At 42.6% G+C, this 57,671-nt stretch carries 39 protein-coding genes (1 of these 39 running past the window's edge); 24 read left to right on the top strand and 15 right to left on the bottom strand.

Annotated features, from left to right (window positions below):
* The 3 genes from FHS10_RS20230 to FHS10_RS20220 form a co-directional block, all read left to right on the top strand.
* A protein-coding gene (locus FHS10_RS20230; RefSeq protein WP_259094012.1) for a GH92 family glycosyl hydrolase crosses the window boundary here: on the top strand, nt 1-53 show its end. It extends 2,230 nt beyond the left edge of the window; the window shows 53 of its 2,283 coding nt (coding positions 2,231-2,283); the start codon falls outside the window, past its left edge; its stop codon occupies nt 51-53.
* 339 nt (nt 54-392) lie between these two features.
* On the top strand, nt 393-3,314 hold the full coding sequence (locus FHS10_RS20225) for a discoidin domain-containing protein (protein ID WP_259094010.1): 2,922 nt from the start codon (nt 393-395) through the stop codon (nt 3,312-3,314).
* 410 nt (nt 3,315-3,724) lie between these two features.
* Complete coding sequence (locus tag FHS10_RS20220) at nt 3,725-5,620, top strand: RecQ family ATP-dependent DNA helicase (protein WP_259094007.1); 1,896 nt, start codon at nt 3,725-3,727, stop codon at nt 5,618-5,620.
* Between the two features lie 13 nt (nt 5,621-5,633).
* Here FHS10_RS20220 and FHS10_RS20215 read toward each other — a convergent pair whose 3' ends face one another.
* The 3 genes from FHS10_RS20215 to FHS10_RS20205 all read right to left on the bottom strand — a co-directional run bounded on the left by FHS10_RS20215 (nt 5,634) and on the right by FHS10_RS20205 (nt 7,496).
* Nucleotides 5,634-6,242: a GNAT family N-acetyltransferase gene (locus FHS10_RS20215; RefSeq protein ID WP_259094006.1), complete on the bottom strand. Its 609-nt coding sequence runs from the start codon at nt 6,240-6,242 to the stop codon at nt 5,634-5,636.
* A 30-nt stretch (nt 6,243-6,272) separates the two neighbouring features.
* On the bottom strand, nt 6,273-6,488 hold the full coding sequence (locus tag FHS10_RS20210) for a hypothetical protein (RefSeq protein WP_259094004.1): 216 nt from the start codon (nt 6,486-6,488) through the stop codon (nt 6,273-6,275).
* 222 nt (nt 6,489-6,710) lie between these two features.
* Nucleotides 6,711-7,496: an HAD-IIA family hydrolase gene (locus FHS10_RS20205; RefSeq protein ID WP_259094002.1), complete on the bottom strand. Its 786-nt coding sequence runs from the start codon at nt 7,494-7,496 to the stop codon at nt 6,711-6,713.
* Nucleotides 7,497-8,172: 676 nt separating this feature from the next.
* Between FHS10_RS20205 and FHS10_RS20200 the strand changes: the two genes are divergently transcribed.
* Both FHS10_RS20200 and FHS10_RS20195 read left to right on the top strand, forming a co-directional pair.
* On the top strand, nt 8,173-9,123 hold the full coding sequence (locus FHS10_RS20200) for a GLPGLI family protein (RefSeq protein ID WP_259094000.1): 951 nt from the start codon (nt 8,173-8,175) through the stop codon (nt 9,121-9,123).
* Nucleotides 9,120-11,792: a TonB-dependent receptor gene (locus FHS10_RS20195; RefSeq protein ID WP_259093998.1), complete on the top strand. Its 2,673-nt coding sequence runs from the start codon at nt 9,120-9,122 to the stop codon at nt 11,790-11,792. The genes FHS10_RS20200 and FHS10_RS20195 overlap by 4 nt, the downstream gene beginning before the upstream one ends.
* Here the strand turns inward: FHS10_RS20195 and FHS10_RS20190 are convergent, their stop codons facing one another.
* The gene (locus FHS10_RS20190; protein WP_259093995.1) at nt 11,793-12,299 is read right to left on the bottom strand and encodes an Lrp/AsnC family transcriptional regulator; all 507 of its coding nucleotides are present in this window, start codon (nt 12,297-12,299) and stop codon (nt 11,793-11,795) included. It abuts the gene before it with no gap.
* Between the two features lie 155 nt (nt 12,300-12,454).
* On the opposite strand from FHS10_RS20190, the gene FHS10_RS20185 reads away from it, so the two are divergent.
* From FHS10_RS20185 to FHS10_RS20165, 5 genes are all read left to right on the top strand, one after another.
* Entirely contained in the window at nt 12,455-13,441 is a 987-nt protein-coding gene (locus tag FHS10_RS20185; protein ID WP_259093992.1) for an NAD-dependent epimerase/dehydratase family protein, read from the top strand.
* A 351-nt stretch (nt 13,442-13,792) separates the two neighbouring features.
* The gene (locus FHS10_RS20180) at nt 13,793-15,424 is read left to right on the top strand and encodes a M28 family peptidase (RefSeq protein WP_259093990.1); all 1,632 of its coding nucleotides are present in this window, start codon (nt 13,793-13,795) and stop codon (nt 15,422-15,424) included.
* A 55-nt stretch (nt 15,425-15,479) separates the two neighbouring features.
* Nucleotides 15,480-16,676 (top strand): threonine synthase, encoded by a 1,197-nt coding sequence (locus FHS10_RS20175; RefSeq protein ID WP_259093988.1) that lies wholly within the window; start codon nt 15,480-15,482, stop codon nt 16,674-16,676.
* Nucleotides 16,677-17,205: 529 nt separating this feature from the next.
* Nucleotides 17,206-18,942, top strand: coding sequence for a phospho-sugar mutase (locus tag FHS10_RS20170; protein WP_259093987.1), 1,737 nt, complete (start codon nt 17,206-17,208; stop codon nt 18,940-18,942).
* Between the two features lie 190 nt (nt 18,943-19,132).
* Nucleotides 19,133-21,490 (top strand): ABC transporter permease, encoded by a 2,358-nt coding sequence (locus tag FHS10_RS20165; protein WP_259093985.1) that lies wholly within the window; start codon nt 19,133-19,135, stop codon nt 21,488-21,490.
* A gap of 177 nt (nt 21,491-21,667) precedes the next feature.
* Here the strand turns inward: FHS10_RS20165 and FHS10_RS20160 are convergent, their stop codons facing one another.
* The gene (locus tag FHS10_RS20160) at nt 21,668-22,747 is read right to left on the bottom strand and encodes an AI-2E family transporter (RefSeq protein WP_259093983.1); all 1,080 of its coding nucleotides are present in this window, start codon (nt 22,745-22,747) and stop codon (nt 21,668-21,670) included.
* Between the two features lie 261 nt (nt 22,748-23,008).
* On the opposite strand from FHS10_RS20160, the gene FHS10_RS20155 reads away from it, so the two are divergent.
* Together FHS10_RS20155 and FHS10_RS20150 are read left to right on the top strand one after the other, a co-directional pair.
* The gene (locus FHS10_RS20155; protein ID WP_259093981.1) at nt 23,009-23,206 is read left to right on the top strand and encodes a DUF2683 family protein; all 198 of its coding nucleotides are present in this window, start codon (nt 23,009-23,011) and stop codon (nt 23,204-23,206) included.
* Nucleotides 23,197-23,466, top strand: a complete 270-nt coding sequence (locus FHS10_RS20150) for a Txe/YoeB family addiction module toxin (protein ID WP_259093980.1) — start codon at nt 23,197-23,199, stop codon at nt 23,464-23,466. The genes FHS10_RS20155 and FHS10_RS20150 overlap by 10 nt, the downstream gene beginning before the upstream one ends.
* Before the next feature lie 15 nt (nt 23,467-23,481).
* On the opposite strand, the gene FHS10_RS20145 is transcribed toward FHS10_RS20150, so the two are convergent.
* Entirely contained in the window at nt 23,482-24,711 is a 1,230-nt protein-coding gene (locus FHS10_RS20145) for a cytochrome c3 family protein (RefSeq protein ID WP_259093978.1), read from the bottom strand.
* A 470-nt stretch (nt 24,712-25,181) separates the two neighbouring features.
* Between FHS10_RS20145 and FHS10_RS20140 the strand changes: the two genes are divergently transcribed.
* Together FHS10_RS20140 and FHS10_RS20135 are read left to right on the top strand one after the other, a co-directional pair.
* Nucleotides 25,182-25,814, top strand: a complete 633-nt coding sequence (locus FHS10_RS20140; protein WP_310504197.1) for a Pycsar system effector family protein — start codon at nt 25,182-25,184, stop codon at nt 25,812-25,814.
* Between the two features lie 60 nt (nt 25,815-25,874).
* Nucleotides 25,875-28,445 (top strand): BamA/TamA family outer membrane protein, encoded by a 2,571-nt coding sequence (locus FHS10_RS20135; protein ID WP_259093976.1) that lies wholly within the window; start codon nt 25,875-25,877, stop codon nt 28,443-28,445.
* A gap of 138 nt (nt 28,446-28,583) precedes the next feature.
* Here the strand turns inward: FHS10_RS20135 and FHS10_RS20130 are convergent, their stop codons facing one another.
* Both FHS10_RS20130 and FHS10_RS20125 read right to left on the bottom strand, forming a co-directional pair.
* Entirely contained in the window at nt 28,584-30,983 is a 2,400-nt protein-coding gene (locus tag FHS10_RS20130; RefSeq protein ID WP_259093975.1) for a glycoside hydrolase family 127 protein, read from the bottom strand.
* 413 nt (nt 30,984-31,396) lie between these two features.
* Complete coding sequence (locus tag FHS10_RS20125) at nt 31,397-31,777, bottom strand: RNA recognition motif domain-containing protein (protein WP_259093972.1); 381 nt, start codon at nt 31,775-31,777, stop codon at nt 31,397-31,399.
* A gap of 257 nt (nt 31,778-32,034) precedes the next feature.
* Here FHS10_RS20125 and FHS10_RS20120 point away from each other — a divergent pair, with 257 nt between their 5' ends.
* The 8 genes from FHS10_RS20120 (at nt 32,035) to FHS10_RS20085 (ending at nt 49,590) form a co-directional block, all read left to right on the top strand.
* Nucleotides 32,035-34,350 (top strand): glycoside hydrolase family 3 N-terminal domain-containing protein, encoded by a 2,316-nt coding sequence (locus FHS10_RS20120; RefSeq protein WP_259093970.1) that lies wholly within the window; start codon nt 32,035-32,037, stop codon nt 34,348-34,350.
* 800 nt (nt 34,351-35,150) lie between these two features.
* On the top strand, nt 35,151-36,779 hold the full coding sequence (gene susR, locus FHS10_RS20115; protein ID WP_259093967.1) for a SusR family glycan utilization regulator: 1,629 nt from the start codon (nt 35,151-35,153) through the stop codon (nt 36,777-36,779).
* Between the two features lie 552 nt (nt 36,780-37,331).
* Entirely contained in the window at nt 37,332-40,301 is a 2,970-nt protein-coding gene (locus tag FHS10_RS20110; protein ID WP_259093964.1) for a SusC/RagA family TonB-linked outer membrane protein, read from the top strand.
* Nucleotides 40,302-40,328: 27 nt separating this feature from the next.
* On the top strand, nt 40,329-41,852 hold the full coding sequence (locus FHS10_RS20105; protein WP_259093962.1) for a RagB/SusD family nutrient uptake outer membrane protein: 1,524 nt from the start codon (nt 40,329-40,331) through the stop codon (nt 41,850-41,852).
* Nucleotides 41,853-41,946: 94 nt separating this feature from the next.
* Entirely contained in the window at nt 41,947-42,870 is a 924-nt protein-coding gene (locus tag FHS10_RS20100; RefSeq protein WP_259093960.1) for a GyrI-like domain-containing protein, read from the top strand.
* 13 nt (nt 42,871-42,883) lie between these two features.
* Nucleotides 42,884-46,171, top strand: coding sequence for a VCBS repeat-containing protein (locus FHS10_RS20095; RefSeq protein WP_259093959.1), 3,288 nt, complete (start codon nt 42,884-42,886; stop codon nt 46,169-46,171).
* Nucleotides 46,172-46,216: 45 nt separating this feature from the next.
* Entirely contained in the window at nt 46,217-47,539 is a 1,323-nt protein-coding gene (locus tag FHS10_RS20090) for a vanadium-dependent haloperoxidase (protein WP_259093958.1), read from the top strand.
* 8 nt (nt 47,540-47,547) lie between these two features.
* The gene (locus FHS10_RS20085) at nt 47,548-49,590 is read left to right on the top strand and encodes a kojibiose hydrolase (protein ID WP_259093956.1); all 2,043 of its coding nucleotides are present in this window, start codon (nt 47,548-47,550) and stop codon (nt 49,588-49,590) included.
* A gap of 388 nt (nt 49,591-49,978) precedes the next feature.
* Here the strand turns inward: FHS10_RS20085 and FHS10_RS20080 are convergent, their stop codons facing one another.
* Nucleotides 49,979-50,797 (bottom strand): hypothetical protein, encoded by an 819-nt coding sequence (locus FHS10_RS20080; protein WP_259093954.1) that lies wholly within the window; start codon nt 50,795-50,797, stop codon nt 49,979-49,981.
* A gap of 435 nt (nt 50,798-51,232) precedes the next feature.
* Here FHS10_RS20080 and FHS10_RS20075 point away from each other — a divergent pair, with 435 nt between their 5' ends.
* Together FHS10_RS20075 and FHS10_RS20070 are read left to right on the top strand one after the other, a co-directional pair.
* Nucleotides 51,233-52,543 carry a PQQ-dependent sugar dehydrogenase gene (locus tag FHS10_RS20075; protein ID WP_259093952.1) on the top strand — a complete coding sequence of 437 codons (1,311 nt, stop codon included), beginning with the start codon at nt 51,233-51,235 and terminating at the stop codon, nt 52,541-52,543.
* A 2-nt stretch (nt 52,544-52,545) separates the two neighbouring features.
* Complete coding sequence (locus FHS10_RS20070; RefSeq protein ID WP_259093949.1) at nt 52,546-52,995, top strand: c-type cytochrome; 450 nt, start codon at nt 52,546-52,548, stop codon at nt 52,993-52,995.
* A 207-nt stretch (nt 52,996-53,202) separates the two neighbouring features.
* On the opposite strand, the gene FHS10_RS20065 is transcribed toward FHS10_RS20070, so the two are convergent.
* From FHS10_RS20065 to FHS10_RS20040, 6 genes are all read right to left on the bottom strand, one after another.
* Nucleotides 53,203-53,724: a tetratricopeptide repeat protein gene (locus FHS10_RS20065; protein ID WP_259093947.1), complete on the bottom strand. Its 522-nt coding sequence runs from the start codon at nt 53,722-53,724 to the stop codon at nt 53,203-53,205.
* 201 nt (nt 53,725-53,925) lie between these two features.
* The gene (locus FHS10_RS20060; RefSeq protein WP_259093945.1) at nt 53,926-54,189 is read right to left on the bottom strand and encodes a hypothetical protein; all 264 of its coding nucleotides are present in this window, start codon (nt 54,187-54,189) and stop codon (nt 53,926-53,928) included.
* A gap of 312 nt (nt 54,190-54,501) precedes the next feature.
* Nucleotides 54,502-54,750, bottom strand: coding sequence for a hypothetical protein (locus FHS10_RS20055; RefSeq protein ID WP_259093943.1), 249 nt, complete (start codon nt 54,748-54,750; stop codon nt 54,502-54,504).
* Nucleotides 54,751-54,784: 34 nt separating this feature from the next.
* Nucleotides 54,785-55,534: an ABC transporter ATP-binding protein gene (locus FHS10_RS20050; protein ID WP_259093941.1), complete on the bottom strand. Its 750-nt coding sequence runs from the start codon at nt 55,532-55,534 to the stop codon at nt 54,785-54,787.
* Nucleotides 55,531-56,400, bottom strand: a complete 870-nt coding sequence (locus FHS10_RS20045) for an ABC transporter permease (protein ID WP_259093939.1) — start codon at nt 56,398-56,400, stop codon at nt 55,531-55,533. The genes FHS10_RS20050 and FHS10_RS20045 overlap by 4 nt, the downstream gene beginning before the upstream one ends.
* Nucleotides 56,401-57,375 (bottom strand): ABC transporter substrate-binding protein, encoded by a 975-nt coding sequence (locus FHS10_RS20040; protein ID WP_259093936.1) that lies wholly within the window; start codon nt 57,373-57,375, stop codon nt 56,401-56,403.
* Nucleotides 57,376-57,671: the final 296 nt, after the last annotated feature.

Below are 57,671 nucleotides of genomic sequence, written 5' to 3'. Positions count from 1 at the left end.
GTTTGGCTGTTGAGGATAAGCCGTTTTCACTGTCAAAAAACATATCCAACTGATAGCGAAAAGGTATCATTTACTAATGATAAAATAACAAATATGTCATTGCGAGGTACGAAGCAATCGCACGCGTGTAAATCCGCTCTGTAAAGTTCGCGATTGCTTCGTACCTCGCAATGACATGATGTATTTGTTTTTCATGAGCGCAAAGGACCTGTCACCCTAAGTAAGTCGAAGGGCGCGTAGAGGCCTTTGCCTGCTATCCTTCGACAGGTTCAGGATGACAGCCACTTTTGGTACGTCGTTATAACCCGTAATGACTTTTATTTTTAAACAACTTTAAACATCACCTCATAATGCCTATTAAGTTTTACCCGTTTTTAAAAAGATCAATAATCATGATCTGCGTTGCTGCCTGCACCGGGGCATCGGCACAGGATATTGTTTACCTCAATAGCGCCAACCCGCAAACCAGCTGGAAAGTAAAAGCCCAGGCTGAAATTGGTGCCGATAGCGCCAATATGTATAAACCGGGCTACGATGCGGCCTCCTGGGTTAAAGGTATAGTACCAGGTACGGTTTTTAATGCCTATGTAGTAGCCGGACTGGAAAAAGACCCCAATTTTGGCGATAATATTTATAAGGTTGATAAAGCCAAATACGACCGCAACTTTTGGTACCGCACCGAGTTTAAGATCCCGGCCGGGTATACCAAGGAAAAGATCTGGCTTAACTTTAAGGGCATCAACCGCAAGGCTGAGATCTACCTGAATGGCAAACAAATTGGCACGCTCAATGGCTTTATGCAACGCGGTAATTTCGATGTTACGGGCTTAGTGAGCAAAAATAGCGCAAATGTTTTAGCGGTATTGGTATACTGTCCGCAAACTCCTTTAGTTAACTATGAAAGCCCAACCTATATCCCGGCAGCCAGCTGGGATTGGATGCCTTATGTACCGGGGTTAAATTCGGGCATAACCGATAACGTTTACCTGAGTAATACCGGCAGCATCACACTTCAGGATCCCTGGATCCGTACCGAACTACCTACCAATGCAAGGGCCGATGTTTCAATAGCGGTGGGTGTAAAAAACAGCACGTCTAAATTTCAAACAGGGGTGTTAACGGGCACCATTCAGCCAGGAAATATAGAGTTTTCGCAAAAGGTTTTTGTGGGCGGCAACAGTACGGCCGAAATCAAGTTGGATAAAAAGCGTTTTGAGCAATTGGCCATTAACAGCCCCAAACTATGGTGGCCAAACGGCTATGGCGAACCTAATTTATATACTTGTAAGCTAAGCCTTAAATTAGGTGATGAAGTATCAGATAGCCAGACCATCAAATTCGGCATCAAAAAATATAGCTATGATACTGTGGGAAATGTGCTGCATGTTTTTGTGAACGGCACTAAAGTGTTTTTAAAAGGCGGTAACTGGGGCATGGCCGAGTATATGTTACGCTGCCGTGGCAACGAATATGATACCAAGTTGAAACTGCACCGCGAAATGAATTTTAACATCGTACGTAACTGGATAGGATCAACCACCGATGATGAGTTTTACGATGCCTGTGATAAATACGGCATGATGATCTGGGACGATTTTTGGCTTAACTCTATTCCAAACCTGCCTAATGATGTCAATAACTTTAATGTTAACGCGATAGAAAAGATCAAGCGCTTCCGTAACCACCCATCCATAGCGATTTGGTGCGGCGATAACGAGGGCACACCCATGCCGCCACTAAACGGCTGGCTTGCCGAAGATATTAGCAATTATGATGGTGGCGACAGGCGGTATCAACCCAATTCGCACGCGGGCAGCTTAACCGGCAGTGGTCCGTGGACAAACTTTGACCCACGCTGGTATTTTAGCAGGTATCCTAACGGCTTTGGCGGCTCGCCGGGCTGGGGCTTGCGCAGCGAGATTGGTACGGCGGTATTTACCAATTATGATAGCTTTAAAAAGTTTATCCCTAAAGATAAGCTATGGCCACGTAACGAAATGTGGAACCTGCATTTTTTTGGCCCATCTGCTGGTAATGCAGGTCCGGATAGGTACGATGACGGTATTAACAAGCGCTATGGTACGGCAACAGGCATCCAGGATTATTGTCGTAAAGCTCAACTGCTCAATATCGAAACCAATAAAGCGATGTACGAAGGCTGGGAAGATAATATGTGGGAAGATGCATCGGGTATCATGACCTGGATGAGCCAATCGGCCTATCCCTCACTGGTATGGCAAACCTATGATTATTATTACGACCTGACGGGAGCCTACTGGGGCGCCAAAAAAGCCTGCGAGCCATTACACATTCAATGGAACCCGGTGAACAATTCGGTTAAAATGATCAATACTACAGGTGGCAATGTAAGCGATTTGACGGCCGAAGTTGAGGTTTATAACAGCGATGGCAAACCAGTAAGCGATTATCATCAAACCAAACAGGTAGATGCCATAGCCAACACGGCTGTAAATTGCTTTACCATCAACTTTAAAGAGGAGCATACCAATTTAGCCCTGAATAAACCTACCGTGGCTTCGTCGTTTGAAAATATGGAAGCGGCATTAGCTACTGATGGCAACAGCGGCAGCCGCTGGGCCAGCAGGCAAAATGATAACGAGTGGATCTATGTTGACCTGGGCAGCGAGCAGGTGGTAAACGGTGTAAAATTGAACTGGGAAGAAGCCTATGGTAAAGCCTTCAGGATCCAGGTATCAAACGATGCCAAACAATGGCGGGATGTGTATGATACCGAGGATGGGCATACTGGTGTGCAGCAGTTAACCTTTGACGAAACGAAAGCCCGCTATGTAAAAATGCAGGGCGTGCGCCGTGGTTCGGGCTGGGGTTATTCGCTTTGGGATTTTGAGGTGTATGGCGGAGAACCTAAAAGCAATGGATTAAGCGATGTGCATTTTATCAAACTGAAACTAAGCGATAAAGCGGGTAAGCTGATATCAGATAACCTTTACTGGCGAGGCAATAAACGCACCGATTTTACAGCGCTTAATAATTTGCCAAAAGTGAATTTGAAAGTAGCATCGAAGGTAACTAAGGCCGACGGTAAATATTATATCAACGCTACGATTACTAATCCCGCATCTTCACCGGCAGTAGCCTTTGCCATACGTGCGCAGACTGTGAGAAAAAGTAACGGCGAGCAAATTTTACCAGCTATTATGAATGATAATTACTTTTCATTAATGCGGGGCGAATCAAAAAATATTAAAATTGAGTTTGATACCGATGTTTTGGGTAACGATACGCCAACGTTGTTGGTACAGCCTTACAATGATCCTATAAGAGAGGAATAAAAAGCTTTTATTATTTGTAAACAAAACACCCGGCACGTTTAAATGCGTCGGGTGTTTTGTTTGATGGGGAATGGATCGACATGTTTATCCGAGTTTTTTAAATCGATTTTACCAATACCCCGACGGAAATCGCTTTTAAATAGGAGACACCTACGGAGTCAAAAAAACAGATGATTTTAGACCTATAAACACGATACTCCTAACGGAGTTTTAAACTGCAATTAAATAGACTCCAGCGGAATCGCGTGTTTATAGTCCGAAAATTGTTCTTGTCAAGGCTCCGTAGGTGCCCCCTTTTTAATTAGATTCTAAAAGGAATTTCCCTGAAGAATCCCCTTCCCATTTTCGCCCTTAAAACACATTTACTATCTTTCGGACTTTTCCGACTTACGGACTTCCCGACTCAACACATGACCATAGAAGAAATATTAAAACAGTACTGGAACCATGATCATTTCAGGCCTATGCAGGCCGAGATCATCAAGTCTGTTTTATTGGGTCATGATACTTTAGCACTGCTGCCTACCGGCGGTGGCAAGTCGGTATGTTTCCAGGTGCTGGCGCTGGCCAAAGAGGGGATTTGTATTGTGATCTCCCCGCTCATCGCGTTGATGAAAGACCAGGTTGAAAACCTGAAAGCCAAAGGTATCAACGCGGTGGCCATTGTATCCGGCATGGGCCGGCGCGAGATTGACCTGGCCCTGGATAATTGTATTTACAGCACGGTTAAATTTTTATACCTATCGCCCGAGCGTTTGTTATCTGAACTGGTGCGCGAGCGCATCAAATATATGAAGGTTAACCTCATAGCGGTTGATGAAGCACACTGTATCAGCCAGTGGGGGTACGATTTCAGACCACCATATTTGCACATTGCAGATGTGAGGGCGCTGCACCCTAATGTGCCTGTGCTTGCCCTTACGGCAACAGCTACCGCCGATGTAAAACAGGATATCCAGGATAAATTGTTATTTAAAAATCCGGTTGTTTATCAGCAAAGTTTTGAACGGCGTAACATTAGCTACGTAGTACAGGATGCCGAAAATAAGCTGCGCCGGATGCTGGATATTGTAAAAGGGGTAAAGGGAAGTGGTATTGTATACGTACGCAGCCGTAAGGATGCCGCTGATATAGCTAAGTTCTTTATCGATAATAGCATTAAGGCCGATTATTACCACGCGGGTTTATCCATGGATGAACGGTCTGAGCGGCAGGAAAGCTGGAAAAATAATCGTACACAAATTATAGTTGCCACCAATGCCTTCGGGATGGGGATTGATAAACCCGATGTGCGCTTTGTGATCCACAAAGAAATGCCCGAAAGTTTGGAAGCTTATTACCAGGAGGCCGGCAGGGGCGGGCGGGATGAAAAGAAGGCTTATGGTGTTTTATTATATAACGATGCCGATAGGTTAAGGCAGGAAAAGCTTTTCATGCTCAATTTTCCTTCGGTTGATGAGATCAAACACGTTTACCATTGCCTGGCCAATTATTACCAGCTGGCCTATGAAGCAGGCGAGGGGTTGAGCTTCGATCTTGATCTTGGCGAATTTTGCAGCCGCTTTAAGTTAGATCCTATTAAAACGCTGAACGCGCTTAAATTTTTAGAGAAGGACGAATACCTGTCATTTAACGAGAGCGTGTTTTTACCATCTCGGTTCAGGTTTGAGGTGGTGAACGAGGTATTGTATAACTTCCAGATCCAGAACGCGGGCTGGGATCCTTTTATCAAAACCCTGCTGCGATCATACGGCGGCTCATTTGAAGATTTTGTGCGATTGAAGGAATACGATATTTCCCGTCGTACCGGTTTAAGCGTGCAGCAGGTTATTGAGGGCTTATTGCAATTACAGCAATACGGTTTAATTACTTACATGCAGCAAACCGATAAACCCCAGGTTACCTATTTAAAAGCCCGCCAGCCGGCAAACCGCTTGTTCATTAATAAAGATTACATAGCTCAGCGCAAGGAAACCTATCGGCAAAAGATGGAGGCTGTTTTTGCTTATGCCGTTCATAGAAAGTGCCGGAGCCAAATGTTATTGGCTTATTTTGACGAGCCTAATGCCAATAAGTGCGGTATTTGCGATGTATGCCTCGATGAAAAACGCCTCAAAAATGCCGATGAGATTTTTGATAATATTACCAACGAAATAGTGCAGCAACTCAGCGTATCAAGCCCTGATATAGGCACCTTGATCACCGGGATCAGCATCGGCACCGAAAAAGAAAAAATGGAAACTATCCGCCAGCTGCTCGACGCCGGTAAAATCAAAACCGACGGCGAAAAATATTATTTGCAATAGCCCCTTTTCAGATTTAGACCAACGGTTTTCTACTCATTATCCAATACTTCGCATTGGTAACTGGTTCAATAAACGAAGCGACGGTTTCATAGCCTATACGCTTGTAAAAAGATATATTTGCCGGCGTAAAAGTTTCCAGGTAAGTTGTAAGGTTTTGCTGATCTGTTTTATCGAGGATTGGTTTAATCAAACCGCCGCCTAATCCTTTTCCCTGAAACTCGGGTTTTAATCCTACAATAGAAAGGTACCAGGCGTCGGGCGCTATAAGCTCATCAGCTTTTGATGCCATAAAGTCCACTATTTCAAGGTAAATAGCAAGTGCGCCTTCCCCAAGTTCATCTTTTAAAAAAGCTTTCTTTTGCTGTAGTTTGAGTAGTTCGGTGCTTGCATCAAGTGGTTTGCTCCAGATGGAGGCTCCGTAATTATGCTCTGCCGGTAAATACAGCAGACCGTATTGTTCGGCCTCGGTCATGGAGTAATCCATGTATTTGATCAATGCGTTTCTTTTTTCGGCTTCACCTGGTATCCAACTTAATAAGGTGATGTAAAAAGGATCATTTTCAAGAGCGCTGTTTAAGGCTTCGGCGAGGGGTTGATATTTGGAGATGTACATTCTATTCATTGTAGCGTATTCTGAAGCCGGCCACACGGATTATAGTTCTGTTTCGTTGAAGCCATTGGCACTTGCTTCTTGTGTAGCCATTTTCATAACCTCAAAAAGCCGGTCGTTGGCCGTCTGCTTACTGAAAAAGTCTGTCAGCCAGGCATTGATAAAAAGCTCGGCTTTGCGTTTGCTTTCTGCATCGGCTTTCTCAAAAGCATCAGCTAAATTTGGTGGAACATTTATTGTAATTTTTTTCATGCTCATTATTCATGCATTTTAACAAAAAAATCAATTTACATAAAAATAATACCCGATCAAATAGCTTACCAAGGAAATCACAATTAAAAGTAAATCGGTTAGTGATATCGCGCAAAGACGCCAGGACGCAAAGCATTTCATTACTTCTCTTTGCGTCCTGGCGTCTTTGCGCGAACTACTTTTCCTTTTTTTATTTGGAATATATCAAAAGTGATTTCCCTGAATAATCTACCACCACTTCAACGGAAACGAGATCTTATCTACCGAACCAACCACCATATCTGGTTTAAAAGCGTAATGGCTTAATGATTCTTTGGTAGATATGCCCGATAACACCAAAATGGTTTTATAGCCCATTTGCACGCCACCTTGTATATCAGTTTCCATGGTATCGCCTATCACGGTGGTTTCTGCAGTTTCCAATCCCAGGAATTTACGGGCAGATCGCATCATTACCGGGCTTGGTTTGCCGGTTACAAAAGCTTTGCGGCCGGTAGCCTCTTCAATCATGGCTGTGGTTGCCGCTATGCCTAAATTGTTCCATCCCGGTTTTTTGGGCGATGGATCGCGGTTGGTGGTAATGAACTTTGCACCGGCCAGGATCATATCTACAGCGCGTTGTACCATTTCTAAAGTGAAATTCCGGCCCTCACCCAAAACAACAAATTCCGGGTCGGAGTCAACCAGGGTAATTCCGTTTTCATGCAGGCTGGTTAGCAAACCGCCTTCGCCCAAAACATAGGCAGTACCGTTCGGGCTTTGGTCGCCCAGGAATTTGCCGGTAGCCATGGCGCTGGTATACACGTGTTTGGTTTCTACAGTAATGCCCAGTCTGCTAAGCTTACGTACCACCTCAAGGCTGGTGCGCTGGCTGTTATTGGTCATAAAAGCAAATGGTATATTGTTATCAATAAGGTGCTTAATAAACTTATCGGCGCCGGCAATGAGTTCTTCACCGCTGTATATTACGCCGTCCATATCAATTAAAAGTCCTTGTTTACTGGTAGGTTTCATGTTTAAATTTTATGCTGCAAGGTAAAACTGTAAATCAATACCATCAAATTCTTATTTAAAATAAACATAATGGCACCAGGGAAATCGCTTTTAATATTTAACATTTATTTGCTCACAAGCTGAGCGTTGTATAAACACGAATTTAACTGCCCGTACGATAGATCATTAGCTAATTCCATGAATTTGTTTAATCACATTTAAATTTGTGCTACAGGGCAAACGTAGCTAACCAGGGTTAACATAACTTAACATATTTCAAAGAAAAATCGACTCAAATATATGATAATCAATATTTTATATTTTTACATGGTTAACACTAAAATGATGTGCGGCGCAATTAAATAACAGCTTATCCCGTTGACTATTCAGATGCGTTTGCCCTGATTTGTGCTATCTATCAATTCCAAAATTCCTGAAGTTCGATTAATAATTATAATCGGGTCGGCGGGTATTCGTGTCTAACTACAAAGAAAGATGCCTTAAGATAACACGAATTCATTACTTGTGGGTAAAAGCGATTTCCCTGGTAATGGCATGCTTTGATCGTATGGATTGTTAAATAATGTTAATTCTACGAAATATTCGTACGAATATTTCGTAGAAAGGTGATTTCTTAATTATATTTGATCCGTCGACAAAAATTTTATCATTCATCAATACTTGCCTTATAACCATCATGAAAAAAACGATACTCCTTTTAGCCGCCTTTGGGTTGCTGATAACAAACGCCAATGCCCAAAAAGCTGATAGTGTAAAAGCGATAGTTCATTACAAGTTTTCGCACATCAGGGATACCACCAACCGCGATAAACCTTATACCGAAAACATGATCCTTTTCCTGGGTTCGCAGTCAAGCGCCTATAAAAGTTACGACCGTAAGCTGCAGGATGCCATGATGAAAAAGCAGGTTGCCCAGCAGGTTGCCGATCAAAAAGGAAGTGGCGGGCCAATCAGGATAAACGTAACCAGTAGGGTAGCTACAACCCGCACGGAGTTTTACCAATTTCCGTTAGAAAAGAAGATGGTACGCAAGGAAAGGCTGATAACCCCTTACCTGATAGAAGAGCCAATGCCGGTAATTAACTGGAAAATAAGTAACGATACAGCCAGCTTTTCGGGCCTGCATTGCCAAAAGGCAATCGGCCATTATAAAGGGCGTGATTATACCGCCTGGTTTTGTCCCGATCTGCCTTTTCATAGCGGCCCCTGGAAGCTGAATGGCCTGCCGGGTTTAATTGTGGAGGCTTATGACACCAATAAAGAGGTGGTGTTTAAGTTTGATAGCATGGAAGAGGCTGTTGTAACTGCCAAACCTGCGGCCGAAGCTCCAACCGGAGGCCCAACCATTAAGATGATAGGTATGGATGATAATGATGATCCAAATGTAATCACCCTGCCCAAGGATGCGGTAAAAACTACCGAAAAAGAATTTAAGCACCTGGAAGAAGCCATGAAAAAAGATCCAAACGCGTTTGCACAATCGGCAATGGCCGGCAGTGGTGGCGGCATGCGTATGGGGCCTGGCGGCGGTCCCGGTGCTTCCGGCGGCGGAAGCAAGATGGATATCCGTATCAACGGCAATGGCCCGGTGATTAACAACCCATTAGAATTACCGGAAAAGAAATGAGCAGCCTTATAAAAAATGCCGGGGCATTCATTTTTTGGATGCTCATGGGCATGGTATGCCTTGGCCAAAGCATAAAAGGCACGGTTACCGATAGCCTGGGCAAACCTTTAAGCTTTGCCGGCATCAACCTTAAAAATAGTAATAACATGGTTATTGCCTACACCACAACCGGCTCAGCCGGCACTTATACCTTACAGGTGCCTGCCGATGCCGATAAAAACAGCCTTACGCTTGAGGTAAGCTGCATAGGCTTTAAAAAAGCGGCAAAACCGGTTACCGGTTTTACCGTGCCTTACAACTTTAAAATGTATACAGCTGTACACCAGTTGCAGGCGGTTATTGTAAAGGATAAACGCCCAAGGCTGCGTGTTAACGGCGATACGTTGAGCTACAAGGTATCTGACTTTAGCAGTCCGCAGGATAGGGTAATTGGTGATGTGATCAAAAAACTGCCTGGGATTGATGTGGCTAAAGATGGTAAGATCAGTTATAACGGCAAGGCGATATCAAACCTTTACATCGGCGGCGATAACCTGCTGGATGATAAGTATAACATTGCCACAAGCAGTATTCCCAATGGCGTGGTTGACCAGGTGCAGGTGATGCAAAATCATCAGCCTATAAAAATGCTGAAAGATAAAGTGGTAAGCGATGATGTGGCCTTAAACCTCACTATAAAAAAAGACGCTAAAATGCAGTTGATAGGCCAGGAAACCATAGGAGCGGGGCTGCCCAAAAAGTATTACGAAGATTTAAACGCCATGATGTTTAAAGATAAATATAAGGCCATCAATTACCTTAAAGGCAATAATACAGGCTATGACCTGGCGGGCGACCTGGTATCGCACAACATGGGCGATTACCTGCAACGGATAGATAACGATAAACCCAGTACCGTACTTTCATTAGGTACAGCGGGCGACCCTGATCTGCCGCGTAACCGGTACCTGTTTAATCAATCGGGTGCCCTCGCTTTAAACAACCTCATCAATCTGAAAAAAGATGTGCAATTGCGGGCCAATATTTCTTATCTGCGTGATAGCCAGCACCAGGATTACCAGCGTTTTAGCGAGGTATATTTGCCTGGCGATACCATCAGGTATACCGAGGTGCAGCACAACAAGCGCCGGCCCGATCTGTTGCATGTCCAGTTTACGGTAAACGTGAACAGCTTTAAGTATTACTTAAATGATAACCTTGTGGCCGATTATAGTCATAACACAGCTTACTCCAACCTCATTACCAATGGTGATCCTGTTAATCAAACTTTTAAAGATAATCTATCCGATTTTTCGAACGATTTTAACTTTATGCAAACCTTTAAATCAAATAATATTGTGGAGGTTTATAGCTACGTTAACCGTTCATCTGAACCGGAGAACAGGGTGATCGACCCAAACCTGAACCCCGATATTTTTAATAAAGGCGTCAATTATTCGCTGCTCACCCAAAATGTAAATATCCCAAGCTGGTTTACCAACAACTACGTTTCTTACAAAATTCCCGGGCAGTATGTTACCCAAAGCTTTAAAGCCGGGTTTAGCCTGCAGTCGCAAAAGCTGAACAGTAATCTGAATGTTACACAACTCAATAATGCCAGTAATCTGGTATCAGATAGTACGCGTAATGGTTTAAACTGGTCGCGCAGTAAATTGTATGCCGAAGCCGATTATGATGTGCCCGGCAGTATCCTTAAAATTAATGTAGGGTTACCGCTTAGTTTGCAGCAAACACATTATAGCGATGATTATTTCGGATTGGATAGCCACCTTAACCGCTTGTATTTTAACCCGCATTTATCAGTTAAATATCAAAGTGGGATAGAGAATTATTTTACGCTTAACTATAGTCTGCGCAATAATATTGGCAACATCCAGGATGTTTACCGGGGATATGTGCTCACCAACTACCGTACCCTGTACGCCAACAGTGCCGAATTAACCGAGCGGCAGGCTCAAAATGCCGGCCTGGGGTTCAACTACCGCAAGGCTATTACCTTGTTCTTTTTTAGTTTAAATGCTACCTATAGCCATGTTTATGCTAACAACATTGCCTCAAGTATTTTAACCAATAATCTGCAGCAACGCATTGTGCTGCCTTTTGATAATAATACAGATACCTGGGCATTTAGCGGTTATGTAAGTAAATACAATTTTGATTTGCGCACCACTTTTAGCGCGGGGGCTTCATGGCAAACTACCAAACTAAACCAAATTCAAAACGGACTTATTTTGCCGTTTAACACCATTGCCCAAAATGTTAACATTGGTGCCGATACCAAGGTAAGTGATAAAATAACGTTTACTTACAAAGCCGATTATGGGCAAACCACCAGTAAGTCGACAGCGATAGCTTCCAGCTCTAAATTTCAGCGTCTTATTCAAACAGCCGCTGTAAATTACAACCCGCTGAATACCTTGTTCTTTAATGTTTCTGCCGATCATTATTACACGCATCAGCAACAGGCTAACGACCTGAAATACTTTTTTGCCGACGCGTCTATCCGCTATAAGTTTACCAAAGCTAAGGTTGACTTAGAACTGAGCGCTCAAAACCTGTTCAATGTTAAAAACTATACCGCGCTATATTTATCGGCCAATGTGTTTACAACAAGCTCCTATAATATCCCCGGCAGAATGATGCTGGCAAAAGTGATGTTCAACTTATGATCAGTCTGTTTTATGTGCCGATGGAAAAGGCTGCTGCGGTATGGTTATAGGGAAGGCGCCTTCATGTTTGGATTGCTTCATCACCAGCGTAGTTTGTACCGAACCAATGGCCATAATGCCAAATAGCTCGTGCATTAAAAACTCGTGGTAGGCGGCCAGGTCTTTAACGGCTACCTTGAGTATAAAATCATACATGCCTGTCATATGGTAACATTCCAGCACCTCGGGCAGGCGAATAATGGCCTGCTCAAAAAGGCTTAAACTATCCTTCGAGTGGTCTTTAAGCTGCACGTGGGTAAAGGCCATCAAACCGCGGTCTATTTTCTGCGGATCGAGCACGGCAACGTATCGCTTTATAAAACCGTCATCTTCCAGGCGTTTAATACGCCTATGGATGGGCGAGGCGGTTTTGTGCAGTTTTTCGGCTATTTCCTGGTTGGTAAGTCGCGCGTTTTCCTGTAATATTTTCAGGATGCTGATGTCGGTATGGTCGAGCATTTGATACATGCTTGTAAAATTATGCTAATTGCGTATAAAACTTAAATTGTATCGCAATAAAAAACTAACAAAATGTATTTAATTGGATTTTTATATCAATTAATATCGATTCGTATGATTTTAAATAAGTAAATATCAATTTTACCGCAAATATTTACCGCTGTATGAATTTGAAAGAAACTATCCTGGTAACTGGTGCCTGCGGGCAAATTGGTACCGAACTGGTAAAGGCACTTCGCCAAAAATATGGTAAGGATAGCGTTATAGCCACCGATATCAGGGAAGTAACAGATGCGCTTTGCGCCGATGGGCCATATTTTAAACTCGATGTTTTAGATCGTTACGAACTGGAGAAACTCGCCATCAACCTTGGTGTCACCCATATATATCACCTTGCGGCAGTACTATCTGCCAACGGCGAAAAAAATCCTTTAGGCTCATGGGATCTGAACATGAAAAGCCTGTTGAATGTACTTGAAGTGGCCCGTGCCGAAAATCTGAAACAAGTGTTTTGGCCAAGCAGCATAGCCGTTTTCGGTCCGGACGCGCCTAAAGAACTTTGCGGCCAGGATGCACCTACGCTTCCAACTACTGTGTACGGTATCAGCAAAATTGCCGGCGAACATTGGTGCCGGTATTACAATGAGCAATACGGCTTGGACATACGTAGTATCCGTTACCCGGGATTGATCAGCTACTCGGCACAGGCCGGTGGAGGTACAACAGATTACGCGGTTGATATTTTTCACCAGGCGTTAAAGAGCGGCCAATACCAATGCTTTTTAAGCGAAGAAACCCGCCTGCCGATGATGTATATGCCCGATGCCGTGCGGGCTACGTTGGAATTGATGGATGCGCCTAATGAAAATATCACCATTCGCAGTTCATACAACCTTGCCGGTTTAAGCTTTAACCCGGCCGAACTGGCTGCCACCATCACCAATCAATTACCCGATTTTGAAATTAGTTACCAGCCGGATGCAAGGCAGCAAATAGCCAACAGCTGGCCGGGTTCTATAGATGATACCCAGGCAAAAAAAGACTGGAACTGGAAACCCGAATATGATGTTTATAGCATGACTACGGATATGTTGCAGCATTTGGCAGTGGCATATAATGTTGAGTTGCCGTTGCAAACGGCGGGTAATTAAGTCAACCGGCTTATTTTTTCGTAGAGACGCAACATTTTGCGTCTCCCGCGTGCAAATCACTCACGCAAATCAATTTTGCAAATTCGCTCAGTAAATCCGAATGTCCTGCGGGAGACGCAAATATGCGTCTCTACAGAAAAATAAAAAACCATGCAAATCGGACATGCATGTTGGATTTGTATTCGCCCTGTATAGCTGGAGACGCAAAATTTTGCGTCTCTACAAAAAAAGCCAGCAGCCATTAATTGCCGGCTTTCCTATTTGAACCATTCTCCTCTGTCACAATCTTGGTATCAATTTGCAGTTTAACAGGGGAGTTGATACCTTTCTGTCCTGTTATATTTAAAGCGTATGAAATTTACCCCAATAGCTAAGATCTCATTGATCGTGGCGCTGTCACTCTCTGCATATCGTGGTTTTGCCCAGCAAATAAAGTTAAGTGCCGAAATTGAAACCGCGCTAAGCAAAGTTGATACCACCCAGTTTAAAGCTGATATCGCTTACCTGGCCGACGATAAATTAAAAGGTCGTGCCCCGGGAACGGAAGGCTTTCAAATGGCGGTTGATTACGTGGTTAAGCGGTTAAAAAGCATGGGCGTAAAACCCGCCGGCGAAAACGGCACCTGGTTGCAACAGGTGAAATTTCGTAGGGCATTTATTCAGAACGGTACGCTTTCATTGACCGGCAGTAATTTATCACTCAAGGCCGGTGTTGATTATGTGATTATGCCGAATCCTTACCTGCCGGATGTTAAACTGAGCGGCCAGCTGGCCTTTGCAGGCTATGGAGCCAGCGAGCCGGAGTTAGGTTATGATGATTACGCGGGTTTGGATGTAAAAGGTAAGATTGTATTGGTTACCCGTGGCGCGCCGGATAAATTCTCATCATCTGTATCGGCACATACCATGAACGCTACTACCATATTAAAAGCCGCGGCAGATCATGGCGCGGTTGGTGTTATCATTTGCTCAGTAGACTCTACATCACGTTTAAACAGTCCGCGTAATGGCACTTACAGCGTAATGAATACCGATGGTTCTGTAGCCATCTCCAGGACATATTATTCGCCACAGGTTAAAGTATTGGGTTTGTTTAATTACACGGTGTTCAACTCACTTTTGCAGCAATCGGGCAAAATAATGCAAGCCGTGTTGGCACAGATTAAAGGTGGACAACCTAATTCATTCGCCATAAATAGCAGTGCCGATATTGCCTATACGTCCACCTACCAGGATTTGATAAGTTACAATGTAGTTGGTAAAATAGAAGGATCGGACCCAAAATTGAAAAACGAGTATGTAGTTCATAGCGCTCATTTAGATCATTTGGGCATTGGCAAACCGGTTGAAGGCGATTCTATTTACAACGGCGCGCATGATAATGCTTCGGGCGTGGCAAGTGTATTGGGCATTGCCAAAATTTACGACGGCATTAAACATAAGCCTAAACGTTCTATCCTTACCGTGTTGCTCACCGGCGAAGAACTTGGCGATTTAGGTTCGGGCTACTTTGCATCCCATCCAACAGTGCCCGTTAAAAGTATCGTGGCCGATGTTAATACCGATATGCCCACCATTATAGCCCCACTGCTTTCTGTTACAGCTTTGGGTGCCGAGCACTCTTCACTGGCTACGCAGGTTGATCAGGCGGCAGCTTATTTAAACCTTAGTGTTGAACCTGATCCCGAACCCAAGCAGGCACGTTTTACCCGAAGCGACCAATATAGCTTTGTGGTTAACGGCATCCCGGCCCTGCACATCAAATACGGCAGCAAAACAGCCGATGGCAAAAACAACCTGAATGATTTTGTAGCCAAATGGCGCACCAAATACTACCACAAACCGCAGGATGATATTAACGGTATTTTTGATTTTGCTGCCGGCAAAAAATACGCCCAGCTTAATTTTTTAATAGGCTACCTGATAGCACAGGACGATGCACGCCCTACCTGGAATAAAGGCGATATATTTAAAGTTAAATAAACATAAATTTTTTGCCCAAGGCATCGGTTTGGTGTGTATATGCGTATAGATATTGATGATAAGTGATATTGAAACAGAAACAGGAAGCCTGTTATTAAATTTAACCTGCCCCGAGTGCGGCACGGTACATAATGCTGATGTTGTAAATACGGTTTGCAGTAATGATAATTGTAAGTCGACTTTGTTTGCCACTTATAATTTAGATACCGCTGCTGATAAGTCTGCATTGCTGGGCCGCCCAGCAACCATGTGGCGGTATAAGGAGTTTTTGCCCGTTTTTAACGAAAAGAACATTGTTACCCTTGGCGAAGGTTTTACACCGATGATCCCGATTGAAAACCTGAAACAATTTACCGGCGACAACGAGGTATTTTGGAAAGATGAATCGGGTAATCCAACCGGTTCTTTCAAAGCAAGAGGGTTAAGCGCGGCTGTGTCAAAAGCAAAAGAATTAGGTATTGATACTATAGCTACACCTACAGCGGGTAACGCGGGTGGTGCCTTGGCTGCTTACGCTGCAAGGGCGGGGATCAAAGCCATCGTTTACATGCCCAAACAAACGCCCAAAGTGTTTAAAGACGAATGTCGCCTGTATGGTGCCGACCTGGTTGAGATTGATGGCAACATCAGTGACTGCGGCCGGCTGGTAAACGAACAGGCGCTGCTTCACGGCTGGTTCCAGGTATCTACTTTAAAAGAACCTTACAGGCTTGAAGGCAAAAAAACAATGGGCTACGAAATTGCCGAACAATTTAACTGGCAGCTACCCGATGTTATACTTTATCCCACAGGCGGCGGCACCGGTTTGATTGGTATGTGGAAGGCTTTTAACGAATTGGAACATTTAGGCTGGATAGGCAGCAAACGCCCGCGCATGGTAGCTGTACAATCCGAAAGCTGCAACGGTATTGTAACCGCGTTTAACGCCGGTTTATCAGTATCTGAATTTGCCGATGGCGGCTTTACGATAGCCAACGGCTTGCGTGTACCCAAACCATACGCTGATAAACAAATCCTGAAAGTGATAACCGAGAGTAGGGGCACAGCGCTTACTATCAGCGATGAACAAATGAGCCTTGCCCTAAAAGAAATAGCCCGATACGAAGGTATGCTGATAGCACCCGAAGGAGCCGCGCTATGGCAGGCGTTCAAAAAACTAAAAGCCGCCCAATGGATAAAAGCCGGCGAAAAGGTATTAATGATCAATACCGGCAGCGGATATAAATACCTGGAGAATATTGTTGTTGACTGAAAGAGCAGGTCGTTAAATTTAACGTGAGTTCGATGTAAGAAATGGCTATCGTAAATCAAGAAAAGTATGTCATTTCGATTGAGCAAGGGCGGGATTGAGCGGTTGTGCGAAAGAGAAATCTTATACGAGCGACAAGCAAACGTGGCCTGTCGCATAAGATTTTTCGCTTCGCTCAAGAGGTAGTTTCTCCTCACCCTCCACTCAGCCACCCGCCGTTCGTCGAAATGACATTTGGGAATTCTTATATCGAACTCATGTTAAATTTAAGGCGGTATGGAATAGGGGAAAATCACCCAGCGCTATTGAGCTAAGAAACCCCGTCTGGGTTGAATGTAGGTAGAAGGCTAAACGCGATTTTATTGCAGTGACGATTCTTTATTATGCTGAGTTATAGAAAATTGTAAGTTTATTGAATATAGTGTGAAATTTTTTCACACTATATTGTTCTTTTCTGCACACAATTAAACACATTTTATTTTCATATTTGTTGCATAACCGTTAACCAAACTATCTTTTAAAAATTATACCAATGCAGGAGTTAGACCCATCCATTCTTCAAAAAGTAAATACCTGGCTCGAAGGCAACTACGATGCTGATGTAAAAAAAGAAATTCAGGCATTGCTTGATGCCAAAGCATATACCGAGTTAACCGACTCATTTTACCGCGATCTTGAATTTGGTACCGGCGGCTTGCGTGGAATAATGGGCCCAGGTTCAAATCGTATTAATAAATATACTATAGGTGCTGCCACTCAGGGGCTTGCCAACTATCTTAAAAAAACATATCCCGGCGAAAAAATTAAAGTAGCTATAGCACACGATAGCCGCAATAATGCCGATCTGTTCTCCAACATTACTGCCGAGGTTTTTTCGGCCAACGATATCCATGTTTATTTCTTTAAGGCTTTACGCCCTACACCTGAGCTTTCTTTTGCTGTGCGCCACTTCGGTTGCAAAAGTGGGGTAATGCTTACCGCGTCGCACAATCCCAAAGAGTATAATGGGTATAAAGCTTACGGTGCCGATGGTGGCCAGTTTGTGGCACCACATGATAAGGCTGTTATGGACGAGGTTGCCAAGGTAGCCAGTGTAGATGATATTAAATTTACCCGCGTTGATGCTAATATTGAAGAAATAGGCGAAGAAGTTGACGAGCTTTATTTAGCCGGGATCACTAAACTGTCTATTTCGCCCGAGGCTATTCATCGTCAAAAAGATCTTAAGATCGTTTTTTCGCCAATCCACGGCACTGGTATTACATTGGTACCCCAGGCTTTGGAGCGTTTTGGCTTTGAAAACGTGATATTGGTTGATGAACAAACTACACCCGATGGCAATTTTCCAACGGTAGTATATCCAAACCCCGAGGAAAAAGAAGCCTTAACCCTGGCCCTTAAAAAAGCGCAGGAAGTTGACGCCGACCTGGTTTTAGCAACCGACCCGGATGCCGACCGTGTGGGCATCGCCGTTAAAAATACCGACAATGAGTTTATTCTGCTTAATGGTAACCAAACTGGCTGTATGCTCATCAATTACCTGCTTAGCGCATGGGAAGATAAAGGCAAGCTTACTGGTAACGAGTACATTGTTAAAACCATTGTAACATCCAACCTGATAGATGCCATTGCGGCAGCTAAAAACGTAACCTGCTATAACACCCTAACCGGCTTTAAATATATTGGCGAACTGATGACCCATTTTGAAGGCAAGCAAACCTTTATTGGCGGCGGCGAAGAAAGCTATGGTTATTTAATTGGCGAACTGGTACGTGATAAAGATGCCGTGGTATCAAGCGCGTTCATTGCCGAAATGACCGCTTATTACAAAGACAAAGGCAGCAGCCTGTTTGAGGCTTTATTAGATACTTATGTACAATATGGTTTCTACAAAGAAAAACTGATCTCTATCACCAAAAAAGGTAAAACCGGTGCCGAAGAGATTAAAGCGATGATGGAAACATTCAGGAAAAACCCACCGGCTACTTTAGGCGGATCAAAAGTTGTTACCCTGAAGGATTACGAGTTCCGGGTAGAAACTGATCTGAATAGCAATACAACCAAAGCTATTGAATTGCCAACATCAGATGTGTTGCAGTTTATTACCGAGGACGGTAGCATTATTTCTGCCCGTCCGTCAGGTACCGAACCTAAGATCAAATTTTATTGCAGCGTAAACGGCAAATTAGCCAGTAAAGAGGCTTATGCTGAAACCGGTAAACAGCTTGATGCAAAAATTGATGCCATTATGCAGGACCTGGGTGTATAACTCAAATCGTATATATCATACAAAACTATCCCGGGCACTTTGTTCGGGATTTTTTGTTGTAACGGGTGCGCACAATTGCTGTCCGTTTTCGAACGATTAATTGTTGTGGTTGTTATTTAATATATTGAATATTAATTGTTTAGTTATTTGGCACGAACTTGTAAGAGATGTTATTAAGATTAAAACTACCATGATCAAAAACTATTTCAAAATCGCCTGGCGAAACCTTATAAACAAAAAAGGATTTTCGTTTATAAACATTACCGGCCTTGCTGTTGGTATGGCAGGTGCCATACTTATTTGGGCCTGGGTACAAAACGAATACAGTTTTGAAGATTTTCAAAAAAATAAGAGCTCACTTTATAAAGTTTGGAACCGGGGAACTGATGGTACGAACGTGTATACGTTTGATGTTACTTCATCGCCCATGGGCAAAACCTTAAAAGAGGAATTTCCGGAGGTTAAAAATTACGCCCGGCAGTATTGGAGCATTGATCGCCTCTTTAATTTTGGAGATAATTCTGTAAAAGCCAAAGGAAACGATGTTGATAAGGGTTTTTTAACCATGTTCAGTTTTTCATTTTTGCAGGGGAACCCAGAGCATGCTTTGGATGGCGTGACCGATATTGTAATCACCAAACACCTGGCCAGTAAAATATTCGGCAATGCCGACCCGATGAATAAGTTCATCAAGCTGGAGAATAAAACAAGTTATAAAGTAACAGGTGTTTTAAATGATTTACCTAATAATACCACATTTGATTTTGAATACCTGGTATCTCTTGCTGCAAACGAAAATACTTATACCAATGGTTCCTGGGGCGATAATAGTTATAATACTTATGTGCAGTTGCAGCCTAATGTGGATATTAACAAATTTGCCGATAAAATAAAGAACCTGGCAAAATCACATGATCCAAAATCGGGATTAGAGGTTTTTTTACATCCCATGACCCAATGGCGTTTATATTCAACTTTTGAAAACGGAAAAGTTGTGGGTGGTCGTATTGAGATTGTTCACCTGCTGTTAGGTATTGCCGGTATATTATTGCTGATAGCCTGCATCAATTTTATGAACCTGAGTACAGCGCGCAGCCAGAAAAGGGCAAGAGAGGTAGGTGTGCGCAAAGTAATTGGCGCGGGCAGGTTAAACCTGATAGGTCAGTTTTTAAGTGAATCCATATTGATAACCTTTATAGCGGGTATGGTGTCTTTGTTATTGGTAACGCTTTGTTTACCTGCATTTAACCAGTTAACCGGCAAAGTATTGGTTATTAATTTTATCGATCCGGTATTTTTAGCTGCCTTTTTTGGTTTTATTGTAGTGGTTGGTTTGCTTGCAGGTAGCTACCCCGCATTTTTCCTTTCGGGTTTTAAGCCGGTTAAGGTTTTAAAAGGGACCTTTAAGGATGCGCAAAAACTGATCAGTCCGCGTAAAGTATTGGTTGTGCTTCAATTTACGGTAGCTATTGTATTGGTGATAGCAACCATCGTTGTTTACAGGCAGATAAAGTTTGCGCAAAGCCGCGATATTGGTTATAAACAAAGTAACCTGGTGGAAGTGCCCATGGAAGGCGACATCAGTAAAAACTACGACCTGATCAAAAACGACCTGATCAATAGTGGTGCTGTTACCGCCATGAGTAAAACGGGTTATACTATAACAATCGAAGGCAGTCGTACTGATGGTTTTAAATGGGATGGTACAGACGCCAACCAGGATAAGATGGGATTTTCAAGACTGGGCACAGCCGGCGATTTTGTAAAAACAATGGGGCTGAAGCTAATAGCAGGCCGCGACGTTGATTTTAATGCTTTCCCCGGCGATAGTACATCTGTTTTGCTGAACGAAACCGCCGTTAAAGCAATGAAGTTAAAAGACCCAATTGGTAAATTCATGATCAGGGGTAACGAACGGCTACAGATTGTGGGGGTGTTTAAAGATTTCATCATCAGATCGCCTTATGCAAATGTTGACCCGATGGTGGTTTTGGCATCCAAATATTGGGCCTATAACATGGTTATTCGCTTAAACGAAAAAAACAACACGGCTAAAAATCTTGAGTTAGCTGCAAAGGTCTTTAAGAAATACAATGCAGCCTATCCATTTAGCTATGAATTTGTTGACCATGAATTTGGTAAAAAATTTAATGATCAGCAGCAAACAGGTTCATTATCATTCGTATTTGCCGGCCTTACCATTTTTATATCATGCCTTGGCCTGTTTGGGTTGGCTGCCTATATGGCCGAAAACAGGGCAAAAGAAATCGGTATCCGCAAAGTGCTGGGGGCAAGTGTAGCCGGCATTACCCAAATGCTTACCCGCGAATTTGTAGCCCTGGTGTTGATAGCAATTGTGATTGCCACACCATTTGCCTATTACGCCATGCACAAATGGCTGCAGGATTTTACCTATCGGATAGATATTGGCTGGCTCACATTTGTAATGGCTGGTTTAATAGCCATAGTGATAGCCATATTAACAGTAAGTTTTCAATCCATCAAAGCCGCTATTGCTAACCCTGTTAAAAGTATCCAGGCCGAATAAAAGCTTTGTACTTAAAAATATTCCAAACGTGAGAAATTTGGATTTAGTTGATTAATAACCACGCGTTCCGGGGTGAGATACGGAACGCTTTTCTTTTTGGTTCATTAGTTCAATGGTTCATTAGTTTATTGGTCTTGTCAGGTTTGGGGAATTTTGCTGATTTATTTTGAACGCTATTTAAGGCTGGCTTCTTTCGGGTACAATAACAATATCGGTTTCGCTAAGTTTTTTAACGTACAACTCATCAACTAATATCATTACAATAGCCAGCAAGGGCACCGCCAGGATAATACCCAGTACCCCCGATAATGTACCCATTAACACCTGCGCCAAAATAGTTAAGGCAGGGGGCAGGTTGATCATTTTATTTTGAATGATAGGTGTTACAATGTTACTTACCACCGTTTGGGTTACGATATATATTAAAGCCACAATTATAGCCGTGTTAGTACTGATGGTGAGTGCCAGCAACACCCCGGGGATCATGGCGGCAAGCGAGCCAAAGTTTGGGATCAGCTTTAATAAGCCGGTTAATAAGGCAAGCACCAATGCAACGGGGATGCTCATAATGCCTAAACCTATAGAGAGCAGGATAAACACCAGTACCATGGATAACATCATCCCTTTTAACCAGCCTTTAAGCGCGTGGCTTATTCTATCTATAACCTGGTGAGCAAGCGGTTTACGACTTTCGGGAAAAAGCTTGATCATGCCATCTTTATACAAATTGGGGTTACTGGTAAAAAATATGGCCAGGAACAGGATGATATATATATCGCCCAATACGCCAAAACTGGTATTGAAAAAAGATTTGGCGGTGGTCATCAAAGTATCTGAATTGTCGTCAGATAAATAGTCAAGGATCTTTTGCCCTATAGGCGTTTCGCCCAGTTTTGCTTTGGCCGTGTTGATGGTATGTGGCAATGTATCACTTAAAACAGCAATCTGTTTAGATATTGTGGCACCCATCAGCCAAAAGAGGGACACAAGTATAATGAAAGTGCCGCCAACCGATATGATCATACAAATTCGCCTTCTCCAGTTTGTTTTGCGTTGGATGATATCACCCAAACCATGAAAATAAACCGAAACCAGTACACCAGCCAACACCATTAGCAATACATTGAACGCAACGCGCGCAATCAGGATCACTACTACTAGCAGCGCTACAATGGCAACGGTATGCCACACCTTTTGAATATACGTGAGTTCCTTTTGGATGTTTTTTTCTGAAGACAGGTTATTTTGCGGGGTCATATCCTATTTAAATGAAAAGGGTTTAGATAGGGGACAAAAAACAGGCGCAAAAGTTTTAACAATAGCAAAATGTCGGCTTAATAATAATTTCACGCTGTGTGGTTTGGTAAAAATAGGATTATGCTCTTATTTTATTCTTGTAAGTCCCAAAAATCGATCTTTGAGATAATACAAGTGCATATACATCTGGTTGACTGCTGTCTGATTATAATATTGCTTAACGGGTATATTTATTAGATTGCTTTATAGTATTTTTGTACAATGGAAACGCTAATTGTACAACCCAAGACTAAAGAACAATTAACCGCTTTAAAAGCCTTTATAAAAGCGATGAAGATCGATTTTACATCTGCAAAAAGTCCATACGATCCTGAGTTTGTTGAAAAAATTTTGCAAGGCCGCGAGGATATTAAAAACGGTAAGGGTGTGAAAATAGCAATTGAAGATCTGTGGAAATAGTTTTTAGCCCAAGAGCTCTTGACGATTTAAAGCATTGGAGAAAATCGGGCAATCAAACCATCCAAAAGAAAATTGAAAAACTGATTATCGCTATTCAGGAAAACCCTTATGAGGGAATTGGAAAACCTGAACAATTAAAACACAACTTATCCGGTGCCTGGTCAAGGCGGATAACGCAGGAACATCGTTTAGTATACGAGATAAATGAGCAAGATCAACTTACTATTCTTGACATACTTTCATTGAAAGGTCACTATTAAGGAATCTTTCGGTCATCACTCCTTTATTTTCCCGGCCTTCCCATTTATAAACGCCATGATTTTTTCAGTTTCCACGGGATAAATGCCGATGTGATGTGTGCGAACTTCATATGGCGGATTCATTTTACTGTTAAATGCCGTTAAACTAATTACATGCGACGCCTTGTTTGGCATATGGCAGTTAATGCAGTTAGTTTTAATTGCCGCACCAAGTTTAGGGGCAAGGCTACAAAAATTATGTTTGGCTTCGCTATGGCAATTGAGGCATTTTTGCGTGAACATGGCTAAATTTTGTTCTTGGTTAACATGTGGGTTATGGCAGGTACCGCAATCCATCTGGCTCATCATATAACATTTACTTGATGCCAGCAAAGCGTTTTGGTTGCCATGAACATCAAGCGTAGGGGGGATAGTAGTGTTTTCAAACGAGCCGCCTACAAACTTGTTCAGTGTATCGCCCATCTGAAAATCAAAGGTAGATCGTTGCGGTACCATCTTATTACCCGAGTGGCATACCGCGCAGGCATCCATTTTTTGCGACCGCGTTAATGAGTTGTAGGTAGTTATATACCTGGCCTTTTTTTCATCCGGGTTATCGGTATGGAAATTTACGTGATTGGCAGCCGGGCCGTGGCAGCGTTCGCAATCAATACCCGCTATCAGGGTGGCTTTCTCAAATCCCAATTCTTTGCTATCGGGCGGCAATTCGCCAATGTACGATGTGTGGCACTCCAGGCATTTTCTTAAAATAGGGCGGTTAAAATTAACCCTATCCGGGATATACCCCGGGCTGTTTGCCCAGCTGTGTATCGTGTTAAAGTACGATACAGGTAGCTCGTATAACTGTTTGCCTTTCCAATATAAATAGGTCTCGGCTTTAACGCCGCCTATGGAAATGTTAAATGGGGCCGCTTCTGTTTGTTTGCCATTTTGATAAGCCACCTGGTACAGGCTATCGCCTCGTTTTTCCATCACTACTTTAAGGCCGTAACCATAATCTAACGCGTTTAAACCTTTGGCAAAACTGCCACTAATGGTTTGTAACGATGCCGGTCGCGATGTTTTAAAGTGCGCGGTGTGGATATAGGAATTATACTCGGTACTATGGCATTTTACACAGCTCGCCGAGCCCGCATAAACCTCGCCGCGCGGATCTGGCGGATTACTGCTAAAGCACTGCGTTAAAATAAAAGTTAGCGGTATAAGAGCGGTTAAAACTAAAAAAAGTGTTCTTTTTTTAAGCATAGGTGTTATAGCAATATCGGTTTAAACGGTAGGTTTATAAATCAGTCACAATTTAGCTTAATATTCATATAAAGCAAACAAAAGGTTAGGCCGAGATTCGCAGATTGTTGAATGAGAGAGTAAACGTAGTGGCAAAGACGCGCCTTGGGATACACTTTTAAGCGATATGTACAGAAAGTTTACCTTCTTGGCTTTACAATCAGCCATAATCCTTGTAAATTTAAACCGCATTTGTCCTATTTCGCTAAATAAAGATGAATTAACGATATATCGTTTTTAAAATTCGTCCGGGTATGTGATATTTTACTGTAAATCAATATATTGTATGTGTGGTATGTATTTTGTCTCACATATGGTAATTAAATGATCGTTATTTCTGAAATTTAATAGGTTACATTGGTAACAACTGCGTTAACGCGTAACTAACCTTAGTTTAAATACAAACCAGCACAATTAATACCAGTCGGTCCATGAGTAAAAAACACCCGTCGAAAGAAAAAACCGAGGCATCTGAAAAGAATACAGAGCGACCTGAAAAAGGTATTGAAACCATGTTCAGGATCACCTCTTCCAATAATCAGCGTCTGAGCGATATGGCTGATAAAAAATCACACATCCTCATTACGGTTAACTCCATTATCTTGTCAGCCATAATTAGTCTGTTGCTCAGGAAGCTTGATGAAGACAGGTTTTTAATTATCCCTACAGTTATCTTGTTATCTATTTGCGTGGCTTCCATTGTGGTAGCTATCCTGGCTACACGGCCTACTATACCCAATGGCACATTTACCGAAGCTAACCTGGAACAAAAAAATGTGAACCTGTTGTTTTTTGGGAATTTTTATAAAATGAGCCTTAATGATTATGCAAGAGGTATGGGCTTGGTAATGGGCGATACCGAGTTTCTTTACCAAACATTGATACGGGATGTTTATGGGCAGGGCGCTGTACTGGGTAAAAAGTACCAGTTGCTAAGGCTGGCTTATAATATATTTATGTTCGGGTTAATTGTGGCTGTTTTGGCGTTCATTATCGCATCTGTTCTTCATAAGGCACCTGCCGTGCCCGTTATAAAAAGAACGCTGCCAGTTCTTAAATCTTAAGGGGTTAAATAATATAAAGCCCGGATTTGAAAAGCCTGGTTACAAATATACACTACTGCTATGATCAAAAAATTTACCCCATTGTTGCTATTGCTTTGTCGCGCAGGATTAGCGGGTGCACAAACTACCGGTGCCCTGCCTGCCGGGATACAGGATAGCATAGTTGTAAAAGTGCATGAGTCATATAATGATGTAAGCAAAATTCACCGTACCCTGTTTGGCGAAAACTATCGTAAAGAATGGGCTATGCCGGTAAAGTTGCCTGTTATTAAACTATCGCAAATTTACGGCGGATTAACGCCCGTAAAAGAGGGTGGTGGTATGGAATCCAAATCGTTAAGGTTACAGGATAAAAATGGCAAAGAATGGGTTTTGCGCAGTGTAGAGAAAATCCCAGACAAGCTATTGCCCGAAACCTTACGCGGCACCTTCGCCATTGATTGGATAGGCGACGAGTTTAGCGGCCAGCACCCGTACTCGGCCTTAATAGTGCCTCCTTTGGCAGATGCAGCCCGTGTACCGCATGCCAATCCAATTATTGGCGTTGTAGCGGCAGATCCCGCGTTGGGTCAGTTTAGTAAAAAGTTTACTAACCTGATATGCCTGCTTGAAGAACGCGAACCCATAGGCGAATCTGATAACACCTTAAAAATGGAGCGTGAGCTAATCAAAAGCTACGATAACAGGGAAGATGGTATGCTGTTTTTGCGTGCCCGGATGCTTGACCTGCTTATGGGCGATTGGGACCGCCATGAAGATCAATGGCGCTGGGCGGTAACCAAAGATGGTAAAGCCCGCATGTATGTGGCCGTTCCGCGTGATCGCGACCAGGTATTTCACGTTACAGAAGGTATATTACCCTCAATAGCTTCGTTGCCATGGCTTGATCCCTTACTTGAAAATTTTGAAGGCGATATCCCCCGTATAAAATGGTCTATATTTAAAACCCGCTTTATGAAGGCTTTTCCTGACGCTCAAATAAGCTATGAGGACTGGATGAAGGCCGCCAACGATTTTGTTAAAGCCGAAACAGATGAAGTGTTAGAAGCCGGATTGAGAAGGTTACCCAAGGAGAACTACAATTTTCGTGGTGCCGAATTATTGGCCAAGCTGAAAAAACGCAGGGATAAAATCCCGGCGGCTATGTCTGAGTATTATTACTTCATCAGCCGGATAGTTGATTTGCATGCTACAGATAAAGATGAGCAATTTACCATAACTGGTACCCCCGATAAAGGTTTACGCATCCTGATAGAGAAACTGAATAAAGACGGGCAAACCAAAGGCGTATTTATGGATATGACCTACAAGCCCGATATCACTAAGGAAATTCGGTTATATACCGCTGCCGGTAACGATAAGGTGATCATTGATAACGGCACATCGCCAATAAAACTGCGCATTGTTGATAGTACCGATGTCAAAACTTTTACAGTAAAACAATCAATTAATAAAGTACAGGTTTATGGGCCTAAGGATAGCACCAGCTTCACAGGCAATTTGAACAGCTTGAGCAGGCACCTATCGCGCGATACGGCAAATAGCATTTTTCAGCCTACCAACCTTTATAACAAATGGATGCCTTTGGCCAACGGCGCTATTAATGCCGATGACGGTTTTTTATTGGGCCTCGGGTTTAAGTACACAGGCTACGATGGTTTCAGGAAAAAACCATATTCTACCGTACAACAATTGATGTTAACCCACTCATTTGGCACCGAGGCATTCCGTATTAATTATGACGCTGAATGGATTGAAGCTATTGGAAAGGCCGATATTACCATTCATACCCTGGTAGAGGCTCCGGATAATACCATGAACTTTTTTGGCCGTGGCAACGAAACGGTGCTTGATAAAACCGGCGATTTCCATAAGTTTTACCGGGCAAGGTTTGATACCTATAACTTTGATCCCGCGTTGCGCTGGCATACCGGTAAAGGCAGTACGTTTAGTTTTGGTCCTTCATTTCAATACTATCGCATGAATGTTAATGACAATGTTGGCCGTTTTATTAAACAAACCTCGCTTATCAATTCATATGATAGTCTTACTACAAATCAAAGTAAAGCCCATTTAGGGTTGATGGCCCATTATGTAAGTAACAAAAGAAATAGTGATCTATTCCCATCAAAAGGCTTTTATTTTGATTTGAACGTAACGGGTTATAAAGGACTTAACACTTATTCGCGCTCTTACGCGCAAATTAAAACCGAGTTTACCTATTATTTAAGAACCGATACCAGTTCAAAAGTTGTTTTTTCTGATAGGATTGGCGGCGGTATAAGTCTGGGCAGCCCGGCGTTTTACCAGTCGATGTTTTTGGGCGGACAGGGCAACTTGTTAGGCTTTTTAAAGAACCGTTTTGCAGGGCAACACATGATTTATAATAACCTGCAGGGTAGGGTAAAGCTGGCTAACATTCCCGGATACATTTTGCCTGGCCAGTTGGGCCTAAGCGGCTTTTATGATGTAGGCCGGGTTTGGGTAAGCGATGAGCATTCAGATAAAATTCACCAGGGTATAGGTGGCGGCCTTTACTTTGCGCCGGCCAGTTTAACAGTGTTGCAGGTTTTAGCCGCTCACTCAGACGAAGGGTGGTACCCTTATATCGCTTTTAATTTTAGGTTTTAATAGCTTATTCGTTCGAAATAACAAAGTTTTTCTTTAAGGGTATCATTCAAAATGATGTGTACATACAGTACCACTTAGCAAGGGGCATCCTAATATTGATAATTCACAGAACTATTAAAAAAGAGAAGCCCCTAAAAGCTATTTAACAGCCCATTCGTGAATCCCCGCAGAGTTGTCCGTTGGCAATTGTATAACCATTTTTAATGCTGTTGTATTTACCGGCTCAAAGGTTACTGTGTTAAAACTGTCTTTACTAATGGTATATGGCGTTGTGTTTTTTACCGGTAGCCACTGATCATCCTTTTTATAAAATACCTGGTACGATACCGGGATACGGCAACCGCCCCATGGACCATCATCAAACCAGTAAACTTTTGATTCGCTTACGGTGTGGGCCGAGTCAAAATCGTATTGAACATATTCGCTGGTATCTTTTGCTGGCCACCAGTGCAGGAAAGGGTAGCTGTTATCTGCCGAGCTGGATGGCTCATATTGATCTTTGATTGAGGCAAACATCTTTTTGTTTTTTAAAGATGAGCTTACTTTACTGGTACTGGCAATAGTGGGCGCCGGCTGCGGCCTTGATGCCGAAGCTTCATAAGGAATCCAAACGGTCATTTCGCTGGGGCCGCGGTTAGCCCAGGCATAGTATGGTATAGCCTTTACCTTCTGATTGGTTTCGGCAAGGGCATCACTGTTTAATTGTCTTTTGGTGCCCTTGCCTTCGGTACTAATCACATCCACACCATTTAGCAGGTCGGCCTGGTAATTGGCATTGGCTATGGCGTTTTTATCAACCATAATATTTTGAACCAGGCTGTCCCGGTTATCTGGTCCTTCCAAACAATAAACTATTGGTCCGCGTTCAAATGCAAAGCGGCTGCGGTCATCCTTAACCTGGTTGTTGGCTAAAACTTTTTCTGTTTCCATAGGGAGGTTCAGGGTAACCTTGTCGCCTTTTTTCCAGTTGCGCTTAACTACTGCATAGCCTTTTTCGGTTACAAAGGATGTGGCTTTACCATTAATCAATAACATAACAGGTAAAGGGTTTTTATCCATAAATGTATAAAGATCGCCGGGGACCGGCTGTTGCTTCGCCCAGCCTGGAATGCGTACCCTTAAGGTGAAAGTGGCTGTTTTAGTAGGGTTAACGGTAATGTCAACTTTACCTTTCCACGGGTAATCAGTTGCCTGAACAATATTTACATTACCCAATGCCAATTTAATATTGCTGCTATTGCTCATAAAGAGGTTAACATACAGGTCGTTTTTGTTTTTGGCATATACATAGCCGGGTAGTGAAGGCAAAAAGCGGGTCATGTTGCTGATACAGCAGGCACAGCTGATCCAGGCACTGCGCTGGTGCTGGTTCATGGAAGCCAGCGGGTTAGGGTAAAAGAAACGATTGCCACTCAAAGAAACTCCCGATAACAAGCCGTTATATAAAGTGCGTTCCAATACATCTATGTACTTCGAATCGCCGTGCAGTAAAAACATCCGGCTGTTCCAGTACACATTACCAATAGCCGCGCAGGTTTCGGCATAGGCCGACATGTTGGGTAACTGGTAAGCATCGCCAAAGGCTTCACCGTTACCGGTTGCGCCAATACCGCCGGTTATGTATAGCTTTTTGTTGACTACATCGCCCCAGATATCGTCAATAGCGCTAAGGTATTTGGTGTCGCCGGTTAAGGCGGCAATATCGGCCATGCCGGTATACATATAGGCCGCGCGTACAGCATGCCCTTCGGCCTGGTGCTGGTCAACCACTTTTTTATCGGCCTGGTTGTAAGCCTCGCCTTTAGGGCCGCGTACGTCTAAAAAGAATTTGGCCAGGTCAAGGTATTGCTTATTGCCCGTAACCCGGTACATTTTTGACAGGCCTATCTCCACAATCTGGTGACCGGGATATTCTTCTATTTTACCTGGTCCGAAGGTTTTTACCAGCAAATCGGCATTTTTTATGGCGATGTTGAGCAGCGTGCGTTTACCTGTAGCCTGATAATGTGCAACAGCTGCTTCATACAAATGGCCGCAATCATACAATTCGTGACTTAGTACTTCCTCATTCACCCAGCGTTTGTCGCCAATCCATTCATGTGGTTTTTTAGCATTAACGGTACGGAAGGTGTACAGGTAACCGTCGGGTTCCTGTGCCGCGCCAATAATGTTAATGAGTGTATCAATATATCTATCCAGCTTTGGGTTCTTTTTGTTTTGCATGGAATAGGATGCGCCTTCTATAGCTTTATATACATCGGTATCATCAAAAGGGAATTCGCTCAGTTTATCGCCATCTAATTGTTTTGCAGCCCGTAAAAAGTTATCCATGCGGCCATTCTTTTTGCACTGTGCAAGCACGTAAGGAATGGTTACATTGGCATTAACCTCCATTTTGGGTTGCCAAAAACTATCGGTGACTTTTACGCTGGTAAACGCTACCGGCTGAATTGGGTAATCCTTTTGCTGGGCAAATACAGCAGTGCAAAAACCAAGGGATATGGAAAACAGCGCCGAAACTTTGATTAAACTGGCCATGAAATACTTTTAAATTATCAAAACATAAAAGTACCATGTAATAAGCAAAAATTATATGCCATATCTTGCAGTTGATAGTCGGATATTAACAGGTTTTTTTGATGTTGATGCGCCTGGGAGGAGGCTGCCGTGTACCTACATCTTGTTAAACTTTTGGCCACGACAAAAAGAGTTGTCATTTCGAACGAGCAAGTGCGGGGAAAAGCGGGGTGCGAGGAGAAATCTTATACGCCTTGCATGGTCGAATGCCCGCTTTTACAAGATTTCTCCTCACCTCCGGCGCACAAATCCCCACAGGTTCGTTCGAAATGACATTTTTCTTTAATAAAAAAATGTGGGTACACGGTAGAAGTAGGACAGGAGAGGAGGAGTCAGGCAATCATAGATGTGTTACCCCGCATCTGTGATTACCATCAGATAGCCCTTCTTGGCCTTTTTGCCCTTGCCTGCTCTGATGATGCGGACGAGGATGGCGATGATGGTCTTTTAAAGCTGCTATTGCTATTATTGTTATAGCCAAAGTTTTTGCGTGGTGGTGCTTGTTTAACATAGGTTTCTTCGTTTATTTTAACGTTTAAAACCCTATCACCCATAGGAGTACCATCCAATGCTATTACGGTATTTTCGGCACCTTCACGGTCTTTCATTTCCAGGAAGGCATAGCCTTTACATATTCTTGTCTTTTTATCGCGCACAATTTTAATGGTGCTTACTTCACCATGCAAGTTCACCATTTTAACCAGGTCCAGTTCGGTCATGTCCAAAGGGAATCCCCCGACAAATAATTTCACCATTATAAATCTTGTTCTATTTTTTTTATTGTAAACCAACGGATACGATTTTCGTTTTGCTATACCCAATAAAATTTACAGGTTTTTTTGGCAATCATACGATAAAAGATCCTATCTTCTATCACATAAATAAAGTTACACATAAAAAATACAATCTGTGGCTTTATTTGAAGCTGATTATTAAAATTAAGCCTATTTTTAGGCTTTACGCAACATTGGTTTAAACCGGTGTTGAAATTTAATATTTAAACTACCTATCCATGTTAATACCTGCCGGCAAAACTGCGGTTTTATTAGGCGCTGCTTTGCTTTTAGGCACAGCTGCTAATGCTCAACTTTATAAAAACCCACACGTACCTGTTCAGCAACGGGTAGCCGACCTTTTAAAGCGAATGACGCTCGAAGAAAAAGTAGGGCAGATGAGCATGTCGTCATTAAGCGAATCAAAAAACAGTAAAATAGCCTATGGCGTTTTAGAAAGTCCGTTTAGCAATGTTAAGGATATTGCGCTACAATCGATTGCTGCCAAAAAATACGCCCGCGAACAAACCCGGTTGGGTATTCCGCCTATTCAAATTGGTGAGTGCCTGCATGGGCAATTAGCCGCTGGTGCAACAACTTTCCCGCAAGCTATAGCACAGGGCAGTACCTGGAACCCCGCTTTAATCAGGCAAATGGGCTCGGCCATTGCTTATGAGGCTTCTACATCGGGTGTTGATGAAGCGCTTTCGCCCTTGTTTGATCTGATCAGGGATGCGCGCTATGGCAGGGTGGAGGAGTGTTTTGCCGAAGATCCGTACCTGGTGGGGCAATTAGGTTCGGCTTTTGTGATAGGTATGCAAGGCGATCCGGCAAAAACAGGTAGTAGTTTTGCCTTTGATAACGTGATGTGTACAGGTAAACATTTTGCGGCTTACAGTAAACCCATAGCCGGTATAAACCTTGCCCCGGCCGAGATTGGTGAAAGGGAATTACGATCAATGTTCCTGGCGCCGTTTAAAGATGCTGTACAAAGTGCCAATATCGCCGCTATTATGCCATCGTATAACGAAATTGACGGCATCCCGGCCCATAGCAATGAGTTTTTGCTGAAACAGGTGTTAAGAAAGGAGTGGGGGTTTAAAGGCTACGTTTTTTCTGATTATGGAGGTTTAAGCCAATTATATAACTTTCACAAAGTTGCCAAAACGCCGGCAGATGCCGCGATATTGGGAATAACCGCAGGTGTTGACCTGGAAGCCGCCCGGCCAGATATATATGCCCACCTGGTTGAATTGGTAAAAACAGGTAAAATTAAAGAATCCCAAATTGATACTGCTGTGGCGCGTATCCTTACAGCCAAATTTAAAGCAGGATTATTTGAAAAACCATTAGCCGATACGGCGCGATTGAAAGGCCGTTTGCATACCCCGGAACATATTCAGCTATCCCAGCAAATAGCCGAGGAGTCTATCATCCTGTTAAAAAATGATAAAAACTTATTGCCTTTAAATATCAGCAAGCTTAAATCGTTAGCTGTTATTGGCCCCAACGCCAATAAGGTACAATATGGCGATTATAGCTTTACCCGTGATAACCTTTCGGGCGTTACAACTTTAGCCGGTATTAAGCAATATGTTGGCAATAGCGTTAAGGTTAATTATGCCCAGGGTTGTGAATTAAGCGGCACCGACAAAAGTGGTTTTGCCGAAGCTGTAAAAACAGCCAACGAAAGCGACGCCGTAGTGGTGGTTTTAGGTACCACAAGCGTAGTATTTTCGGGCATTGGCTGGAATGGACATGCGCCCGGCAATGAGCCTAAAGACCCGTTTACTTGTGGCGAAGGATACGATGTTACCGATATTAACCCACAAGGCGTACAGCGCGAGTTGTTGCAGGAAATTTATAAAACCGGTAAACCCGTAATATTGGTATTAGTACATGGCCGTCCATGGAGCATTAGTTGGGAAAAGGAAAATATCCCGGCTATATTAGAAGCCTGGTACCCCGGCGAAAAGGGCGGTGCGGCTATAGCCAACATCCTTTTTGGCAAGGTAAACCCATCGGGCAGGTTAAATATGAGTGTACCACAATCAACCGGCCATATCCCGGTATTTTACAATTATGTAAATTCGGCTAAAGGCATTAACCGCCAGCACGGCAGTATCGAAAAGCCGGGGCAGGACTATGTGTATTCGTCAACCGATCCTTTATTTGCTTTTGGGTATGGTTTAAGTTACACTTCTTTTAAGTACGATAACTTGAAGGTTTCAAAAACGGTGTTTAGCAAAAATGAGCAGGTAATAGTTTCGGTAGATATTAAAAACACGGGCAGCGTAGCTGGCAAGGAAGTTGTGCAGCTGTACCTGGGTAACAAGATTAATTCTGTTAGTACCCCGGAAATGGCACTGCGCCGCTTTAGCAAGATAGCCCTTGAACCCGGAGAGGTTAAAACCGTAAATTTTACCATCAACAGCAAAGACCTGGCAATATGGAACAGGCAAATGAAACAGGTTACCGAACCTGGTACATTTGATGTAATGATTGCTAAAGCCGCAGACAATGTGGTATTAAAAAAACAGCTGGAGTACAGGTAGAGGTTTATACGATAGGTGTATAACTTTTGAAGGTGAAATGACAATATAAAGCTATGTCATTGCGAGTATCTATCAATCCTTGAAAGAAAGAGTTATGACGTCGCCAACCCGCTTGTGTAGAGACGCAATATTTTGCGTCTCCCTCATGCAAATGCACCACGCAATTTTAAAATCTCACAAATCCGCTCTGTATAGCGGGAGACGCAAAATATTGCGTCTCTACAAAAAAAAACAATGCTGAAAATCAATAACTTACATGGGCGTCATTATAAGGCAATCGCGAACTGTACAGATCTGCCCTGTATAGTGTGCGATTGCTTCGTTCCTACCTATGAAGTTTTGTACTTTACACAAACATTGGCTTTGAACGCGGGTGAGTCTTCGCCGCCATGCGATCCACGTCATTCCCACCTTCACAGTCTTCCTAAAACCCGCGACGCTATAAATTTCAAACATAAATAGTGTAGATGCTCCGCAACATTTACACTATTGTATATATTTGAAAGTATAAACCAACAATTAAATTTTATGAGACAAACAAAAACTGCCGCAAATCGAAACGATTTACGGGTGTTTGCTTTTGCCGCAATATTTTAAAGATCAATTTTAACAAAATTGATCTTATAGCTATTTGCTTAATAATCTGCAGCCTGTTTGCAGATAAAAGGGCTGAACGGGCAAATGATGATTTAAACTTGATGGATTGATTGAAATTGATTTATTATAATTAATTTCAAGCGAAGCTTTTGAGAAACCTGATTGCTGCTATCTGTGTAAACCTTGTAGAACATACCTAAAACATGAAATATTTTTTCTGCTTGCTTTTTCTATTTTCAAATTTTTCCGTTTTCGCGTTAAATACAACCGACGATTTAATTGACGAATTGAAGGTGGAGATCTCTAAAAAAAGTGCCTATGAAAGTATCAAAGAATCGCGGATCAATAAATTAAAACTGTATCGTTCCAGATTGCCGGCAAATGATTTTGAGGGACAATTTTACTATCTGGATGGTTTGTACAACGAGTATAAGGCTTACCAGTTTGATTCGGCCTACGTATACGTTGATAAGATGATTTCTTTGAGTAAACTCAAGGGAGATAAGCCCAAAGAGTACTACAGCTATGTTAAAATGGCCTTTATTTTGCTTTCATCGGGCATGTTTCATGAAGCATTTGACTTTTTGAACAAGGTAGATGTAAAAGCACTGGACAATCGCGCTAAAATAGACTACTATTTTTTCTTAGGTAGGTGTAATTACGATTTAGCCAATTATAGTAATGATAAGTATTTCACCCCGCGCTATATCGATGAAGGTAATAAAGCCATTGATTCGGCAATAGCCCATTGCGGCACCGATTTTATAAGTCGCAATTACCTGCTCGGCCTTCAAAAACTGCAGGAAAAAAAATACGAGGAAGGAAAGCTGTGGTTTAGTAAGCTGCTTGAAAAAGATGAGGTAATAACGATGCACCTGAGGGCAATGGTTTCATGCTCATTAGGGTTAATTTATTTAGAAACCAACCAAAAATCAGAAGGTATTAACCTGATGATCCATTCGGCCATAGCTGATGTCAAATCGTCAACCCGCGAAACAGTCGCGCTCTATACTCTGGCCAACCTGCTGTATAAAAACGGTAATATTAAGGATGCCTATAAATTTATACAAATAGCACAAGATGATGCTGATTTTTATGGAGCAAGGCAACGAAAAATACAGATAGGTGCCATTTTACCTTTAATTGCCACTGCCGAACTCAATAATTCCGAACATCAAAAAAATCAATTTCTGATACTGCTGTTAACCATTACTACATTGGCTTTACTGGTAGTGTTCTTCCTGGTGATGATTGGTAAGCAATTAAAAAAGCTAAAGATCAAGGAAGCTATAATTGAAGGGAAAAATTTGGAATTGAATAGCATTAATGAAAAGCTTTGGGAAGATTCCAAAATTAAAGAGGAGTATATAGGGCAGTTTTTTAAGGAGATCTCCGGGTATATACTAAAACTCGAAAATTTAAAGATTTCTGTTAATGCCAAACTTTCTATGAAAAAATATGAGGCTATACATACGCTGGTTGACCATATTGACATTAAAAAAGAGCGAAAAAATCTTTACTATAGCTTTGATCACATCTTCATAAAAATATTCCCCAACTTTATCAATGTGTTTAATGAGCTGTTTGACGAAAAAGATAAGATCTGGCCCGATAGTGATGAAGTGCTCAATACCGATCTGCGCATTTTTGCCCTTATCAGGATGGGGATTTCAGATAACGACACTATTGCTAAAATACTGGAGTATTCTGTTAATACAATCTACGTTTACAAAATGAGGATAAAGGCCAAATCGCTACACCCCGAACAGTTTGAAAAACGAATTATGGATATACGGACAATTGATCCATCGACCGGTTTAGGGCTGGGATAGTCTCACCGTAGAAATAATTGCTGTTTTACCTCATTCAGAATAAGTATAATGGTTAATTTAAGTTATATTTTTTTGATATACATAATTGTTAACTTCCTTTTTTACAGTGTTTTATAAATAATAATTGTTATATTTTTTTTAAATTTATAAAAACGTATAGCTAATCCAAGATTGTACCCATTACTTTGTATTAATCATTATTTGTTGCCGATTAAATAAGCCGCCGGCATCATAATGACTACCAATTTTTTCGCCAATTAAACTATTGTAATTAAAATTTTCATAAGCGCTATTGCATGGCTTGCTGTGTGAAACTGTTTTCAGGCTTTCTGAAGAAGGCTAATTAGTTGCTGATTTCTCAATTTGGGTTATAATAAACAAATTAAATTAATAGGTAATGATCAGTTTTTGCAATTAAAAATCCTGTTTGTTGCTGTATAGATAAATTATTCCTGAGGTATTAACTAATTCTTAAAAACATGCATTGATTTTTCGCTATTATAAACTTACAACTACTATTAAACAACCAATTAAACAACTAAAACTAAATTTATGCAGCTAAAAAACTTACTCAAAGTAAGCTGTTTTGCCATTTTTTATTTCTTTGCTTTGTCTGCCCAGGCACAAAACAAGGTTATAACTGGTAAAGTTACAGACTCACAAGATGGCTCTGCACTACCCGGTGTATCCATTTTAGTAAAAGGAACAAATTTTGGAACCAATACCAGCGGTACAGGCGAATTTAAAATATCGGTTCTAGCGGGTTCAAACACGATTGTAGTATCATTTATTGGCTACGTTTCTCAGCAGATTGACATTACCGGAAAAACTTCGGTTGATATTAAATTGGTAGGTAGCGCTACAGCTTTAAGTGAAGTACAGGTTGTAAGCGTGGGTTACGGATCAACACGTAAAAAAGATTTGACGGGTGCGGTATCAAATATTGGCGCTAAAGACTTTAACCAAGGTGCAATCATCAACCCGCTTCAACAAATACAGGGCAAGGTAGCAGGTGTAGTTATCATTGAAGGTAGCGGCGACCCCAATCAGAACGTAAGCATCCGTCTGCGTGGTCAAACATCTATATCTGGTGATCAGTCTCCATTATTTGTGGTAGATGGCGTGCAGCTGAATGATCCAAGCCAGTTTCAAAATATCGCTCCAAGCGATATTGAGGCATATGATGTATTGAAAGATGCGTCTGCTACGGCAATTTACGGTTCACGCGGTGCTAATGGTGTTATTATAGTAACAACAAAAAAGGGAAAAGCAGGCAGAGCCGAGGTGACTTATAACGGTTATATAAGTATGGCTAAGCAAGCAAACTATTTTGATCTGTTAAACACTGCCGAGTATTTAGCTACCCCGCAGGCTAAGGCAAATCCTCAAACTTTACAAGGAGAGTCAAATGATGTTAATACAGATTGGCAAAAGGCTATTAGTCGTACAGCGACTGTTCAAAGTCATAACCTCGCTATATCGGGGGGGACAGGGTCTTTCAATTACCGGGCATCATTAAACTACCAAAACCAGGAGGGTATCATCATCAATAGTGGTAAACAGCAATTGGGACTTAGGTTTAATGCCCAGCAAAAGGCATTGAACGATAAGTTGGATATTCAGTTTGGTTTATCTAATGTAAATACCAACAGGAGCTTAACTAATCAATCAAGTATAGGATACGTATTTAACGCGTTGCCTACTATCCCTGTTAGATTGGCTAATGGCGCTTACAACGATTTTGGTGCAGGCTATAATGCTTACAACCCGGTTGAATACCTGGCAGAAACATATAACAAGCATAATGAATACCTCACTAACATAAATGCCACTGCGAACTATAACATTTTGCCCGAACTTAAGATAGGTGTTACCGGCTCAACAGTTCGCAATAATGTGCAAACACACTACTTTCAGCCATCGTTTACCGCTCAAAATAGTGTAAGCCAGGCAAATGATTATAATTATAATACCAACTCTTATAGTGGCGATATCCATGCAAGCTACGATAAGAAATTTGGTAAGCACAGTATTTCAGTTGTAGCTGTTGCAGAAAAAGACGTGTTTTATTATGACTACTTTTTCGCCGCGGCTCAAAATCTTTTAGTGCCAGAGGGCCTGGATAATAACTTAGGCACCGGTATTTCTCCCGTATCAGTTCCAATTGGTTCATACAAAGAAGAATATCAGCTTAGTTCATTACTTGGTCGTGTTAATTACAATTACGACAGTCGCTTTTACGCTACAGTTTCTGTACGTAATGACAGATCAAGCAAATTTGGTGCTAATTTCCAATCAGCTTATTTTCCGGCGGTAGCGTTGTCGTACAGGCTTAAACGCGATTTGCTTAAAAATGTAGAATGGGTAGATGATTTTAAATTGCGTGCGGGCTTTGGCGAAACAGGTAACCAATCGCCAATTGGTGATTACAGCAGTCTGGCCCTTGTTGCACCGGGCAATAGGTATTATGACGGAGCGACTGGTAACTATCCATCAAGCTATGCCCCAAATCAAAATGCTAACCCGTACCTAAAATGGGAAACAAGGGTTGGCAGAAACGTTGGTGTAGACTTCTCATTATTTAATGATCGTTTAACAGGCGATATTAATTATTATAATGATAAAACCAAAAACCTACTATTTTACAGTACTGTAGCAACCCCTCCAAACCTGGTTGGTCAAACATTTGCCAACGTAGGAGCAATGACCAATAAGGGCCTTGAAATCGCGCTTACCGGTAATATATTAACCGGCAGCGGACTAACCTGGACCGCATCTGGAAACATCAACTTTGTAAAAACCCGCATTGCCAATTTATCTGGCACACTTGCAGATGGGCAAAAAGTTAATACCAGTTTCTTAGAAGTTGGGTATGCGCAAGGCCAGGGCTTAAGTTCTACCGCTATCACCCGTTTCGTACCCGGATATGCGCCTTATGTATTCAGACTTTATCACTACACAGGGGTCGATTCTAAAGGAGTTGAGCAGTTTGATGGTAAAACCCTTGCCGAATATACCGGCAATATCGCGCCTTATCATTACATTGATCCAAGCCCTAAATTTAACTATGGCTTTAGTAGTAACTTTGGTTATAAGCAGTGGAGTTTGGGTTTCTTCTTCCGTGGTGTTTATGGTACCAAAATATTTAATAACACCTTGTTAGATTATGAAACAGTTACCCGCTTGCCGCAAACAAACACTACCCGTGCTGCTTTGACCAACGGTGTAACCAGCGCGCCAACAGCTTCAGACAGGTGGCTTGAAGGAGCATCTTATCTCAGGTTAGATAATGCTTCTATCGGTTATACCTTTAAAAACGTTAAGGGTCTTAATTCTTTAAAGGTTTATGTTGCAGCTAATAATCTTTTCATAATTACCAAGTACAGGGGGTTAGATCCTGAGGTAGACACAGCACCTAACAACAACCCTAATCAAAATTATGTTGATGCAGATTACGGTGGTTACGCTTATTACCCAAAAACAAGAACATTCACTTTTGGGGCCAGTGTTTCATTTAAATAGAAGCTGTTATAATCAAATAAAAAAGACATGAAAAATAAAAAAATATTATACCTGCTTCCGGTTGTAATGATGTCGGGTATGCTAACTCAATCGTGTAAAAAGCTTGATCAGAACGCGTACAGCGTTGTGCCAATCGAAAATTTCTATAAAACGCCTGCCGAGATAGCGGCTGGTTTGGCACCTGCATATTCTGCATTAACGCCATTGCAAACCGAAAACGTTTTCCAGCTTAACGAAGCCTCTACCGATGAAATGATCATTCCGACACGTGGTAACGACTGGTATGATGGCGGCTCACACGTTCAGCTTTGGCAGCACACTGTTGACGCCAACAACTCAAATGACAATGGTGGCTGGCAGGATTTAAGTAATGGTATTACCAAATGTAATTTCGTAATAAGCATTATAAATGGCCTGGCAAGCAAACCCTCAAATGCTCCTGCTTTGATAGCAGAGATCAGCGTTTTGAGAGATTATTATTTGTTTTTAATGACAGACCTTTATGGTAACATTCCCCTGGTAACTACCTACAGCGCCAGCGCCAGCGTAGCACCCGTAAAAAGGGCCGATGTTTATGCTTATCTTGAAAAAGACCTTGTAGAAAATGTTCCTTTATTATCTGCGGATAATGCTACAGCCAACCCTGCCAATTATGGTCATTTTAATCAATGGGGCGGCTATATGCTTTTAGCTAAACTGTATCTAAATGCGCAGGTTTACACAGGCACCGCGCAATGGGCAAACGCGTTAAAGTATGCGCAAATGGTTATCGATTCAAAGAAATACAGCTTACAGCCTAATTTTTTAGATAACTTTACTTATACCAACAGGGGTTCGGTAGAAAACATTTTTACCATTCCGTTTAATTATCCGTTGATAAAAGGTAACGTAATACAAATGTATACCCTTAACTACAATAACAACTTAACGTTTAACTTAACCAATCAACCTTATAACGGTTTTTGTGCTCCAAGAGCATTTTACAAATCATTTACTGATGATGATGCGCGCAAAAAAATGTGGCTGGTTGGTCAGCAATATACCGCATCGGGAGCCCCTATATCAGGAACTGTGCTAAGTACTTATGTAAACGAATTGAGTAACCCTGCCGATAGCTTTAAATACGCAGGTGCACGTAGCGTAAAATATCAACCACAACCTGGTACTGGCAGTGACGGTACCAGCAATGATGGCGTTAGGTTTCGCCTTGCCGATGCATATATGATGGCAGCGGAAGCACAATTGCATCTTGGTAATGTAGCCGGTGCACTTGTTAACGTAAATTTAATAAGAGCAAGAGCCGGCGTTGCGCCGTTTGCAACTTTAACTATGGATAATTTACTTGCCGAGCGTGGTCGTGAATTTGCATGGGAGGGTTGGAGAAGGAATGATCTTATCCGCTTTGAAGTGGCAACAGGAACTAAATATTATACCGGTCCACGTACTCCGGGTAAGGTTCAGGATGCGGCAGATAATCATACATTTGTATTTCCAATACCTCAGCCACAAATTAATACCAATCCATTGTTAACACAAAATCCTGGTTATTAATATTAAAGCTGAATCATATTCCTTAAACACAACGGAACAGCAACAATGCTGTTCCGTTGTGTTTAAGGAAAGTTTCATATAATAGTTCTGATAAATGAAAAAAGCGATAATTGTGTCGGTGATATTAGTGACTGCCGGCCTTATCCCGTTTAGCTTACAAAGCAGTATAAACATAAAGGCCAAATATTTTGATGTTTGTCAGCAATTTGCACCCAGTGTCGGAAGCAGTCGTTGGAAAGAAATATTAGGGCTCCCGGAAGAGCAGTGGCAAATAAACAATACCAGTTTGGGCTTCTCCGTTCACAATACCAAACAGGATATTAAGGTTAGAGCGATAACAGCCAACGCCTTTGAGGTCATCAATAACCAACATCACATTAGCTATCGTTATTTATACACAGTAATCCCTGGTGTTACCAATGCCAACACCTCGACAGTCATTATCAACCACAATACAAACGGTTTAAAGTGGCTTATTTCGCAGTTTTCGTCATCGGTGTCACCATCTTATCTGATTTTATGTCTTAAAGGGTTTATGGAAAACTCAAAATTATATTATGGGTTTGCCATTAAAGAAACAACTATTACCGCCCGTTATATGGCCGTTAAAAAGGCCACTATAATAGCCCAAAATAAATACCACCAAACTGCGGAAGCCGCCCAAATTGTTAACAATTTTATTAATCAAAATAAACTTAAGGCCATCGCGCCTTTGTCTGCTTCCTATTATCCTTATAAAACAGATTCTTTACAAATATTAGTTGGGCTGCCTGTAAATAAAGCTTTAACTTCAACGGGCGGAATTACCTTTATGCAGTTTCACGCGGGTAAAATGCTTGTAGGCAATTTTAAAGGAAGGTACGCAGACAGGCATAAAATTTACGCGGCTATGGAAAGGTATATGGATGATCATGGACTATTAAAACAAATAGCGCCTTTTGAAACCTATTTAAACAACAAGATACCAACTGGCGATAGCGATATGGTAAATATGCAGCTTAGCTATCCCGTAATTTAAAATTATGTTGCCAATGAGGTATAAAAATATTTTGTGCTTTTGCTTGTTGCCTTTGTTAATACTATCCTGCAAAAAAAAGCAGGAAATACCCGCGCTATTTCAGCTATTGCCATCCTCGCAAACCAACATCCACTTTGTAAACCACATCAGCGATAATGATAAACCCGGTATTTTAGACTATTTGTATTATTACAATGGTGGCGGCGTAGCTGTTGGAGATATTAACAACGATGGGTTGCCCGACATCTTTTTTACATCAAACCAAAAAGGGGGAAACAAGCTTTACATCAATAAAGGGAATTACAAGTTTGAAGATATTACCCAAAAGGCAGGTGTAGCCGGCAGTGCCGATTGGAGCACTGGTGTCACCATGGCCGATGTTAACAATGACGGCTACCTTGATATTTATGTTTGCGCGGTAGCGGGCAAATTAGGCCTTAAAGGGCATAATATGTTGTATATCAATAATCATAATGGCACGTTTACAGAGCAATCTGAGCAATACGGGCTTGATTTTTCGGGCTATAGTACACAAGCAGTCTTTTTTGATGCCAATCATGACGGCTTGCTTGATTGCTTTTTGCTAAACCAGTCGGATCATTCGGTTGCTGTTTATGGCGATACATCGGCCCGGCGAATTGATAACAAACTGGCAGGTAGCAAATTTTACATCAACACAAAAAATCACTTCGCCGATGTTACTAAAAAAGCGGGTATTTACAGTAGTGCCCTGGGCTACGGTTTGGGCGTTGCCGTAGGCGATTTAAACAACGATGGCTGGGAAGATATTTATGTTGGTAATGATTTTCATGAAAATGATTATTACTACATCAATAATCACGATGGAACGTTTACCGAATCGGGAGCTAAACATTTTAATCATTACAGCCGCTTTAGTATGGGGAATGATATGGCCGATTTTAATAATGATGGTCAGCTGGATGTGGTAACTGCCGATATGTTGCCCGGCGAGGAAACTGTGCTCAAAAGTTATGGCGGCGATGAATCATATGATCAATACAAACTAAAAATTACCCGCAACGGGTTCCAAAATCAATATTCACGCAATTCGCTCCAAAAAAACATGGGTAACGGCGAAGCTTTTAGCGATGTTGCTTTAATGGATGGCGTTGCCGCGACGGATTGGAGCTGGAGCCCGTTGCTTGCCGATTTTGATAACGATGGCATTAAAGACCTTTTTATAGCCAATGGAATAAAACGCCGGGCGTTGGATATGGATTATGTAAGCTATATCTCCAACGATCAGGTGCAGGGGCTGCTCAATAATTCCGGCCGGTACGATAGTGTCGCGTTAGCTCAAATGCCTTTGGGCGATGTACATAGTTACCTGTTTAAAGGCAACAAAAACGAAAAATTTACCGATAAAAGCTGGGATTGGGGTATGCATAATCCCGGCTTAGCTAACGGCGCCGCATATGCCGATTTGAATAATGATGGCAGGCTTGATTTGGTTACTAATAATGTAAACCACGAAGCAGGGATCTATAAAAATACGCTTGCAAAAATAGCCTACTTAAGTCTCAAATTTACCGGCAGGCAGGATAACATTTTTGGTTTGGGCACAAAGGTATACGTGTTTTGCAAAGGGCAAATGCAGTACGAGCAATTGATGCTCACGCGGGGGTTTCAATCATCGGTTGAGCCTAAGCTGCATTTTGGCTTAGGTAAGCAGCAAATTATAGATAGCGTTTTAATTGTTTGGCCAAATGCATCATACCAGGTTTTGAAAAATGTGAAGGCTAACCAGCAGTTAACTGTCGACGAACGGAACGCAAATGGCAAATTTAAATATGAGCTTTTTTTCCCATCTAAAAAACCGATTTTTAAAGAGATAACTAACACCATACACATTAATTGGAAGCATAAGGAAAATGATTTTGTTGATTTTAACCAGCAGCCGCTCATCCCGCATATGTTATCGGCAGAGGGGCCGCGGATGGCGGTTGCCGATGTAAATCATGATGGTTTAGATGACTTTTACGTATGTGGTGCCCAAAATCAGCCTGGCGCGTTGTTTTTGCAAACGCCCGGCGGCGACTTTAAAGCATCTGTGCAAAAGGCATTTGAAGCCGATTCGGCAAGTGAAGATGTGGATGCGGTGTTTCTTGATGCAAACCGGGATGGCTTTCCCGATTTGTTTGTAGCGAGCGGCGGCAATCAATTGGTTAATGGTTCGGCTGAATTGGCAGATCGTTTATATATAAATGATGGCAAGGGTAATTTTACACGCTCGGCTAATATCCCGTCAATCAAAACAAATAAATCGGCAGTGGCAGTAGCCGATATTAATTATGATGGGTATCCCGATATTTTTATCGGCGGCGCGCCGGATGCCTTAGGGTTTGGTAAAATAGTGGAGTCGTACCTGTTGATGAATGATGGGCATGGCGGATACCACCAGGTTGAGATTCCCGAAGAGATAAAACATGCCGGCATGTTGCGTTCTGCTGCCTTTGCCGATATTGATAACGATGGCTGGCCCGATTTAGTTGTAGCGGGCGAATGGATGCCGGTGAAAATCTTTTTAAATAAGAAGGGAAGCTTAGTGCCGCAAAATGAACCGGAGATGGATCAGCTATCGGGCTGGTGGCAAAAGATTGTGCTTGCCGATGTAGATGGCGATGGCAAAATAGATATACTGGCGGGTAATTACGGCTGTAACTCAAAGCTTAAACCAACACCGGCGGCGCCCATCAAACTATATCTTTCAGATCTGGATAAAAACGGGACGATTGACCCGATAATAAGCTATGGCATCGACCAAAAATACTACACATTTTTAGGCAAGAGCGACATAGAGCGACAGGTACCGCTTATTAAAAAGAAGTTTTTATATTTTCATGATTTTGCCGGCAAAACTGTAGAACAGTTATTTGGCGATTCGTTAAGTGATACAAAACCTTTACAAGCTACTTCGTTTCAATCGGGTGTTTTTTATAACCAGGGCAATGGTCAATTTCAATTTAAGGCGTTTCCATCATCGGCACAGGTTTCCCCACTTTTTGGGTTAAGTGTATTCACGGCCGGCAATCAAAAAGGAATCATTGCCGGGGGCAACTTTAGTGGTGTGTTACCTTACGAAGGCCGGTATGATGCCGACTATGGTGATGTACTTTGGGTAAATGGGAGAGATGGATTTACAGAAACATCGCCGGAATCATCTGGCTTTTTGCTGCGCGGAGAGGTGCGGGATATTAAAGCCATCAAAACTAACGCCGGCTTTATATACGCAGTAGCTTTCAATAATAAACCCATCAGATTTTTTAAATTAAATAAGTAATAAAAACATATACATATTGTAAAGTAATTATTCCCTTCTGTAAATATGAGATCATTGCTTTTAACTATAGTAGTTACTTTAATTTTTACATCGTGTAAAAAGCCCGATTACAAGGTTTATTTCAGCAACCCGGCTTTGTATAGCAATACGGTACATGAATTAAACGGGGTAGTTATGGGTAATAATTTTACGCCGGTAGTGGCTTCCCGTAATTATGCCTATGCTACTGTTGCCGGGTATGAGGTAATAGCAGCCGGTTATCCAAAACAATATCAATCACTTGTTGGGCAATTAAATGGTTTGCAAAATGTTGCTAAACCTGCAGCAAATGAAACCATAAATTTTGAGTATGCCGCTTTATTAGCTTTTTGCAAAGTAGGCGAGGCTGTTACCTTCCCCGAAGGAAGCCTTAAATACTATACCGACAAGTTACATGAGGCCGCTGTTTTACATGGAATGCCCACTGAAATGATTAGTAGTTCTGAAACTTATGCAAAAGCTGTCGCGATGTCAATAATGGCGTGGAGTAAAAAAGACAACTACCTTAAAACGCGCAGTACCACCAAGTTTGCCATTAATGACCAACCAGGGCGATGGGTACCCACGCCCCCGCTTTATGGCGAAGCCGTTGAACCGCACTGGAGCGAGATCAGAACTATGGTAATGCATAGTGCCAAAGAATATAGCGTGCCTATGCCACCTGTATTTAATGTAAAAGATAAAAGCAGCAAGTATTACCAGGAAGTAATATATATCAAAAACGCTGTTGATAGCCTCACTAAAGATCAGGCGCATATGGCCGATTTTTGGGACGATAATCCGGGCAAGCTAAATGTTAAAGGGCATTTAACTTTCATTACCAAAAAGTTTTCTCCCCCTGGCCATTGGTTAAGTATTACCGGCATTGGTGCCAAAAAAGTAAATGCTGATTTTAATAAAACCGTTTATGCTTACGCTAAAACGGCCATAGCGCTATTTGACGCGTTTATTGAATCGTGGACGGCCAAATACACCTACAACACCGCGCGGCCCGAAACAATTATTAACGGCTATTTTGATGCCGGCTGGCGGCCACATTTGCAAACGCCGCCATTCCCCGAATATACCTGTGGGCATTGCACCATATCTGCTGCTGCTGCCGAAGCTTTAACCAGCGCGTTGGGTGATAATGTAGCTTATACTGACACTTCTGAATTGGAATTTGGCATTAAAAGCAGATCGTATAAATCATTCAGGGATGCGGCAAACGAAAATGTTTGGGCGCGTTTTTACGGTGGGATACATTTCCATAATTCGTGCGTGGTATCCAATCAGTATGGAAAAATTGTTGGTGACTCGGTTGCAGTAAAACTGGTTATGAAAAAATAATATTGATAATGAGAAAAATATATACATGGTGTAGCCTGCTAACGCTATCAATTTCAATGACAGTGAAGGCCCAGGATATAAACCCCTGGGTGGTTAAAGCGGATAAGATAGACCCCGCAAATTATTACGGTATCACTGTAGCCAATGGTATGATAGGGATAGTATCGGCACCAGAACCTTTTAAAGTAAAAAATGTGGTGCTGGCCGGCGCTTATGATCTGTACGGCAGGGGTAGGGTGAGCAATTTTTTAAATAGTTTTAACCTGCTTAACATGTACCTGGAGATTGATGGCAGGCGTATTGATGCCAAAAATATCAGCAATTTTAAGCAGGAATTGGATATGCAGCACGCCGCTTTCACCACCACGTTTGATTATGCCGATAAGGCCACTATAAAATATACCTACTATTCCCTTCGCCAGTTGCCATTTACCGTATTGATGGATGTATCCGTTATGGCAAAGAAAGCCATCAGTATTACATCGGCCAGTGTAATGGAAGCGCCGGACGCGTTAAAAGAAGTGCAGAATTATTATAATGAGATAGACCGGCCGCACGTAACTATCAGTCTTTTAACCTCAACAGCTAAAAGCCCTACCGGAAAAATGCAGCTATGCGCTTCAACATCATTCTTATTTACCGAGCCTCATGGACAGGAGCCACGCATTATTCACGAAATGTGGGATAATAACATGCACCTCATGAAGTTTAGCAAAACCGTAGCCGCCGGCGAAACTTATAAGTACGCGGTTACCGGTTCGTCTATCACTTCGGCGCATCATGCCGATCCGTTGAATGAGGCCGAACGTTTAACCATTTTTGCCAAATTGGAAGGTAGGGACAGGCTGATCAAATTCCATAACAAAGCCTGGGATGATCTTTGGGCCAGCGATATCCAGGTAGAAGGCGATGCGCAGGCTCAGCAGGATATTCATAGTATGTTATATCATTTATACTCGTTTTCTCGTGCGGGAACCGCTTATTCGCCATCGCCAATGGGGTTGTCTGGCTTAGGTTACAACGGTCACGTTTTTTGGGATTGTGATATATGGATATACCCGGCTATGCTGGTGCTTCACCCCGAAATTGCAAAATCGATGGTTGAATATCGTTTTGAGCGATTAGATGCCGCCCGTAAAAACGCGTTTTCGCATGGTTATAAAGGAGCCATGTTCCCTTGGGAAAGTGCCGACAGCGGGGTAGAGGAAACGCCGGTTTGGGCATTGAGCGGTCCGTTTGAACATCATATTACAGCCGACGTTGCACTTGCAGCATGGAATTATTACTGTGTTACACAGGATAAAGACTGGCTGCGTGAAAAAGGCTGGCCATTACTATCTGCCACTGCCGATTTTTGGGCAAGCCGCGTTGAACGGAACGGTCCCGGGCATTATGATATCAAAAACGTGGTTGCTGCCGATGAATGGGCCGAAAATATTGATAACAATGCTTTTACCAACGCCGCTGCACAGGCTAACCTGTTGAACGCAACAGCCGCTGCCAAAATATTAGGATTTAAGGCTGATGCCGATTGGCAGCTGGTGGCGCAAAATATCCCCATCCTGAAAATGGATAACGGCGTTACGCGTGAGTTTGCCACTTACAACGGCGAAGGTATTAAACAAGCCGATGTAAACCTTTTAGCTTACCCTTTAAAAACCATAACAGATGCCGGGCAGATTAAAAAAGACCTGGAATATTACGAAACCCGTGTACCCAATGAAGGCACCCCAGCCATGACACAGGCTGTTTTTGCATTGTTGTACGCACGTTTAGGCAATGGCGATAAAGCTTATCATTTCTTTAAAGACGCCTACGAACCCAATTTGAACCCTCCGTTCCGGGTAATTGCCGAAACAAAGGGGGGGACAAACCCATACTTCGCCACTGGTGCCGGCGGTATTATTCAAAGCCTGTTAATGGGTTTTGGTGGGTTGGATATCACCCCGGCAGGGATAGTGCAAGTTAAAAGTAAGCTACCATCTAATTGGAAATCGCTTACAATTAAAGGAGTAGGGGTTAATAAGATGCAATTCAAATTGTCGAATTGATAAACCCCCTCTAAATCTCCCGGGAAGCTACCGTGCACCCACATCTTTTTTGTTAAGGAAAATGTCATTTCGATAGAGCGAAGGAGGGGAATGAGCGGGGTGCGAAAGAGAAATCTTGTACGCCTTACATGGCCGAATGTCCGCTGTTACAGGATTTTTCGCTGCGCTCAAGAGATAGTTTCTCCTCACCTCCGGCGCGCAATCCCACCCCTTGTTCGTCGAAATGACAACGTTTTTATTGAGAGAGTAGGTTTAACAAGATGCGGGTACACGGTAGCCCGGGAAGGGGAAGAATAAAAGTCTACTTTAGAACCACGACAACAACAAAAAAGATCGCCCACAAAAGGCGATCTTTTCACTGTTATATATAGGATTTAAATTGTAAGCCTTATTGACGTACGCCAAAGCCGCCACGGTTGCCGGCAAAACTTTGGCCTCCTCCTCTGTTACCGTGATCCTGGTTTCTGCTTGGCTGGCCACCACCATTATTGCGGTCGCTGTGATCTTGTCCGCCCTGGTTTTGGCCACCCCAGCCGCCCTGGTTGTGGTTACCTCCATTGTTTTGGTTGCCATGATCCTGTCCACCCCAGTTACCCCGGTTATAATTACCGCCTTGGTTTGGTTGGCCGCCCCAGTTTCCACCGTTTCGTCCATCACCCGGCCTTCCGCCCCAATTTCCGCGGTTATGATCATTTCCCCATCCGCCTCTGTTCCATCCACGATTATCATGGTTTTGATAAGCATATCCTCCATCATACCTTCTGTCAAACCTGCGGCCCCAGTTACCGCGGTCGCCCTGGTAGCCACCCCACCTTTCCCTGTAAATATCGTGGTGCAGGTACGGCTGCCTGCCACGTACTTCGTACCTTACGGCAGTACGCCAATCGTAGTTACGGTATGCACCCGGCAGGTAAGCGCAGGTTACCCAGTTATTGCCATTATTATAGTAATAGCAATGATTTGGAACGCTATAATAAGCCTCTACCTCAGGTAGATAGTAATAATCATCGCTATTGTCGTTGTAGTTTACCTGTGCATTATCATCATCGTAAACCGGTTGATCCTGAACCACAACAGGTGGCGGGGCAGGCACGTAAACACGCGGACCGGGGATGTGAAATCCTAAATGTATAGAGAGTTGAGCGTTTGCCTTATTTGCAAATAAACCACTCATTGCTATTGCTGATAATATGACTAACTTTTTCATTTTGTTAATTTTTATATAGCTATGACGATGGAGAACTGCAATGGTTTAATCCATTGTTACTATATATGTTTAAACGGTTATATAATGGTATTTAATTGCATTGTAATTCGATTTAGCAAAATTTAAATTTGAAATGGTGTTTTTAAGGCAGGGGAAAAAAGCCGCTCACAGACGACTCACCCGGTCTACGCTTCGCTGGACCGCCCTCTCTCCACTTCGTGCAAAGAGGGCTGGAAAAAATAGCCTAAAAAACTTCTCAACCCTCTTTGCGGCTTGCCGGAGAGAGGGTCGGCCAGCATAGCGTAGCCGGGGTGAGTTGTAACCCGCGTTCAAAACGATATCCTTTGTAAAACCTCAATGTCATACAATTACTACAAAACAGATTTTGGGTTTACCTGTATATTTGTTTAATTTGATAACCAACAATCAGATACCATGAAAAAAAGAAATTTAATTTCGGCTATGTTGCCTGTAACAGCAATAGCCGGCCTTGTGTTGCTGCTTAATGCCTGTAAAAGCGGCAGTACCGATCATAAAACCGGGGCAGATACAACTTCTACCACAACCAGTTCACCTAATGCCGGCCTTAAATTGCAATCGGGCTTTAGCGCCGCTGTAATTGCCGAAAAGCTGGGCGGTACCCGGGAAATAGCTGTTACTCCGCAAAACAACATCTACGTAAAGCTTAACAACTTTAAAGATGGCAAGGGTATTTTGTACCTAACCCAGGATAGCACCAAAGCCACTTTAACAAAAAGCTTTGGCGATTATAAAGGCACGGGAGTGTATGTAAAAAAAGGATACCTGTATACTTCATCGGATGAGGAAGTTTTCAGGTACAAATTGAACGACAAAAATGAGGTGATCAATCCCGATCAGCCTGAAAAAATAGTTACCGGTTTGCTAAGTCGTGGTGAGCACGAGGCTAAAGCTATTACGCTTGATAACGATGGTAACCTATATGTAAACATAGGTGCTTATTCAAACGCCTGCCAGGTTGCCGACCGTAAAAAAGATTCGCCGGGCCAAAAAGGCTGTCCTATTCTTGATTCGGCAGGTGGCATATGGCAGTTTAAAGCCGACAAGCTTAACCAGCATTATGGCGATGGCATCAGGTATGCAACCGGCCTGCGCAATGTGGTTGGTATGGATTGGAATCAGCAAAACAACCAGCTTTTTGTGATGCAGCACGGCAGAGATCAATTGCATGACCTATTCCCTCAATATTTTACCACCAAACAATCGGCCGATTTACCTGCCGAATGTATGTACGCCATTAAAAAGGGCGATAACGCCGGCTGGCCCTATATGTATTACGATTGGCAGCAACATAAAAAGATACTGATGCCAGAGTATGGCGGTGATGGTAAAAAAGAAGGCGGCCAAACAGCTATTGATCCTGCGGCAGCCTTTCCTGGTCACCTTGCACCTAACGGTCTGTTGTTTTACACAGGCAGCCAATTTCCGGAGAAATATAAAAACGGCGCTTTCATCGCCTTCCATGGTTCATGGAACCGTGCGCCCGAGCCACAGGCAGGCTACTTTGTGGTATTTCAGCCATTTAAAGATGGCAAGGCAAGTGGCGATTACGAGATATTTGCGGACAACTTTGCAGGTTCGGCAGATAAAGCGGCAACCGGTAGGGCAGAACACCGCCCATGCGGACTGGCGCAAGGCCCTGATGGTGCTTTATACGTAACCGACGATAACCAGGGAACCATTTACAAAATCACTTATAAAAAATAATAATGGACTTCAAAAAAGCCCTTTTACTGATATTAACTTTTGGACTATTTACCGCCACGTTGCAGGCGCAAACCAAACATAAAAAAACAACTGCAACGCATGCTCCATCGGCAGCATTAAAAGCATCTATTGCCGCCGGCTTGCCCATATTTACCGAAAACTGTGTGGCATGTCACCAGGCCGATGGTACCGGCATCGCGCATATGAATCCACCGCTCATCAAAACACCTTTTGTTTTGGGTGATAAAACCAGGCTCATTAAAATTATATTAAATGGTTTTAATGACGATGTAGAGATCAATGGCGAGCGCTACTCCAACACCATGGCATCGCACGATTTTTTAAGCGACCAGCAAATTGCCGATTTGCTTACCTACGTGCGCAACAGCTTTGGCAACAAAGCATCGGCCATAACCATGGCGCAGGTGAAAGCGGTAAGGGCGGGGAAATAGGAAGCCTCACCCTGCCCTCTCCAAAGGAGAGGGTTCTAAAGTATTGATTAAGTGGGGGGACTTTAATGAAGTGGATCGAGAAGTAGTTCGACAGTATTTAAACAGAAAAACCGGCCAAAGCCGGTTTTTCTGTTTAAATCTATCAAATGAAATAATCACCCATGCTTCTTAAAGTCCTCTCCTTTGGAGAGGATTTAGGTGAGGCTCTTACTCTGTTACCTGGTAAGTATAAGCCAGGGTGTGTTTCATTTTTGAACGTACCCTTTTCAGGCTTTGCTCGATATCAATTTTATCGCCGTTGATGGTTACTTCCATAAAGGCTTTTTGATAGTTGAGCAGGGCTTTTGTCCAGTTTTTGTTTTTTTCGTAAAACAAACCCAACAGATTATAAATTTCTGTGGTATCAATACCCGGCGTGTTCAGGGCTTTGATAGATACGCTGTTTACCAGTTTTTCCATGTTCAGAAAAACCAGCAGGTCAAGATAATCTGTATAATTATCCGGAAACGAGGGCTCAAGCTCCATACAGGTTTTAAAATGATAACCAGCTGTTTGATAGTCTTTCATCTCGTAATAATATATGATACCCAACTGGTAATGCGCGCGGGCATATAAAGGATCATTGCTGATGATCTCGTTCAGTAGTTTTAATCCTTTAGTAGTTCTTCCGTATGAAAGCTTATCCACGGCCCGCAAATACTTTTCTTCGATAGTATAATAAGTGTCCATAAATTAAAAAATGTAATTGCGCTGCTGTGATGCAGTGCTGGTCAATAAATAATGTTGTAATAAATTCTGTCCGTATAAATAATTGTTGCGGCTAAACCGGACTGGAGAAGAGTATCATCGATGCATAACCCTTCTGCTGCGGCACCAAGGGCCACATTATATTTTTGCAGAATGAATTTTGAAACAGCATCATTTATTTTTTTACAAATTTACAGTTTTTGTGGCAATTTGCAAAATGAGGAAAAACAACAAATAAGTTGCGGCGATATATTTCGACGGGACACTTAGAGATTGCTGTGCGCTGCGCATGAAAATCCACCATGTCATTGCGAGTTTTAAAATCCGCGGACTGTGAAGGTGGAAATGACGCAGATCGCATGGCGGCGAAGACTCACCCGCCAACGCTACGCGCGGCACCCTCTCTTCGGCTTCGCCGGAAAGAGGGGTTTGAATATTTTTTTTCATTTATATTGCTTGTAATCAATTGATTAACTATTAAAGCCCCTCTTTCCACCGCAGGTGAAGAGAGGATGGCGGGCGTAGCCTCGCCGGGTGAGTCTTAGTCAGCGTTTAAAGCCAATGTTTGTGTAAAGTACAAAACGTCATGGGTAGGCACGAAGCAATCTCACGCTTTACAGGGCGGATTTGCAGAGTTCGCGATTGCTTCGTGCCTCGCAATGACATGGCTTTATATAGTTAATTCGTCCTTCACAGGCCACCGCATTTTAACACTTTCCATGTCGACTCTTTTGGTTTTAAGCAGCTTCTAAGAAAAACTTAAGCCGCGATAGCCGTATTTGCCTTACCGGATTCTATCAAAAAGTTGGTTTTCAACTCCTTTTCAGATACAAGCACGCTAAAATTATCGTATTTAACACCGTGTTCAAGCGGGTAAAGAGTATAGCCACGTTTAAGGGCGTCATAGGTTCCAAGCTCGAAGATCTCGTCTTGTTGTTTTCCTTTTATCTTGGCACCGCTCACTAACTGGTAAGCGTCAAATATGGTTTCAAAATTATTGTTTTTCATGGTACACGTACCTTTACAATTATTTTGCCAGTTTTTAACCGAACCAATCGAAAAGATCATTTTGCTTCAGCGTAGCCTTTTTGGTGGAATCTAAATCATTGATGATCAAGCCTTCGCTCATTTGTATTATTCGTGTGCCGTAGTTATAGGCATCTTTAAGGTTATGGGTTATGAGTATAGCGGTCAGTTTAAAATCGGCGATCAACTTATCGGCGGTACGCATCACCACCTCGGCCGATCGTGGGTCGAGCGCGGCGGTTGGCTCGTCTAAAAGCAAAACCTTGCAGCTGTCCATTACGCTCATTAGTAGGGTAAGCGCCTGCCGCTGCCCGCCGGAAAGGGTGCCCATGGATTGCTCTATTTTATTTTCGAGGCCCATGCCCAGGGTGGCTATTTTTTCTTTTACCTGTTGTTTAAACTGATCGTTGATGCCTATGGTTAAACCTTTGGGTTTGGTGCGGATGGCGGCCAGTCTAAAATTATCCAGAATGCTGAGGTCAGATGCCGTGCCGCTTATCGGATTTTGGAATACCCGGGCTATCCATTGGCTGCGGTGATGGTCGGCCAGTTTGGTTACATCGTTATCGTCAATAATGATAGTGCCTTTATCCGGGATCACGCTGCCGGCCACCAGGTTAAGTAAAGTTGTTTTACCCGAACCGTTGGAGCCTACAATCACCAGGAACTCCTCGCTTTTGATATTAAGGGTGATGCCATTAACTGCGTTCACCTGGTTGGCTTTACCCTTATTAAAAACCTTGTGAATATCGTTTATAGCTATCATGAGGCTCTATTAAAGGATAAACGTGGCAGACTAACTATTAGCAATACAAAGGCGGCGGTACCCAGCTTTAACAGGTTAGGGTCAACACCGATAGCCAATGTAAACGCAAGTACCAGCTGAAATATAACAGCCCCGGCCAAAACAAGTACTAAACTGATCCATACGCTGGTGATCTTAAACCAATTGATCAGGGTTTCGGCAATGATAACCGAACCAAGGCCCACAATCACAATACCGATACCCATACTGATGTCCGCAAAACCCTGGAACTGAACAATGAGATAACCACTTAGGGCAGTAAGCGCGTTTGCCAGCGCCAATCCGGTGATCTTCATTCTATCTGTATTTACACCCAGCGCACGGATCATTGATTCGCTGTTGCCGGTGGCACGCATGGCAATACCGAAATCTGTTTTTAGCAAGTAGCCGATTAAAAACGTGATGACGATAACAAATATGGAAATAATAATGAGCGTGTTTTGATTAGGATCGGCAATCAAATGAAAACCATTAAACAGCGATGGCAGATCGCTCACTGGCAGGTTTGATCGGCCTAAAACAATCAGGTTAACAGAATAAAGCCCCGTCATAACCAGGATGCCGGCCAGCAAGGCGTTTATTTTCAATTTGGTATGGATCAGCCCGGTTAATGCCCCGGCTAAAGCCCCCGCAACAATAACCACGGGCAAAATAACCCAGGTTGATTGATGATGCGTAAGCATAATTCCCGTTACAGCACCACCCAGCGTATAGCTGCCATCGGTAGTAATATCGGGGATGTTAAAAATTTTCATGGAAATATAAATACCCAGCGCTATAGCCGAATAACACAAGCCCTGCAATAAAGCGGTTAGGTAAAAATCCATTTATTTAACAGCCTGGAAATTTGGTGGAATGGTGATATTGTATTTTTTAGCCGCTGCGGGATTATAAACCCTCGTCCTGATCTTAACCAGTTCGGATTTTATGCCTTCGGTTTTATGTGTCTTCAAATATTGCGCGGCCTGTTCACCTGCCTGGTATCCCCATTGGTAAATATCGGCACCAAAGGCAGCCACGGCACCACGTTTAACCAAACCCGCTTCGCTGGTAAAAATGGGTACGTTTTTCTCGTTGCAGCTTTTTAAAATGGTTTCAAACGATGCGAACACGGTATTATCCGGGTTTGCAAAAAACGCGTCTATATTTTTGCTTAGCAGCGACTGTGTTACCAGCTGCGCATCGGCAGAGGTATTTACCGGCAAAGCCACAATGGTGATATTCTGCTTATCGGCCAGGCCTTTAATGCGGGCAAGCGCGTCTGTTGATTGTGGTTCAGATTGATTGTAGATCATCCCGATCACCAATTTAGCACCTTTGGGCTTTAACAGTTTAGGGATGATATTAAATGAAGTATCGATATAGTTAAGCTCCTCTAATGCACCAAACAAGTTAGCAGGCGCTTTGCCGCTTGCATCAAGCACCTTCATACGCTCGGGTACCGGCGATACCATGGCAAACACAGGGATCTCCTTTGTTTTTTGTAAGGCGGCTACGGTTGCCAATGTAGTGCAGGTGGCCAAAAGGTCTACTTTCTCTGATATGAAGTGATTAATAATAAGCCCCAGGGTTGGGATATTACCTTGTGCATTGCTGTATTCTATTTGAACAGTCTTTTTCTCTTCGCTAAAGCCATTCTTTTTTAAGGCATCGGTGAAGCCGGTACGGGCTTGTGATATAGTAGCATCTTCAAAGGCATCGGCAAAACCAACTACCGGCACATCAACAGCCTTGGGTTTTGGCTTACATGCCACCATCGAGAGCAATAAAAAAGCAGCGGGGAGATATTTAAAAAACTTCATTGTACTAAATTATATATTTAAGCCGAAAGCTAAAAGGATAAGGGCAAAAGGTGAGAATTGTTTGACGGGCGGGAACGATAATATCTATTCACCCGTCATTGCGAGTAGTAAAATCCGCGGACTGTGAAGGTGGAAATGACAACATCGCCCCCTTGTCATTGCGAGTGATAAAATTTCGCGAAACTCTGAAGGTAGAATGATAATATAAAGCTATGTCATTGCGAGGCACGAAGCAATCGCGAACTGTGCAGATTCGCCCTGTATAGCATGCGATTGCTTCGTGCCTCGCAATGACA

It is taken from the genome of Mucilaginibacter dorajii, assembly GCF_024808255.1.
Classification (GTDB): Bacteria; Bacteroidota; Bacteroidia; order Sphingobacteriales; family Sphingobacteriaceae; genus Mucilaginibacter; species Mucilaginibacter dorajii.
This window is presented reverse-complemented; position numbering and strand designations above follow the sequence as displayed.

Excerpts from the sequence above, each read along its gene's own strand:
- FHS10_RS20225 (WP_259094010.1), top strand. The coding sequence starts at position 393 with ATGATCTGCGTTGCTGCCTGCACCGGGGCATCGGCACAGGATATTGTT.
- FHS10_RS20220 (WP_259094007.1), top strand. The coding sequence starts at position 3,725 with ATGACCATAGAAGAAATATTAAAACAGTACTGGAACCATGATCATTTC.
- FHS10_RS20215 (WP_259094006.1), bottom strand. The coding sequence starts at position 6,242 with ATGAATAGAATGTACATCTCCAAATATCAACCCCTCGCCGAAGCCTTA.
- FHS10_RS20210 (WP_259094004.1), bottom strand. The coding sequence starts at position 6,488 with ATGAGCATGAAAAAAATTACAATAAATGTTCCACCAAATTTAGCTGAT.
- FHS10_RS20205 (WP_259094002.1), bottom strand. The coding sequence starts at position 7,496 with ATGAAACCTACCAGTAAACAAGGACTTTTAATTGATATGGACGGCGTA.
- FHS10_RS20200 (WP_259094000.1), top strand. The coding sequence starts at position 8,173 with ATGAAAAAAACGATACTCCTTTTAGCCGCCTTTGGGTTGCTGATAACA.
- FHS10_RS20195 (WP_259093998.1), top strand. The coding sequence starts at position 9,120 with ATGAGCAGCCTTATAAAAAATGCCGGGGCATTCATTTTTTGGATGCTC.
- FHS10_RS20190 (WP_259093995.1), bottom strand. The coding sequence starts at position 12,299 with ATGTATCAAATGCTCGACCATACCGACATCAGCATCCTGAAAATATTA.
- FHS10_RS20185 (WP_259093992.1), top strand. The coding sequence starts at position 12,455 with ATGAATTTGAAAGAAACTATCCTGGTAACTGGTGCCTGCGGGCAAATT.
- FHS10_RS20180 (WP_259093990.1), top strand. The coding sequence starts at position 13,793 with ATGAAATTTACCCCAATAGCTAAGATCTCATTGATCGTGGCGCTGTCA.
- FHS10_RS20175 (WP_259093988.1), top strand. The coding sequence starts at position 15,480 with ATGATAAGTGATATTGAAACAGAAACAGGAAGCCTGTTATTAAATTTA.
- FHS10_RS20170 (WP_259093987.1), top strand. The coding sequence starts at position 17,206 with ATGCAGGAGTTAGACCCATCCATTCTTCAAAAAGTAAATACCTGGCTC.
- FHS10_RS20165 (WP_259093985.1), top strand. The coding sequence starts at position 19,133 with ATGATCAAAAACTATTTCAAAATCGCCTGGCGAAACCTTATAAACAAA.
- FHS10_RS20160 (WP_259093983.1), bottom strand. The coding sequence starts at position 22,747 with ATGACCCCGCAAAATAACCTGTCTTCAGAAAAAAACATCCAAAAGGAA.
- FHS10_RS20155 (WP_259093981.1), top strand. The coding sequence starts at position 23,009 with ATGGAAACGCTAATTGTACAACCCAAGACTAAAGAACAATTAACCGCT.
- FHS10_RS20145 (WP_259093978.1), bottom strand. The coding sequence starts at position 24,711 with ATGCTTAAAAAAAGAACACTTTTTTTAGTTTTAACCGCTCTTATACCG.
- FHS10_RS20140 (WP_310504197.1), top strand. The coding sequence starts at position 25,182 with ATGAGTAAAAAACACCCGTCGAAAGAAAAAACCGAGGCATCTGAAAAG.
- FHS10_RS20135 (WP_259093976.1), top strand. The coding sequence starts at position 25,875 with ATGATCAAAAAATTTACCCCATTGTTGCTATTGCTTTGTCGCGCAGGA.
- FHS10_RS20130 (WP_259093975.1), bottom strand. The coding sequence starts at position 30,983 with ATGGCCAGTTTAATCAAAGTTTCGGCGCTGTTTTCCATATCCCTTGGT.
- FHS10_RS20125 (WP_259093972.1), bottom strand. The coding sequence starts at position 31,777 with ATGGTGAAATTATTTGTCGGGGGATTCCCTTTGGACATGACCGAACTG.
- FHS10_RS20120 (WP_259093970.1), top strand. The coding sequence starts at position 32,035 with ATGTTAATACCTGCCGGCAAAACTGCGGTTTTATTAGGCGCTGCTTTG.
- susR (WP_259093967.1), top strand. The coding sequence starts at position 35,151 with ATGAAATATTTTTTCTGCTTGCTTTTTCTATTTTCAAATTTTTCCGTT.
- FHS10_RS20110 (WP_259093964.1), top strand. The coding sequence starts at position 37,332 with ATGCAGCTAAAAAACTTACTCAAAGTAAGCTGTTTTGCCATTTTTTAT.
- FHS10_RS20105 (WP_259093962.1), top strand. The coding sequence starts at position 40,329 with ATGAAAAATAAAAAAATATTATACCTGCTTCCGGTTGTAATGATGTCG.
- FHS10_RS20100 (WP_259093960.1), top strand. The coding sequence starts at position 41,947 with ATGAAAAAAGCGATAATTGTGTCGGTGATATTAGTGACTGCCGGCCTT.
- FHS10_RS20095 (WP_259093959.1), top strand. The coding sequence starts at position 42,884 with ATGAGGTATAAAAATATTTTGTGCTTTTGCTTGTTGCCTTTGTTAATA.
- FHS10_RS20090 (WP_259093958.1), top strand. The coding sequence starts at position 46,217 with ATGAGATCATTGCTTTTAACTATAGTAGTTACTTTAATTTTTACATCG.
- FHS10_RS20085 (WP_259093956.1), top strand. The coding sequence starts at position 47,548 with ATGAGAAAAATATATACATGGTGTAGCCTGCTAACGCTATCAATTTCA.
- FHS10_RS20080 (WP_259093954.1), bottom strand. The coding sequence starts at position 50,797 with ATGAAAAAGTTAGTCATATTATCAGCAATAGCAATGAGTGGTTTATTT.
- FHS10_RS20075 (WP_259093952.1), top strand. The coding sequence starts at position 51,233 with ATGAAAAAAAGAAATTTAATTTCGGCTATGTTGCCTGTAACAGCAATA.
- FHS10_RS20070 (WP_259093949.1), top strand. The coding sequence starts at position 52,546 with ATGGACTTCAAAAAAGCCCTTTTACTGATATTAACTTTTGGACTATTT.
- FHS10_RS20065 (WP_259093947.1), bottom strand. The coding sequence starts at position 53,724 with ATGGACACTTATTATACTATCGAAGAAAAGTATTTGCGGGCCGTGGAT.
- FHS10_RS20060 (WP_259093945.1), bottom strand. The coding sequence starts at position 54,189 with ATGAAAAAAAATATTCAAACCCCTCTTTCCGGCGAAGCCGAAGAGAGG.
- FHS10_RS20055 (WP_259093943.1), bottom strand. The coding sequence starts at position 54,750 with ATGAAAAACAATAATTTTGAAACCATATTTGACGCTTACCAGTTAGTG.
- FHS10_RS20050 (WP_259093941.1), bottom strand. The coding sequence starts at position 55,534 with ATGATAGCTATAAACGATATTCACAAGGTTTTTAATAAGGGTAAAGCC.
- FHS10_RS20045 (WP_259093939.1), bottom strand. The coding sequence starts at position 56,400 with ATGGATTTTTACCTAACCGCTTTATTGCAGGGCTTGTGTTATTCGGCT.
- FHS10_RS20040 (WP_259093936.1), bottom strand. The coding sequence starts at position 57,375 with ATGAAGTTTTTTAAATATCTCCCCGCTGCTTTTTTATTGCTCTCGATG.